The 57671-nt window shown below is 52.5% G+C and carries 50 protein-coding genes (2 of these 50 only partly in view); 31 read left to right on the top strand and 19 right to left on the bottom strand.

The window, feature by feature from the left end:
- The 6 genes from msbA to ABVM99_RS04005 all read left to right on the top strand — a co-directional run.
- Positions 1-916: the 3' portion of a lipid A ABC transporter ATP-binding protein/permease MsbA gene (gene msbA / locus ABVM99_RS04030; protein WP_000551246.1), read on the top strand. It extends 833 nt beyond the left edge of the window; the window shows 916 of its 1749 coding nt (coding positions 834-1749); its start codon lies off the left edge, out of view; its stop codon occupies positions 914-916.
- Positions 913-1890, top strand: coding sequence for a tetraacyldisaccharide 4'-kinase (lpxK, locus tag ABVM99_RS04025; RefSeq protein WP_000561681.1), 978 nt, complete (start codon positions 913-915; stop codon positions 1888-1890). The genes msbA and lpxK overlap by 4 nt, the downstream gene beginning before the upstream one ends.
- Before the next feature lie 43 nt (positions 1891-1933).
- Positions 1934-3166, top strand: a complete 1233-nt coding sequence (locus ABVM99_RS04020) for a winged helix-turn-helix domain-containing protein (protein ID WP_023195605.1) — start codon at positions 1934-1936, stop codon at positions 3164-3166.
- A gap of 51 nt (positions 3167-3217) precedes the next feature.
- The gene (gene ycaR, locus ABVM99_RS04015) at positions 3218-3400 is read left to right on the top strand and encodes a protein YcaR (protein ID WP_000350061.1); all 183 of its coding nucleotides are present in this window, start codon (positions 3218-3220) and stop codon (positions 3398-3400) included.
- Entirely contained in the window at positions 3397-4143 is a 747-nt protein-coding gene (kdsB, locus tag ABVM99_RS04010; RefSeq protein ID WP_023195604.1) for a 3-deoxy-manno-octulosonate cytidylyltransferase, read from the top strand. Before ycaR ends, kdsB begins: the two co-directional genes overlap by 4 nt.
- A 210-nt stretch (positions 4144-4353) precedes the next feature.
- Positions 4354-5247: a YcbJ family phosphotransferase gene (locus ABVM99_RS04005; protein WP_000436893.1), complete on the top strand. Its 894-nt coding sequence runs from the start codon at positions 4354-4356 to the stop codon at positions 5245-5247.
- Here the strand turns inward: ABVM99_RS04005 and elyC are convergent.
- Positions 5227-6003, bottom strand: coding sequence for an envelope biogenesis factor ElyC (gene elyC / locus ABVM99_RS04000; RefSeq protein WP_000899554.1), 777 nt, complete (start codon positions 6001-6003; stop codon positions 5227-5229). The genes ABVM99_RS04005 and elyC overlap by 21 nt on opposite strands.
- Before the next feature lie 135 nt (positions 6004-6138).
- Here elyC and cmoM point away from each other — a divergent pair, with 135 nt between their 5' ends.
- From cmoM to ABVM99_RS03965, 7 genes are all read left to right on the top strand, one after another.
- The gene (gene cmoM, locus ABVM99_RS03995; RefSeq protein ID WP_001154025.1) at positions 6139-6942 is read left to right on the top strand and encodes a tRNA uridine 5-oxyacetic acid(34) methyltransferase CmoM; all 804 of its coding nucleotides are present in this window, start codon (positions 6139-6141) and stop codon (positions 6940-6942) included.
- Positions 6935-8257, top strand: coding sequence for a chromosome partition protein MukF (mukF, locus tag ABVM99_RS03990; protein WP_001288828.1), 1323 nt, complete (start codon positions 6935-6937; stop codon positions 8255-8257). Before cmoM ends, mukF begins: the two co-directional genes overlap by 8 nt.
- Entirely contained in the window at positions 8238-8942 is a 705-nt protein-coding gene (gene mukE, locus ABVM99_RS03985; protein WP_000060025.1) for a chromosome partition protein MukE, read from the top strand. Before mukF ends, mukE begins: the two co-directional genes overlap by 20 nt.
- A complete protein-coding gene (gene mukB / locus ABVM99_RS03980; RefSeq protein ID WP_000572743.1) occupies positions 8942-13408 on the top strand; it encodes a chromosome partition protein MukB in 4467 nt (1488 codons plus the stop codon). The genes mukE and mukB overlap by 1 nt, the downstream gene beginning before the upstream one ends.
- A gap of 344 nt (positions 13409-13752) precedes the next feature.
- On the top strand, positions 13753-15600 hold the full coding sequence (gene ldtD / locus ABVM99_RS03975; RefSeq protein WP_023194617.1) for a L,D-transpeptidase: 1848 nt from the start codon (positions 13753-13755) through the stop codon (positions 15598-15600).
- A gap of 259 nt (positions 15601-15859) precedes the next feature.
- On the top strand, positions 15860-16408 hold the full coding sequence (locus ABVM99_RS03970; protein WP_000357052.1) for a YcbK family protein: 549 nt from the start codon (positions 15860-15862) through the stop codon (positions 16406-16408).
- 27 nt (positions 16409-16435) lie between these two features.
- Positions 16436-17083 carry an MBL fold metallo-hydrolase gene (locus tag ABVM99_RS03965; protein ID WP_001109471.1) on the top strand — a complete coding sequence of 216 codons (648 nt, stop codon included), beginning with the start codon at positions 16436-16438 and terminating at the stop codon, positions 17081-17083.
- A gap of 61 nt (positions 17084-17144) precedes the next feature.
- Here the strand turns inward: ABVM99_RS03965 and aspC are convergent, their stop codons facing one another.
- The 4 genes from aspC to ABVM99_RS03945 all read right to left on the bottom strand — a co-directional run bounded on the left by aspC (position 17145) and on the right by ABVM99_RS03945 (position 22280).
- Entirely contained in the window at positions 17145-18335 is a 1191-nt protein-coding gene (gene aspC / locus ABVM99_RS03960; RefSeq protein ID WP_000462706.1) for an aspartate transaminase, read from the bottom strand.
- Positions 18336-18519: 184 nt separating this feature from the next.
- Positions 18520-19611, bottom strand: a complete 1092-nt coding sequence (ompF, locus tag ABVM99_RS03955; RefSeq protein ID WP_000977709.1) for a porin OmpF — start codon at positions 19609-19611, stop codon at positions 18520-18522.
- Positions 19612-20217: 606 nt separating this feature from the next.
- Complete coding sequence (gene asnS, locus ABVM99_RS03950) at positions 20218-21618, bottom strand: asparagine--tRNA ligase (RefSeq protein WP_000117867.1); 1401 nt, start codon at positions 21616-21618, stop codon at positions 20218-20220.
- A 200-nt stretch (positions 21619-21818) separates the two neighbouring features.
- Entirely contained in the window at positions 21819-22280 is a 462-nt protein-coding gene (locus ABVM99_RS03945; RefSeq protein ID WP_000762342.1) for an Lrp/AsnC family transcriptional regulator, read from the bottom strand.
- 317 nt (positions 22281-22597) lie between these two features.
- Between ABVM99_RS03945 and dpaL the strand changes: the two genes are divergently transcribed.
- Together dpaL and ABVM99_RS03935 are read left to right on the top strand one after the other, a co-directional pair.
- Positions 22598-23812 (top strand): diaminopropionate ammonia-lyase, encoded by a 1215-nt coding sequence (gene dpaL / locus ABVM99_RS03940; RefSeq protein WP_001648665.1) that lies wholly within the window; start codon positions 22598-22600, stop codon positions 23810-23812.
- 244 nt (positions 23813-24056) lie between these two features.
- Positions 24057-25493, top strand: a complete 1437-nt coding sequence (locus ABVM99_RS03935) for a sodium:alanine symporter family protein (RefSeq protein WP_023195142.1) — start codon at positions 24057-24059, stop codon at positions 25491-25493.
- Positions 25494-25570: 77 nt separating this feature from the next.
- On the opposite strand, the gene pncB is transcribed toward ABVM99_RS03935, so the two are convergent.
- Entirely contained in the window at positions 25571-26773 is a 1203-nt protein-coding gene (gene pncB / locus ABVM99_RS03930) for a nicotinate phosphoribosyltransferase (RefSeq protein WP_000191404.1), read from the bottom strand.
- Positions 26774-27039: 266 nt separating this feature from the next.
- Here pncB and pepN point away from each other — a divergent pair, with 266 nt between their 5' ends.
- From pepN to zapC, 3 genes are all read left to right on the top strand, one after another.
- On the top strand, positions 27040-29652 hold the full coding sequence (gene pepN, locus ABVM99_RS03925; protein ID WP_000193774.1) for an aminopeptidase N: 2613 nt from the start codon (positions 27040-27042) through the stop codon (positions 29650-29652).
- 207 nt (positions 29653-29859) lie between these two features.
- Entirely contained in the window at positions 29860-30870 is a 1011-nt protein-coding gene (gene pyrD / locus ABVM99_RS03920) for a quinone-dependent dihydroorotate dehydrogenase (protein ID WP_000291723.1), read from the top strand.
- Between the two features lie 165 nt (positions 30871-31035).
- Entirely contained in the window at positions 31036-31578 is a 543-nt protein-coding gene (zapC, locus tag ABVM99_RS03915) for a cell division protein ZapC (protein WP_001220671.1), read from the top strand.
- Here zapC and ABVM99_RS03910 read toward each other — a convergent pair.
- The gene (locus ABVM99_RS03910) at positions 31575-32684 is read right to left on the bottom strand and encodes a YcbX family protein (protein ID WP_052938277.1); all 1110 of its coding nucleotides are present in this window, start codon (positions 32682-32684) and stop codon (positions 31575-31577) included. The two genes, zapC and ABVM99_RS03910, sit on opposite strands and share 4 nt — an antisense overlap.
- Before the next feature lie 98 nt (positions 32685-32782).
- Between ABVM99_RS03910 and rlmKL the strand changes: the two genes are divergently transcribed.
- From rlmKL to rmf, 6 genes are all read left to right on the top strand, one after another.
- A complete protein-coding gene (gene rlmKL / locus ABVM99_RS03905) occupies positions 32783-34891 on the top strand; it encodes a bifunctional 23S rRNA (guanine(2069)-N(7))-methyltransferase RlmK/23S rRNA (guanine(2445)-N(2))-methyltransferase RlmL (RefSeq protein WP_001086485.1) in 2109 nt (702 codons plus the stop codon).
- Positions 34892-34903: 12 nt separating this feature from the next.
- Positions 34904-36811, top strand: coding sequence for an ABC transporter ATP-binding protein (locus tag ABVM99_RS03900; protein WP_000053051.1), 1908 nt, complete (start codon positions 34904-34906; stop codon positions 36809-36811).
- Between the two features lie 14 nt (positions 36812-36825).
- Entirely contained in the window at positions 36826-38079 is a 1254-nt protein-coding gene (gene pqiA, locus ABVM99_RS03895; RefSeq protein ID WP_017440926.1) for a membrane integrity-associated transporter subunit PqiA, read from the top strand.
- A gap of 4 nt (positions 38080-38083) precedes the next feature.
- Positions 38084-39724 carry an intermembrane transport protein PqiB gene (gene pqiB, locus ABVM99_RS03890; protein WP_000433414.1) on the top strand — a complete coding sequence of 547 codons (1641 nt, stop codon included), beginning with the start codon at positions 38084-38086 and terminating at the stop codon, positions 39722-39724.
- A complete protein-coding gene (pqiC, locus tag ABVM99_RS03885) occupies positions 39721-40284 on the top strand; it encodes a membrane integrity-associated transporter subunit PqiC (protein WP_000759136.1) in 564 nt (187 codons plus the stop codon). The genes pqiB and pqiC overlap by 4 nt, the downstream gene beginning before the upstream one ends.
- A gap of 255 nt (positions 40285-40539) precedes the next feature.
- On the top strand, positions 40540-40707 hold the full coding sequence (rmf, locus tag ABVM99_RS03880) for a ribosome modulation factor (protein WP_001537784.1): 168 nt from the start codon (positions 40540-40542) through the stop codon (positions 40705-40707).
- Between the two features lie 99 nt (positions 40708-40806).
- On the opposite strand, the gene fabA is transcribed toward rmf, so the two are convergent.
- Positions 40807-41325 (bottom strand): bifunctional 3-hydroxydecanoyl-ACP dehydratase/trans-2-decenoyl-ACP isomerase, encoded by a 519-nt coding sequence (gene fabA, locus ABVM99_RS03875; RefSeq protein WP_000227928.1) that lies wholly within the window; start codon positions 41323-41325, stop codon positions 40807-40809.
- A gap of 68 nt (positions 41326-41393) precedes the next feature.
- Complete coding sequence (locus ABVM99_RS03870; protein ID WP_052938278.1) at positions 41394-43154, bottom strand: Lon protease family protein; 1761 nt, start codon at positions 43152-43154, stop codon at positions 41394-41396.
- A gap of 185 nt (positions 43155-43339) precedes the next feature.
- Between ABVM99_RS03870 and matP the strand changes: the two genes are divergently transcribed.
- On the top strand, positions 43340-43792 hold the full coding sequence (gene matP, locus ABVM99_RS03865; protein ID WP_000877172.1) for a macrodomain Ter protein MatP: 453 nt from the start codon (positions 43340-43342) through the stop codon (positions 43790-43792).
- Positions 43793-43863: 71 nt separating this feature from the next.
- Here matP and ompA read toward each other — a convergent pair whose 3' ends face one another.
- Positions 43864-44916, bottom strand: coding sequence for a porin OmpA (gene ompA, locus ABVM99_RS03860; protein WP_001670727.1), 1053 nt, complete (start codon positions 44914-44916; stop codon positions 43864-43866).
- Between the two features lie 356 nt (positions 44917-45272).
- Entirely contained in the window at positions 45273-45782 is a 510-nt protein-coding gene (sulA, locus tag ABVM99_RS03855; RefSeq protein ID WP_023195822.1) for an SOS-induced cell division inhibitor SulA, read from the bottom strand.
- Between the two features lie 216 nt (positions 45783-45998).
- On the opposite strand from sulA, the gene ABVM99_RS03850 reads away from it, so the two are divergent.
- Positions 45999-46604 (top strand): TfoX/Sxy family DNA transformation protein, encoded by a 606-nt coding sequence (locus ABVM99_RS03850; RefSeq protein ID WP_001202375.1) that lies wholly within the window; start codon positions 45999-46001, stop codon positions 46602-46604.
- Here ABVM99_RS03850 and yccS read toward each other — a convergent pair.
- The gene (gene yccS / locus ABVM99_RS03845; RefSeq protein WP_001726973.1) at positions 46591-48744 is read right to left on the bottom strand and encodes a YccS family putative transporter; all 2154 of its coding nucleotides are present in this window, start codon (positions 48742-48744) and stop codon (positions 46591-46593) included. The genes ABVM99_RS03850 and yccS overlap by 14 nt on opposite strands.
- An 18-nt stretch (positions 48745-48762) precedes the next feature.
- On the bottom strand, positions 48763-49209 hold the full coding sequence (locus tag ABVM99_RS03840) for a YccF domain-containing protein (RefSeq protein ID WP_001261222.1): 447 nt from the start codon (positions 49207-49209) through the stop codon (positions 48763-48765).
- Between the two features lie 123 nt (positions 49210-49332).
- Between ABVM99_RS03840 and helD the strand changes: the two genes are divergently transcribed.
- Positions 49333-51387 (top strand): DNA helicase IV, encoded by a 2055-nt coding sequence (gene helD / locus ABVM99_RS03835; protein WP_000420500.1) that lies wholly within the window; start codon positions 49333-49335, stop codon positions 51385-51387.
- Between the two features lie 35 nt (positions 51388-51422).
- On the opposite strand, the gene mgsA is transcribed toward helD, so the two are convergent.
- Positions 51423-51881: a methylglyoxal synthase gene (gene mgsA / locus ABVM99_RS03830; protein WP_000424187.1), complete on the bottom strand. Its 459-nt coding sequence runs from the start codon at positions 51879-51881 to the stop codon at positions 51423-51425.
- A 94-nt stretch (positions 51882-51975) separates the two neighbouring features.
- Complete coding sequence (locus ABVM99_RS03825; protein ID WP_000847733.1) at positions 51976-52638, bottom strand: DUF2057 family protein; 663 nt, start codon at positions 52636-52638, stop codon at positions 51976-51978.
- A 173-nt stretch (positions 52639-52811) separates the two neighbouring features.
- Here ABVM99_RS03825 and ABVM99_RS03820 point away from each other — a divergent pair, with 173 nt between their 5' ends.
- On the top strand, positions 52812-53225 hold the full coding sequence (locus ABVM99_RS03820; RefSeq protein WP_001537782.1) for a CoA-binding protein: 414 nt from the start codon (positions 52812-52814) through the stop codon (positions 53223-53225).
- A gap of 44 nt (positions 53226-53269) precedes the next feature.
- Here the strand turns inward: ABVM99_RS03820 and hspQ are convergent, their stop codons facing one another.
- Entirely contained in the window at positions 53270-53587 is a 318-nt protein-coding gene (gene hspQ, locus ABVM99_RS03815; RefSeq protein ID WP_000561983.1) for a heat shock protein HspQ, read from the bottom strand.
- A 57-nt stretch (positions 53588-53644) separates the two neighbouring features.
- Positions 53645-54856: a 23S rRNA (cytosine(1962)-C(5))-methyltransferase RlmI gene (gene rlmI / locus ABVM99_RS03810; RefSeq protein ID WP_000140480.1), complete on the bottom strand. Its 1212-nt coding sequence runs from the start codon at positions 54854-54856 to the stop codon at positions 53645-53647.
- 214 nt (positions 54857-55070) lie between these two features.
- Between rlmI and ABVM99_RS03805 the strand changes: the two genes are divergently transcribed.
- From ABVM99_RS03805 to yccX, 3 genes are read left to right on the top strand one after another with little or no spacing between them, the layout of a single operon-like run.
- Positions 55071-55619, top strand: a complete 549-nt coding sequence (locus ABVM99_RS03805; RefSeq protein ID WP_000859415.1) for a YbhB/YbcL family Raf kinase inhibitor-like protein — start codon at positions 55071-55073, stop codon at positions 55617-55619.
- Positions 55620-55644: 25 nt separating this feature from the next.
- Positions 55645-56424, top strand: coding sequence for a helix-turn-helix transcriptional regulator (locus tag ABVM99_RS03800; RefSeq protein WP_000548082.1), 780 nt, complete (start codon positions 55645-55647; stop codon positions 56422-56424).
- Between the two features lie 48 nt (positions 56425-56472).
- Positions 56473-56754 (top strand): acylphosphatase, encoded by a 282-nt coding sequence (yccX, locus tag ABVM99_RS03795; RefSeq protein WP_000072884.1) that lies wholly within the window; start codon positions 56473-56475, stop codon positions 56752-56754.
- Here the strand turns inward: yccX and tusE are convergent.
- Entirely contained in the window at positions 56751-57080 is a 330-nt protein-coding gene (tusE, locus tag ABVM99_RS03790) for a sulfurtransferase TusE (RefSeq protein WP_000904446.1), read from the bottom strand. The two genes, yccX and tusE, sit on opposite strands and share 4 nt — an antisense overlap.
- A gap of 86 nt (positions 57081-57166) precedes the next feature.
- Positions 57167-57671, bottom strand: partial view of an FtsH protease modulator YccA gene (gene yccA / locus ABVM99_RS03785; protein WP_000374046.1) — the 3' portion only. The gene runs 155 nt beyond the window's last position; the window shows 505 of its 660 coding nt (coding positions 156-660); the start codon falls outside the window, past its right edge; it ends in the stop codon at positions 57167-57169.

The raw sequence follows: 57671 nt of genomic DNA, 5'->3' as shown, positions 1-57671 counted from the left end.
CCTGACGGCAGGGACCATCACCGTGGTGTTCTCCTCCATGATCGCGCTGATGCGTCCATTAAAATCGCTGACAAACGTTAACGCGCAGTTCCAGCGTGGGATGGCGGCTTGTCAGACGTTGTTTGCGATTCTGGACAGCGAACAGGAGAAAGATGAAGGTAAACGTGTCATTGACCGCGCGACCGGCGATCTCGAATTCCGCAATGTGACGTTTACTTACCCGGGCCGTGAAGTGCCGGCATTGCGTAACATCAATTTGAAAATTCCTGCCGGGAAAACCGTGGCGCTGGTGGGGCGTTCCGGATCGGGTAAATCAACTATCGCCAGTCTGATCACCCGTTTCTACGATATTGATGAAGGACACATCCTGATGGATGGTCACGATCTACGCGAATACACTCTGGCCTCTCTACGTAATCAGGTGGCGCTGGTTTCGCAAAACGTGCATCTGTTTAACGACACGGTCGCTAATAACATTGCTTATGCCCGGACGGAAGAATACAGCCGCGAGCAGATTGAAGAGGCGGCGCGCATGGCCTATGCCATGGACTTTATCAACAAGATGGATAATGGCCTGGATACCATTATCGGCGAAAACGGCGTACTGCTTTCCGGCGGTCAACGCCAGCGTATCGCGATTGCCCGCGCCTTACTGCGCGACAGCCCGATTCTGATCCTTGATGAAGCTACGTCCGCGCTGGATACCGAATCTGAACGTGCGATTCAGGCAGCGTTGGATGAGCTGCAGAAAAACCGTACCTCTCTGGTGATTGCGCACCGTCTCTCCACCATCGAACAGGCGGATGAGATCGTTGTAGTCGAAGACGGTATTATCGTTGAGCGCGGCACTCATAGCGAGCTGCTGGCGCAACACGGCGTTTACGCCCAGCTACATAAGATGCAATTTGGCCAATGATTGCGCGTATCTGGTCGGGTGAATCCCCGCTATGGCGGTTACTGCTGCCGCTCTCCTGGCTGTATGGCCTGGTGAGCGGGGCGATTCGTCTGAGCTATAAGCTTGGTTTTAAACGCGCCTGGCGAGCGCCGGTACCGGTGGTTGTGGTAGGGAATCTTACGGCTGGCGGTAACGGTAAAACCCCCGTAGTCATTTGGCTGGTGGAAAAGCTGCAACAGCGTGGCGTGCGCGTGGGGGTCGTTTCCCGCGGCTACGGCGGCAAAGCTGCCGCTTATCCGCTGCTCCTGACGCCTGAGACGACAACCGCAGAAGCGGGAGATGAACCGGTATTGATTTATCAGCGGACCGGCGCGCCTGTCGCGGTGGCGCCTGAACGCGCCGCGGCGGTGAAAGCGATTCTGGCGGCGCATAATGTTCAGATTATTATCACCGACGATGGGTTGCAGCATTATCGGCTAGCGAGAGATATTGAAATTGTGGTGATTGACGGCGTGCGCCGTTTTGGCAACGGCTGGTGGCTTCCTGCCGGTCCTATGCGCGAACGCGCCAGTCGCCTGAAAACCGTGGACGCCGCTATCGTCAATGGCGGCGTCGCCCGGGCGGGCGAAATCCCCATGCAGCTAGCGCCTGGACTGGCGGTGAACTTACGTACGGGAGCGCGTTGCGATGTGGCGCAACTGAGCAATATTGTGGCGATGGCGGGCATCGGTCATCCGCCGCGCTTTTTCGCCACGCTGGAAGCCTGTGGCGCGCATCCGCAAAAGTGCGTCCCGCTGGCGGATCATCAAACGCTCGCCCCTGCTGACGTTCAGGCGTTGGTCGGTGAAGGGCAGACCCTGGTAATGACGGAAAAAGACGCGGTGAAATGCCGTGCTTTTGCCGAAGATAACTGGTGGTTCTTACCGGTTGATGCGCGTTTGTCCGGTGAGCAGCCTGATAAGTTGCTTCAACATATCACCTCGCTGGTTCGCTAGCGTACCCCAATGCAGCGGCAGTGATGAATTTATGGAGTCATGAATGTCATTGCCGTACCTTTCTCTTTCCCAGGCCCGTTGTCTTCACCTTGCTGCGCAGGGGCTATTGAAAAAGCCGCGCCGTAACGCGATGCCTGGCGATGTTCTTGCCGCCATCTCACGCATGGCGTTGCTGCAAATTGATACCATCAATGTTGTCGCACGTAGCCCCTATCTGGTGCTGTTTAGCCGTCTCGGTTCGTACCCGCAGGCCTGGCTGGATGAGGCGCTGCGACGCGGTGAGTTAATGGAATACTGGGCGCATGAGGCCTGTTTCTTACCACGCCGCGACTTTAAACTTATCCGCCATCGTATGCTGTCGCCGGAAAAAATGGGCTGGAAATATCGCGCGGCATGGATGCATGAGCACGCGGAAGAAATAGAACAGCTGGTGCGGCATATTCAGGAGCACGGTCCGGTGCGTTCTGCCGATTTTGAACATGCGCAGAAAGGCGTCAGCGGCTGGTGGGAATGGAAACCACATAAACGCCACCTTGAGGGTTTATTTACCGCCGGAAAAGTCATGGTTGTTGAGCGGCGTAATTTTCAACGCGTATATGATTTAACGCCCCGTGTGATGCCGCACTGGGATGATGAACGCGATGGACTGTCACAGCCGCAGGCGGAAAGCCTGATGCTGGATAATAGCGCGCGCAGTCTGGGGATTTTCCGTGAACAGTGGCTGGCGGATTACTACCGCCTGAAACGTCCTGACCTGAAGGGATGGCGGGAGAGCCGGGCGGAACAGCAGCAGATTATTCCGGTCGAGGTGGAAACGTTGGGGCGGATGTGGCTTCATGCCGATCTTCTTTCGCAGCTGGAACCGGCGCTGAATAACGCCTTAAAGGCGACCCATAGCGCAGTACTGTCGCCTTTCGATCCTGTGGTATGGGATCGCAAGCGGGCAGCGCAGCTCTTCGGATTTAGCTATCGGCTGGAATGTTATACGCCCGCGGCGAAGCGCCAGTACGGTTATTTTGTGCTGCCGCTATTATACCAGGGCCGTTTAGTCGGGCGAATGGATGCCAAAATGCATCGTAAAACAGGGGTGCTTGAGGTTATCTCGCTGTATCTGGAGGACGATATCCGCCCTGGCGTTAGTCTGCAAAAAGGAATCTGGCAGGCTATTAGCGCGTTTGCTGCCTGGCAACGGGCATCGCGCGTGACGCTGGGACAATGTCCGCCAGGCCTGTTTAGCGCCATGCGTCATGGCTGGGAAATAGACCCTGCACCATAACCGATTATGTTAATATTGAAGGATTCACAATCCGGTCCATCTGGAGGAACTATGGATCATCGTCTGCTTGAAATCATCGCCTGCCCGGTATGTAACGGCAAACTCTGGTATAACCAGGAACAGCAAGAATTAATTTGCAAACTGGATAATCTCGCTTTCCCGTTACGCGACGGCATTCCTGTATTGCTGGAAAATGAAGCTCGCGCCCTGACATCTGATGAGAGTAAATCATGAGTTTCGTCGTCATCATTCCGGCCCGTTTTTCATCTACCCGACTGCCAGGAAAACCATTAGTGGATATTAATGGTAAGCCCATGATTGTTCATGTCCTGGAGCGGGCGCGCGAATCTGGCGCGGAACGCATTATTGTCGCGACCGATCATGAAGACGTGGCTCGTGCGGTAGAAGTGGCTGGCGGCGAAGTGTGCATGACGCGCGCCGATCACCAGTCCGGCACCGAACGGTTGGCGGAAGTGGTAGAGAAGTGCGGATTCAGCGACGATACCGTTATTGTGAACGTTCAGGGCGATGAGCCGATGATCCCGGCGGTTATTATTCGCCAGGTCGCGGAAAATCTGGCGCAGCGCCAGGTTGGCATGGCGACGCTGGCGGTGCCGATTCACAGCGCCGAAGAAGCGTTTAACCCGAATGCGGTAAAAGTCGTGCTGGATGCTGAAGGCTATGCGCTTTACTTTTCCCGGGCGACGATTCCCTGGGATCGCGACCGCTTTGCAAAAAGTCTGGAAACGGTAGGGGATACTTGCCTTCGTCACCTGGGCATTTATGGCTATCGCGCAGGATTTATCCGCCGTTACGTGAGCTGGCAACCCAGCCCGCTGGAACATATTGAAATGCTGGAGCAACTCCGTGTGCTGTGGTACGGCGAAAAAATTCATGTCGCCGTCGCCAAAGCGGTGCCCGGCACGGGCGTAGACACCGCCGACGACCTGGAGCGCGTACGCGCTGAAATGCGTTAACATGATCCTGTTCATGATCGTCTTAGACGGTCATGAACAGCGCGGTATGATAGCGCAAAGATGAATACTCACGTCTGCTCATCAGTGGCGGCTTTCTCGTACCGTTACGATTTTCCTCATTTTTCTTTTCTTCCCTTGATCTGATACGGGTGACATCTGTCCATACGACGCTCATTATTAAAGCAGTAGCACTAATGGGGGTAATCTGGAATGGAACAGTTGCGGGCCGAACTCAGTCATTTGTTGGGTGAAAAACTTAGCCGTATAGAGTGCGTGAATGAGAAAGCGGATTCCGCATTGTGGTCATTATATGACAGCCAGGGAAATCCGATGCCGCTGATGGCGCGAAGCTTTACCACTCCCGGCGTTGCGCAGCAACTGGCATGGAAAACCTCAATGCTGGCGCGTAGCGGTACGGTGAGGATGCCGGTAATCTATGGCGTATTGACGCATGAAGAGCATCCTGGTCCGGATGTGCTACTGCTGGAACGACTGCGCGGTGTGCCGGTCGAGGCGCCAGCGCGCACTCCGGAACGCTGGGAACAGCTAAAAGATCAGATTGTCGAAGGGCTGTTAGCCTGGCATCGGCAGGATAGCCGCGGTTGCGTGGGCGCCGTAGATCATACTCAGGAGAATATCTGGCCTTCCTGGTATCGTCAGCGGGTGGAGGTGCTGTGGACGACGCTAAATCAGTTCAGCAATACCGGCCTGACGATGCAGGACAAACGCATTCTGTTTCGTACCAGAGAATGTCTTCCTTCGTTATTTGAAGGGTTTAACGACAACTGCGTACTGGTGCATGGCAACTTCTGCCTGCGCAGTATGCTTAAAGACGCCCGTAGCGATCAGCTTCTGGCGATGGTCGGCCCCGGGCTGATGCTGTGGGCGCCGAGAGAGTTCGAACTGTTTCGCCTGATGGATAATCCATTGGCGGAGGGATTGCTTTGGCATTATCTGCAACGCGCGCCAGTGGCGGAGTCCTTCATCTGGCGGCGTTGGCTCTATGTGCTGTGGGACGAGGTTGCGCAATTGGTCAATACCGGACGTTTTAACCGTACCAATTTTGATCTGGCGGCGAAATCATTACTCCCCTGGCTTGCCTGATATGCCTTTCAGCCATTGCCAAAGTCGCCCTAATGTTTCATACCCAGCGCGATCGCTGTGCATCAGCCAGACCGGGGACGGAATTGCCCGCTCCCAGGGATTGAGCGGCGAATCGATCGCCAACTGATTCGCCGGCGCGGGAAGCGGATTCAGCCCGGCATGCTGAAAGAAAATCATCGCACGCGGCAAATGCGAGGCGGAGGTTACCAACAGGAAAGGGGCGTCGCCGATGGCCTGCTTAACGGCGGCGGCTTCTTCTTCCGTATCTTTTGGCTTATCCAGCGTAATAATATCGCTACGCGGTACGCCCAGCGACTGCGCCACCCGCGCACCGACTTCCGCCGTGCTTACCGTATTGGTTTTTGCTACGCCGCCGGTAAAAATCAGCCTGGCTCCCGGATTCGCGCGCCACAGCCGAATGCCTTCCGCCAGCCGCGGTAAACTGTTGTTAATTAAATTAGAGCTCGGCGCCCACTGCGGGTTCCAGGTATAGCCGCCGCCGAGAACCACAATATATTCCACCTTTTGCGGACCCTGCCAGGTAGGGTAGCGGTTTTCTATCGGACGCAGCAGATGGTCAGAAACGGGTTGCAGGCTTAATAGCAATAGCGCCAGCCAACCTACGCTGATAAATACTTTTCCGGTCTTCTGAAAGCGGCTAAACCAGAGCAGCGCCAGGCCGACGCCAATGATCAGCAACATCAGCGGAAGCGGCAATAACATACCGCCAATCACTTTCTTTAGCGTAAAAAGCATCCTTTTTGGTTCCTTTTTTAACCATATAGCGGAGGATTAACGGTGATATTACACCAGACAGGTTCATTCTCGCCGCGGCTGTGACAAAATAGCGGTTTTATCAGATAACGCCTGAGCCAGCCTGTGGAGAGTCCGATGCAGGATCGCAATTTTGATGACATTGCTGAAAAGTTTTCCCGTAACATTTACGGCACGACCAAAGGACAACTGCGGCAAGCCATTCTGTGGCAAGACCTGGATCGCGTGCTGGAGGAGATTGGCGGGCGAAAACTGCGGGTACTGGATGCCGGCGGCGGCGAAGGGCAAACGGCGATTAAGATGGCGGAACGCGGCCATCAGGTGACGTTATGCGATCTGTCTGGCGAAATGATCGCCCGCGCGCGGCAGGCGGCCGAGGCAAAAGGTGTGAGCAAAGACATGCATTTTATACAATGCCCGGCTCAGGACGTCGCTTCGCATTTGGAAAGCCCGGTTGATCTGATATTGTTTCATGCTGTGCTGGAGTGGGTAGCCGATCCTGTCGGCGTATTAGAAACGCTCTGGTCAGTATTGCGCCCTGGCGGCGCGCTGTCGTTGATGTTCTATAACGCTAACGGTTTGCTGATGCACAATATGGTGGCGGGTAATTTTGACTACGTGCAGGCGGGGATGCCTAAACGCAAGAAGCGCACGCTGTCGCCTGACTACCCGCGCGACCCCGCGCAGGTGTACCAGTGGCTGGAGGCGATTGGCTGGCAGATTACCGGTAAAACCGGCGTGCGTGTGTTTCATGATTATCTGCGTGAAAAACACCAGCAGCGTGACTGTTATGAGACCCTGGTCGAACTGGAAACGCGTTATTGCCGCCAGGAGCCGTATATTAGCCTTGGGCGCTACATTCATGTCACCGCGATTAAAAGCCCGGCGCTAGCCGCAGATGCAAGGATAACCTATGAGTGAATTTTCCCAGACAGTCCCCGAACTGGTTGCCTGGGCCAGAAAAAACGACTTTTCCATCTCGCTGCCGGTAGACAGACTTTCCTTTCTGCTGGCGGTCGCCACGTTGAACGGCGAACGCCTTGACGGCGAGATGAGTGAAGGCGAGCTGGTGGATGCATTCCGCCATGTGAGTGATGCGTTTGAGCAAACCAGCGAAACCATCGGCGTGCGCGCGAACAACGCGATTAACGATATGGTGCGTCAACGTCTGCTGAACCGCTTTACCAGCGAGCAGGCGGAAGGCAATGCGATTTACCGATTAACCCCGCTCGGGATTGGCATCACCGATTACTACATTCGTCAACGCGAATTCTCTACGCTGCGTCTTTCTATGCAGTTGTCGATTGTGGCCGGCGAATTGAAGCGCGCGGCGGATGCGGCAGCGGAGGGTGGCGATGAGTTCCACTGGCATCGCAACGTTTACGCGCCATTGAAATATTCGGTGGCGGAGATTTTCGACAGTATCGATCTCACCCAGCGCATCATGGATGAACAGCAGCAGCAGGTGAAAGACGATATCGCACAACTGCTGAATAAAGACTGGCGGGCGGCGATTTCCAGCTGTGAACTGCTGCTTTCCGAAACGTCCGGTACGCTGCGCGAGTTGCAGGATACGCTGGAGGCGGCGGGCGATAAGCTGCAGGCTAACCTGCTGCGCATTCAGGATGCCACGATGACGCACGATGATCTGCATTTTGTCGACAGGCTGGTGTTTGACTTACAAAGTAAACTCGACCGCATTATCAGTTGGGGTCAGCAGTCTATCGATTTATGGATCGGTTACGATCGTCACGTGCATAAATTTATCCGTACCGCGATCGATATGGATAAAAACCGTGTCTTCGCCCAGCGGTTGCGCCAGTCCGTGCAGACTTATTTTGACGATCCGTGGGCGCTAACCTACGCGAATGCCGATCGTCTGCTGGATATGCGCGATGAAGAGATGGCGTTGCGTGACGATGAAGTCACCGGGGAGTTGCCGCCGGATCTGGAATATGAAGAGTTTAACGAGATCCGCGAGCAGTTAGCGGCCATCATTGAAGAACAGCTGGCTATCTACAAAACCAGACAAACGCCACTGGATCTTGGGCTGGTGGTGCGCGAGTATCTGGCGCAATACCCGCGCGCGCGTCATTTCGACGTGGCGCGTATTGTTATCGATCAAGCGGTACGTCTTGGCGTAGCGCAAGCAGATTTCACCGGACTGCCAGCCAAATGGCAGCCGATTAATGATTACGGAGCCAAGGTACAGGCGCATGTCATTGACAAATATTGAACAAGTGATGCCGGTTAAGCTGGCGCAGGCGCTGGCGAATCCGTTATTTCCGGCGCTGGATAGCGCATTACGTTCGGGCCGCCACATCGGGCTGGACGAACTGGATAATCATGCCTTTCTGATGGATTTTCAGGAATACCTGGAAGAGTTTTACGCGCGTTATAACGTGGAACTGATTCGCGCGCCGGAGGGGTTCTTCTACCTGCGTCCGCGTTCTACCACGCTTATCCCGCGCTCGGTGTTATCCGAACTGGATATGATGGTCGGTAAAATTCTCTGCTACCTCTATCTTAGCCCGGAGCGTCTGGCCAACGAAGGGATCTTTACTCAGCAGGAGTTGTACGACGAGCTGCTTACCCTTGCGGACGAAGCCAAACTGCTAAAGCTGGTGAATAACCGCTCGACGGGATCTGACGTTGATCGTCAGAAACTGCAGGAAAAGGTGCGTTCTTCTTTAAACCGCCTGCGTCGTTTGGGCATGGTATGGTTTATGGGCCACGACAGCAGCAAATTCCGCATTACCGAATCGGTCTTCCGCTTTGGCGCGGATGTCCGCGCCGGCGACGATCCTCGCGAGGCGCAGCGTCGTCTCATCCGCGACGGGGAAGCGATGCCCATTGAAAACCATCTGCAACTTAATGATGAGACCGAAGAGAGTCAGCCGGACAGTGGAGAGGAAGAATAATGATTGAACGCGGTAAATTTCGCTCGCTAACGCTGATTAACTGGAACGGTTTTTTTGCCCGCACTTTTGACCTGGATGAACTGGTCACGACGTTATCCGGGGGCAACGGCGCCGGGAAATCCACGACGATGGCGGCGTTCGTCACGGCGCTGATCCCGGATCTTACATTACTGCACTTCCGTAACACCACGGAAGCTGGCGCCACCAGCGGTTCGCGCGATAAAGGTTTGCACGGTAAGCTGAAGGCGGGCGTCTGTTACTCCATGCTCGACACCATTAATTCCCGCCATCAGCGGGTGGTGGTCGGCGTGCGTCTGCAGCAGGTCGCTGGGCGCGATCGCAAAGTGGACATCAAACCGTTTGCTATCCAGGGGCTGCCGATGTCGGTACAGCCGACACAACTGGTGACGGAGACATTAAACGAACGTCAGGCGCGCGTACTGTCGCTTGCTGAGCTGAAAGACAAGCTTGACGAGATGGAAGGCGTGCAGTTTAAGCAGTTTAACTCCATCACCGATTATCATTCGCTGATGTTTGACTTAGGGATTATCGCCCGTCGTCTGCGCTCCGCTTCCGATCGTAGTAAATTCTATCGTTTGATAGAGGCCTCGCTGTACGGCGGGATCTCCAGCGCCATTACCCGGTCGCTACGCGATTATTTATTGCCGGAAAACAGCGGCGTGCGCAAGGCATTCCAGGATATGGAAGCGGCGCTGCGCGAGAACCGACTCACGCTGGAAGCGATTCGTGTTACCCAATCCGATCGCGATCTGTTTAAGCATTTGATCAGCGAAGCCACCGATTATGTGGCGGCGGATTATATGCGCCACGCCAATGAGCGTCGGGTTCACCTTGATCAGGCGTTGGCGTTTCGACGCGAACTGTACACATCGCGCAAGCAGCTGGCGGCAGAGCAGTATAAGCACGTCGATATGGCCCGTGAGTTGGGCGAACATAACGGCGCCGAAGGTTCTCTTGAAGCGGATTATCAGGCGGCGAGCGATCACCTGAATCTGGTGCAAACCGCGCTGCGCCAGCAGGAAAAAATTGAACGCTACGAAGCGGATCTTGAAGAGCTGCAGATTCGACTCGAAGAGCAAAACGAAGTGGTGGCGGAAGCCGCCGAAATGCAGGACGAAAATGAAGCGCGTGCCGAAGCCGCCGAGCTGGAAGTCGATGAACTCAAAAGCCAGCTTGCGGATTACCAGCAGGCGCTGGATGTACAGCAAACGCGCGCGATTCAGTATAACCAGGCGATATCAGCGCTTGCCCGCGCTAAAGAACTTTGCCATCTACCGGATCTAACGCCGGAAAGCGCCGCCGAATGGCTGGATACTTTCCAGGCAAAAGAGCAGGAAGCTACGGAAAAACTGCTGTCGTTGGAACAAAAAATGAGCGTGGCGCAAACCGCGCACAGTCAGTTTGAGCAGGCTTACCAGCTGGTGGCGGCGATCAACGGCCCGCTGGCGCGTAGCGAAGCCTGGGACGTGGCGCGCGAGCTGTTACGGGACGGCGTGAACCAGCGTCATCTGGCGGAACAGGTACAGCCGCTGCGGATGCGTCTGAGCGAACTGGAACAGCGACTGCGCGAGCAGCAAGAGGCGGAACGTCTGCTGGCGGAGTTCTGTAAGCGACAGGGCAAAAATTTTGATATTGACGAACTGGAAGCGCTGCATCAGGAGCTGGAAGCCCGCATCGCGTCCTTGTCTGATAGCGTGTCGTCAGCCAGCGAACAGCGTATGGCCTTGCGTCAGGAGCAGGAGCAGCTTCAGTCGCGTATTCAACATCTGATGCGGCGTGCGCCCGTCTGGCTGGCGGCGCAAAACAGTCTGAACCAGCTTAGCGAACAGTGCGGCGAGGAGTTTACGTCCAGCCAGGAAGTGACCGAATACCTGCAACAGCTACTGGAGCGTGAGCGCGAAGCCATTGTCGAACGCGACGAAGTGGGCGCGCGTAAAAATGCGGTTGATGAAGAGATCGAACGTTTAAGCCAGCCGGGCGGCGCGGAAGATCAGCGTTTGAATGCGCTGGCGGAGCGTTTTGGCGGGGTACTGCTGTCGGAAATCTACGACGATGTCAGTCTTGAAGATGCGCCGTACTTCTCCGCACTGTATGGCCCGTCGCGCCATGCGATCGTCGTACCGGATTTATCGCAAATAGCCGAACAGCTTGAAGGTCTGACCGACTGCCCGGAAGATCTGTACCTGATCGAAGGCGATCCGCAGTCTTTTGATGACAGCGTATTCAGCGTTGACGAGCTGGAAAAGGCGGTGGTCGTGAAAATTGCCGACCGTCAGTGGCGTTATTCGCGTTTCCCGTCGCTGCCTATTTTTGGCCGTGCGGCGCGCGAGAACCGTATTGAAAGTCTCCATGCGGAACGGGAAGTGCTTTCCGAGCGTTTTGCCACGCTCTCGTTTGACGTGCAGAAAACCCAGCGTTTGCACCAGGCGTTCAGCCGTTTTATCGGCAGCCACCTTTCCGTTGCCTTTGAGGACGATCCGGAAGCGGAAATTCGCCGACTGAACGGGCGTCGCGTCGAGCTGGAGCGCGCGCTGGCGACGCATGAAAACGACAACCAGCAGCAGCGCCTTCAGTTTGAGCAGGCGAAAGAGGGCGTTTCCGCGCTTAACCGTTTGCTGCCGCGGCTGAATTTATTGGCCGATGAAACGCTGGCCGATCGGGTCGATGAAATTCAGGAACGGTTGGATGAGGCGCAGGAAGCGGCGCGATTTGTGCAGCAATATGGCAACCAGTTAGCCAAACTGGAGCCGGTGGTTTCCGTTCTGCAAAGCGATCCGGAACAGTTTGAGCAGTTAAAAGAAGACTATGCATGGTCGCAGCAAATGCAGCGCGACGCGCGCCAGCAGGCTTTTGCGCTGGCTGAAGTCGTCGAACGTCGGGCGCATTTCAGCTATTCCGACTCGGCGGAAATGCTGAGCGGCAACAGCGATCTCAATGAAAAGCTGCGCCAGCGGCTGGAGCAGGCGGAAGCCGAGCGTACCCGCGCCCGCGAAGCGCTGCGCAGCCATGCCGCGCAGTTAAGTCAGTACAGCCAGGTCCTGGCCTCGCTAAAAAGCTCTTACGACACGAAAAAAGAGCTGCTTAACGATTTGCAGCGCGAATTACAGGATATTGGCGTTCGCGCCGACAGCGGGGCGGAAGAGCGTGCCCGCCAGCGTCGCGATGAACTGCACGCCCAGTTGAGCAATAACCGTTCGCGTCGCAATCAGCTTGAGAAAGCGCTCACCTTCTGCGAAGCGGAGATGGAGAACCTGACCCGTAAACTGCGCAAGCTGGAGCGCGATTATCATGAAATGCGCGAGCAGGTTGTGACCGCGAAAGCCGGCTGGTGCGCAGTCATGCGGATGGTGAAAGACAATGGCGTGGAACGCCGTCTGCACCGTCGTGAGCTGGCTTATCTGTCGGCGGATGAACTGCGCTCCATGTCGGATAAGGCGTTGGGCGCGCTGCGCCTGGCCGTCGCGGATAACGAACATCTGCGCGACGTATTGCGCCTGTCGGAAGATCCGAAACGCCCGGAACGTAAAATCCAGTTCTTTGTGGCCGTTTACCAGCATCTGCGCGAACGTATTCGTCAGGATATTATTCGTACCGACGATCCGGTTGAAGCCATTGAACAAATGGAGATTGAACTGAGCCGTCTGACGGAAGAGCTGACATCGCGTGAGCAAAAGCTGGCGATCAGTTCCCGCAGCGTGGCAAACATCATCCGCAAGACTATCCAGCGTGAGCAGAACCGTATCCGTATGCTGAACCAGGGGTTGCAAAGCGTCTCGTTTGGCCAGGTGAATAGCGTGCGGTTAAACGTCAACGTGCGTGAAACGCATGCCACCTTGCTGGATGTGCTTTCAGAACAGCAGGAGCAGCACCAGGATCTGTTTAACAGCAATCGTCTGACCTTCTCTGAAGCGCTGGCGAAACTGTACCAGCGTCTGAATCCGCAGATCGATATGGGGCAACGTACGCCGCAGACCATCGGCGAGGAGCTGCTGGACTACCGTAACTATCTGGAAATGGAAGTTGAAGTTAACCGTGGGTCCGACGGCTGGCTGCGTGCGGAATCCGGCGCGCTATCAACGGGGGAAGCTATCGGGACCGGGATGTCAATTCTGGTGATGGTGGTGCAAAGCTGGGAAGACGAAGCGCGCAGACTGCGCGGGAAAGATATTTCGCCATGTCGCCTGCTGTTCCTCGATGAAGCGGCGCGTCTGGATGCGCGCTCTATCGCCACGCTGTTTGAACTATGTGAACGTTTGCAGATGCAGCTCATCATCGCTGCGCCGGAAAACATCAGTCCGGAGAAGGGCACGACCTATAAACTGGTGCGTAAAGTGTTTCAGAATACTGAGCATGTTCATGTTGTCGGGCTGCGTGGCTTTGCGCCGCAGCTTCCGGAAACGCTTCCCGGTACGCAGACGGAAGATACGCCTTCAGAAGCGAGTTAAACACGGCAGAAACGATGAAGTGCCCGATGGCGCCTCGCTTATCAGGCAAGGCCGGATAAGTCGGTTACGCCGCCATCCGGCACAACAAGTTTTGTTTTATCATTAGCCTGGGGCGGCGAAAGCCGCCTTTTTCTTTATCTGAAAAATCTCTCCGGGTAGTGCATTTTCTTTAAACTTCTTTACATTAGGTTAGGCAAAAACGTAACGAACTTTATATACTGGAGTTAAGCCTGACGAGTGAGCAGGCTGACTCGTCATACTAAACAAAAGCATTGGTTGCGGTTGACCCGCGCTGCGGGCAGCGCAGTCATGCGGAGTATGATAACGAAAACAGGGGGCAAGGGATGTTGCTTAATAAGATGTGTGGTCGTTGTCTGTCGGCAATCAGTTTATGCCTGGCCGTAACATTCGCTCCACTGTTCAATGCGCAGGCCGATGAGCCTGAAATGATACCTGGCGATAGCGCCGTTGCCGCGACGGATCAGGCTGGGCCGCAGAAGCAATCCGCCGCGACGGCGATTATGGCCGGGATTCAGCCGCTGCCGGAGGGCGTTTCAGCCGAGAAAGTCCGGGCTGATTTACAGTCGCAGCTTCCTTCCGGCTATACGCCGGTCTATATGAGCCAGCTGACATTGCTGTATGCCGCGCGCGACATGAAGCCCATGTGGGATAATCGCGATGCGGTGAAAGCCTTCCAGCAACAGTTGGCGGAGGTGGCGATTGCCGGATTCCAGCCGCAGTTTACCGCCTGGGTGGCATTGTTGACCGATCCCGCCGTAAACGGTATGGCGCGCGATGTTGTGTTGTCAGACGCCATGATGGGCTATCTCCATTTCATTGCGAATATCCCCGTCAAAGGCCAGCGCTGGTTATATAGCAACAAACCTTACGCATTGGCGACGCCGCCAGTCTCGGTGATTAACCAGTGGCAAATCGCGCTGGAAGAGGGCCAGTTGCCGATGTTTGTCGCCAGCCTGGCGCCGCAGCATCCACAGTATGCGCCCATGCATGACGCGTTGCTGAAGCTGGTGGCGGACTCTCGCCCGTGGCCGCAGTTGACCAATACCGCGACGCTGCGCCCGGGGCAATGGAGTAACGATGTGCCTGCGCTGCGCGAAATATTACAGCGTACGGGGATGCTGGATGGCGGTCCAAAGATAGCCTTACCCGGCGATAACACTGCTGATAGCGCCGTCGTCAGCCCCTCCGCCGTGGTCGACGAAACATCGGTGGCGCAGCCGGTCGACGAACCAACGGCCCGCCGTAGTAAGCCGGCTCCGGCGGCACGCGCCTACGATCGTGAACTGGTCGAGGCGGTAAAGCGTTTTCAGGCATGGCAAGGGCTGGGGGCGGATGGCGTCATTGGCCCGGCGACGCGTAACTGGCTTAATATGACCCCCGCGCAACGCGCAGGCGTACTGGCACTGAATATCCAGCGTTTACGCCTGCTGCCGGCGGAACTCTCTACCGGTATTATGGTAAACATTCCCGCTTATTCGCTGGTCTACTATCAGAATGGCAACCAGGTGCTGGCTTCAAGGGTGATCGTCGGGCGTCCCGATCGTAAAACGCCGATGATGAGCAGCGCGCTGAATAATGTGGTGGTGAACCCGCCGTGGAACGTTCCGCCCACGCTTGCGCGTAAAGACATTTTACCGAAGGTGTGGAATGACCCAGGCTATCTGGAGCGCCATGGCTACACCGTGATGCGCGGCTGGAACAGCAAAGAAGCGATCGATCCGTGGCAGGTTGACTGGGCCACCATTACGCCATCGAATCTTCCGTTCCGTTTCCAGCAGGCGCCAGGCGCGCACAATTCGCTGGGGCGTTATAAATTTAATATGCCGAGTTCAGATGCGATCTATCTGCACGATACGCCTAACCATAATCTCTTTCAGCGTGACGCCAGGGCGTTAAGTTCCGGCTGCGTGCGGGTCAATAAGGCCTCTGAACTGGCGAATATGCTCTTGCAGGATGCTGGCTGGAACGATGCGCGGATCTCAGGCGCCCTGAAGCAAGGCGACACGCGGTATGTCAATATCCGGCAGAACATTCCAGTAAATCTTTACTATCTGACCGCGTTTGTCGGCGCAGATGGACGTATGCAATATCGTACAGATATTTACAATTACGATCTCACAGCGCGATCCAGCGCACAAATTGTGCCAAAGGTTGAACAATTAATCAGGTAAATGAAGAAGTTCTGGTAAATATGTTGTCCTAATGTTTGGCTTCAACGGGGCGTTTCGCTGTAGACCCCCGTTGTGGCTGGGGGAGGGCCATCTTGACGCGGGCTTTATCGGCAGTTAAGGTGCCTTTCGTGCGCCAGAAGTGCATATACAATAACCTTTAAGTCGACCGGGCCGTTCAGAAGTCTGTGCCAGCCGGTATCATGTCTGCTTAAAGGTAGAAGTGTATTAACGATAACATTGACCTGTAGACCTGATTATCATGGACAAATTTGACGCTAATCGCCGCAAGCTGCTGGCGCTTGGTGGTGTCGCCCTCGGCGCCGCCATCCTGCCCGCGCCAGCGTTTGCCACACTCTCGACCCCACGCCCGCGCATTTTGACGTTAAACAATCTCCATACCGGAGAGTCAATCAAGGCGGAGTTTTTCGATGGAAGAGCCTACATTCAGGATGAATTAGCAAAGTTAAACCATTTTTTCCGTGACTATCGCGCGAATAAAGTCCGATCAATCGATCCCCGCCTGTTTGACCAACTTTACCGACTTCAGGGGCTGTTAGGGACGCGTAAACCTGTGCAGCTCATCTCAGGCTACCGTTCTCTTGATACCAATAATGAATTACGCGCCCGTAGCAGCGGCGTAGCGAAAAAAAGCTACCATACAAAAGGGCAGGCGATGGATTTTCATATTGAAGGCGTGGCGCTGAGCAATATTCGCAAAGCGGCGTTATCTATGCGCGCAGGTGGTGTAGGATATTACCCACGTAGTAACTTTGTGCATATTGATACCGGGCCGGCGCGGCACTGGTAATCAGCGAGGCTTAATCAAAGGAGCAGTATGAACTATCGTATTATTCCGGTCACCGCGTTCTCCCAGAACTGTTCATTAATCTGGTGCGAACAAACCCGGCTGGCGGCGCTGGTCGATCCGGGCGGCGACGCGGAAAAAATTAAACAGGAAGTGGACGCCAGCGGCGTGACGTTGATGCAAATTTTACTCACGCATGGGCATCTCGATCATGTCGGCGCGGCGAGTGAACTGGCGCAGCATTACGGCGTTCCTGTTATCGGTCCGGAAAAAGAAGATGAGTTCTGGCTGCAAGGACTGCCGGCGCAAAGCCGCATGTTTGGTCTGGATGAGTGTCAGCCGCTGACGCCTGATCGCTGGTTGAACGACGGCGATCGCGTCAGCGTGGGGAATGTGACGTTACAGGTGTTACATTGTCCGGGACACACGCCGGGACACGTGGTTTTCTTTGATGAACAGTCGCAACTGCTGATCTCCGGCGATGTGATTTTCAAAGGTGGCGTCGGGCGCAGCGATTTTCCTCGCGGCGATCACACCCAGTTGATTGACGCTATTAAGCGTAAATTATTGCCGCTTGGCGATGATGTGACCTTTATTCCTGGCCACGGCCCGCTCTCTACGCTCGGGTACGAGCGTCTGCATAATCCCTTCCTGCAAGATGAGATGCCGGTCTGGTAAGCAGAATGAAAAAGCCTGCAATGTGCAGGCTTTTTTATCGGTCACGCCAGTCGACAGTTTTTTACAGTACCGCAACAATGGCTTCGCATAGCGGCGCCATATTATCCGGGGTCATGCCCGCCACGTTCACGCGACCAGAAGCCACGGCATAAACGCCAAACTCTTCACGCAGACGCAGCACCTGATCTTTGGTCAGACCGCTGAATGAGAACATCCCGTTCTGCTTGATAATAAAGCTGAAGTCACGGTTCGCGCCTTTTTCCTGCAAGGTATTCACGAACAGTTGACGCATACGCTGAATACGCTGGCGCATGTCCGTCAGTTCCTGTTCCCAGATAGCGCGCAGGGCGTCATTACTCAGGATAGTCGCGACGATGGACGCGCCGTGCGCTGGTGGGTTGGAGTAGTTAGCGCGAATGGCGGATTTCATCTGGCTAAAAGCGCGATCCACGGTTTCCGCATCGGCAGCCACGAGGGTGCAGGCGCCGACGCGCTCATTATATAAGCCGAAGTTTTTGGAGTAGGAGCTGGCGACAATGAGCTCTTTATGCAGCGCGGCAAAGGCGCGCAGACCTTCCGCATCTTCTTCCAGGCCGCGGGCAAAGCCCTGGTAGGCGAAATCGAATAGCGGCAGCCACCCTTTTTCAACGGAAAGCTCAGCCAGAACCTGCCACTGTTCCAGAGTAGGGTCAATGCCGGTTGGGTTATGACAGCAACCGTGGAACAGAACCACATCGCCGGCCTGTGCTTCGCTCAGGCTGGCTTGTAGCGCTTCAAAATCCAGCGTGTGATTTTCCGCATCGTAGTAAGCGTACTCCCGAACTTCCAGGCCGGCAGCGTTAAACACGCTTTTATGGTTCGGCCAGCTGGGGTTGCTCACCCACACCCGTTTTACCGGAGTATTTTTTGCCAAAAAGTCGGCGGCAATGCGTAACGCGCCGGTACCGCCCGGCGTTTGCGCCGTGCGTGCGCGCTTATCGTTAATCAGCGCGCTGCCTTTGCCGAACAGCAGTTCCTGAGTGCAGCGAGCAAATTCTGGAATCCCGTCAATGCCGAGATAGTTTTTCGTCGTTTCATTTTCCAGTAAATACTGCTCGGCTTTTTTAACGCTGGTGAGCACCGGTGTTTTGCCGGTTTCATCTTTATATACGCCAATGCCAAGGTTAATTTTCCCTGGACGGTCATCGGCGCGAAACAGATCGGTCAGGCCCAAAATCGGGTCGGCAGGAGCGGCGGTTATGTTCTCAAACATGACGAGGTTCCATTATAGTTACAGAAGGGAAATCCGCTATCAGGTTAACGGCAGATTTACAAAATGCCAACCGTTAGCGCTAAAAAGCCTGCCTGTTTTTGAAAGACGCACATTTTCTCTAAGAGAGATAAAAAAACAGGACCGAAGTCCTGTTTTTGAGGCATAAAACAAAGGGGTCTGCTGATCAGAACTGGTAAGTAATACCGACAGCCGCCTGATCGTCGGTGCCAACGTAGCTGGAGCTGTAGTCGTTTTCGTCCAGCAGGTTGAAACGGTAGTCAACCCATACGTTCATGTTTTTGTTGAAGTAGTAAGTCGCGCCTGCCTGAATATATTTCGCCAGATCGGCCGAGCCGTCGGCGCCGTTCAACTGCTTACCTTTACTCTGCACATACGAGATTGCCGGACGCAGGCCGAAGTCAAACTGGTACTGAGCGACCACTTCCAGGTTCTGCGTTTTGTTTGCCATTTCCACGGTATCGGTAACCGTATTTTCAACAATGCTCATATTGCGGGTTTCAGCATATACGGCAGCCAGGTAGACGTTGTTTGCATCATATTTCGCGCCAACGGCCCACGATTCTGCGCGATCGCCATTACCATCGCGATCCTGCTGGTCGTTAGTACGCTTGCTGTTGCTGTACGCTGCGGTGACGCCAAAGCCGTCGAACTCATATGCCATGGTGTAACCTACGCCATCGCCATTCTGAGAGTTAATGCTGTGGTTGTCCTGATTTTTACCCTGATACTGGATACCGAAAGAGAGACCGTCCACCAGACCAAAGAAGTCAGAGTTACGGTAGGTCAACAAACCGCCAGCACGGCTGGTCATGTAGTTATCGGTATAGGCGCCGCCCCAGGTTTCGCCGGAGAAGTAGGGGGCCATATCGGTATAGGATTCAACATCGTAAACGATACCGTAGTTACGACCATAATCGATTGAACCCACTTCCGCGTATTTCAAACCCGCGAAAGCCAGACGGACCAGATTCGAGTTCTGCTGTTCGCCTTCAGCGCGGTCTGCTTTAGTACGGTATTCCCACTGACCGAAACCGGTCAGATCGGTGTTAATCTGCGTTTCCCCTTTAAAACCAATCTGGGCATAAGTCTGGTCGGCATTTTTGCTATCGCCGGTCGTTGTCCATACGTGACGACCCACGGCTTTACCGTACAGATCCAGCTTATTACCATCTTTATTATAAATTTCTGCTGCGTTTGCAGTTGCAGCAGCCAGCAGGGCAGGGATCACCGCTGCCAGGATTTTGCGCTTCATCATTATTTATTACCCTCATTGGTTTTTTTATATGACACCTGCCACTGCCGTCAATAAATTCCGTCAATAAAACTTTACAGAAATATTGATGAGAGTTTGGTGTCTTTATGTGTCTGACAGGCATCTTTCCATTCAAACTAACGTTTCGCTACCGTGAAAGTGCTACAAATATAAAGATTTTGTTTCAAAAGGAAAAAATATGTAAACAAATGTTATTTTTGAGGAACTTTGTGAACAACGTCAAACTTCCCCTGAGTTCTCGCTTTGATTTGATCGTTTTTCTTTTATCACTATGATTTTATTGTAATTATTGGCTTGTAGAACCGTTGTGCCTGAAAAAGCAGCAGACGAGCTATTTCATAAAAATAGCCATTTAGAAGTCTTGATGTCCGAAATTGTGGTGAAAAATTGTGCTATTAGAGCAGAAAAATCTAATCCGCAATAAAATTAAGGATTAATTTTTATGTGTAAATATTTTTGTGAAATATACAGTAACAAGATGTGGTAATTCAGAGGGTTGTAATTAAATTTATTTACTTATTGATAATAAAACTGACATTCAGGCGAAAAAAAAGGCCAGCATAGCTGGCCTTGAGTGTGACGTAAAAATCAGAAGCTGGCGTTGCGTGGGGTCCGTGGGAATGGAATAACATCACGCACGTTTTGCACACCCGTGACGTAAGCGATAAGGCGTTCAAAGCCCAGGCCAAAGCCGGAATGCGGTACAGTACCGTAGCGACGCAAGTCGCGATACCACCAGTAATCCTCTTTATTCAGCCCCATTTCGGCCATACGGGCATCCAGCACATCCAGACGCTCTTCACGCTGGGAACCACCGATGATTTCGCCGATTCCCGGCGCCAGCACATCCATGGCCGCCACGGTTTTGCCATCTTCGTTAAGGCGCATGTAAAACGCTTTAATTTCCTTCGGATAGTTTTTCACCACTACCGGCGCTTTGAAATGCTCTTCCGCCAGATAGCGTTCGTGTTCGGAAGAGAGGTCGACGCCCCAGAACACCGGGTTTTCAAATGTCTTACCACAGCGTTCCAGAATGGCGACCGCATCGGTGTAATCCACCTGAGCGAAGTCGGTAGAGACAAAACGCTCCAGACGAGCAATAGCGTCTTTATCTACGCGTTCGGCAAAGAACTTCATATCATCCGCACGCTCTTCCAGAACCGCCTTGAAGACATATTTCAGCATGGCTTCCGCCAGACGGGCGTTGTCTTCCAGATCGGCGAACGCCACTTCCGGCTCCAGCATCCAGAACTCCGCCAGGTGGCGGCTGGTGTTGGAATTTTCCGCGCGGAAGGTCGGCCCAAAAGTATAGATTTTGGACAGCGCGCAGGCATACGTTTCACCGTTGAGCTGGCCGGAGACGGTCAGGAATGATTCTTTGCCAAAAAAGTCTTTGTCAAAATCTACTCTGCCCTGGTCGTTACGCGGCAGGTTTTCCAGATCCAACGTTGAGACGCGGAACATTTCGCCAGCGCCTTCGGTATCGGAAGCGGTAATCAGCGGGGTAGAGACCCAAAAGAAACCCTGCTCATCGAAGAAGCGATGCAGCGCCTGCGCCAGAGTATGGCGGACGCGCGCTACCGCGCCAATCAGGTTGGTGCGCGGGCGCAGATGCGCGACCTCACGCAGATACTCAATGCTATGGCGTTTTGCCGCCATCGGGTAGGTATCCGGATCTTCCACCCAGCCTGCGACTTCTACTTTCGTGGCCTGGATTTCGAAACTTTGCCCCTGTCCCGGCGACGCGACAACCTTACCTGTTACTACTACGGAGCAGCCTGTCGTCAGGTGTAATACTTCTTCATTATAATTGGGCAGAGAATTATTAATGACAGCCTGTACAGGATCAAAGCAGGAGCCGTCATAAACGGCGAGGAAGGAGATGCCAGCTTTTGAATCTCGGCGGGTACGCACCCATCCGCGCACGGTGACTTCTTGGTCAACGGCTACGCGGCCCTGGAGTACGTCGGCTACAGGCACAACGCTCATAATATTCTCTCTAGTTAATAGTCGGAAAAAATAAACACTTGTCCACCCGAAATGGGGGTATTCCTATGTTACCTGGCATCTGCAATCAGACAAGCAGAAATCGCATCTGGAAGCAGGTTTTCAGAAAGAAACCTGTAAAAAGTTCGCACCTGCTCGCGAACCATTGAGAATTTAGGCTGGTTTTGCAAGCTTTGCGCACGTTACTCGATCAGGACGCGCATCTCTTGCTTGGCGTTTTGCATCACGACAATCGTTTTAAAAGACTTAATATTGCCTGAGGAAAAGAAAAGCTCACGGGTAAGCGCTTCATATTCCGCCATGTCACGAACATTGAGCACCAGTAAAAAGTCGAAATCGCCCGTTACGTAGTAGACCTGCTGCACCTGCGGGCAACTGACAAACCGTTGACGAGCCTCTTCCAGTAAATTGAATCGCTCGTTTTCGATCACCACCTGCACCACAATCGTGACCGGGCGTCCCACTTTGCCAGCATCAATAAGGCTGACATTGCCTTTAATTATGCCCGCCTCCTCCAGTGCCGCGATACGACGATTCACTGCCGAAGGTGAAAGATTGACCTGTTCGGCGATTTCCCGCTGAGAAAGACGATTATCGCGCTGCAATAATGTCAGAATGTTTTTATCCCAGGCGTCAAGCTTCATATCGCAAATAACCTCTTTAATGTGATGACTATCACTGCGCGCAATTTTGCCGCGTCCAGACCGTTAAAAAAAGGTGAAAATTGCACGACGATGGGCATTTTCGCGCCATTTAACAGCAATAAGCATAGTACTATCATAATCAGCGGAATAAAGAAAAGGACGTAATAGATATTGTGCGACTCTTTTATCAGTACGGTTTATTAAAGTGAGGATAACCACTACTACAGCCACAAAACGCGAGTTCTTTACTTGTTTCTACTCAATAATTGCCAAAAACATATTATTTCAATAAATAAACTTTAACAAAAGGTATCATTATGCATGAGCTTATTAAATACCAGTTTAATACACGTCGGAAAAAATATGGTACAGGAGCGGCCTTAAGTTTGCTTAACGGAAATGTTGGGCGTGAGGTGTTAGCATTTCATAAAAAATTACCCAATTATGCCGTTACGCCGTTACATAATCTGGCGCATCTAAGCCGGCGGCTTGGACTAGGGTCCATCCATATTAAAGATGAGTCCTGGCGTTTTGGCCTGAATGCTTTTAAAGGTCTGGGCGGCTCTTATGCTGTAGGAAAATATCTCGCTGATAAATTGCAATGTGATATTAACTCGTTAAGTTTTGCTGCCCTTAACACTCCTGAGATTAAAGAAAAAATTAAAGATTGTGTTTTTGTTACCGCGACGGATGGCAATCATGGCCGTGGTGTGGCGTGGGCAGCGGAGCAATTAGGTCTAAAAGCCGTCGTTTATATGCCTAAAGGATCATCGTTAATCCGGGCAGAGAATATTCGCCATCATGGAGCTGAATGCACCATCACCGATCTGAACTACGATGATGCAGTGCGACTGGCCCATAGAATGGCGCAAACAAAAGGCTGGGTGCTTTTGCAGGATACAGCCTGGACAGGGTATGAAGAGATCCCAACGTGGATTATGCAAGGCTATATGACACTAGCGGTTGAAGCTTATGAGCAGCTCGCAGAAACAAACAGTCCGTTGCCAACCCACCTTATTTTACAAGCGGGGGTGGGATCATTTGCTGGCAGTGTTATGGGTTATTTTGTTGAAAAAATGCAGGAAAATATCCCTAATATTATTGTGGTTGAGCCGCATCAGGCCAACTGTCTTTATCAATCCGCAGTTATGAATGATGGTCAACCTCACTGCGTCACTGGCGATATGGCGACGATAATGGCCGGGCTTGCGTGTGGGGAGCCGAATATTATCAGTTGGCCTATTATTCGGGACAACACCAGTTGTTTTATTTCCGCTGATGATTGTCTGGCGGCTAAGGGTATGCGCATTTCTGCCGCGCCGCGTCCAGGTACGGATACGCCTTTTATTTCCGGCGAGTCCGGAGCTATTGGCGTAGGGTTACTTTATGAGTTAATGAACAATATGCATTATCAGGATCTTGCTAATCGCTTACAGCTTGATGCCAGTGCTCATGTTCTGCTTATTAGCACCGAAGGCGATACGTCCCCAGATATTTATGAAGATATAGTCTGGAACGGACGCAGCGTTTAAACATTACGGCTAAAAAATTAGATAATAAAGGTAGCATGTAAAAAATGCGTTTTTATACGCATAATAAACCTAATGCAGGAAGCAAAACTTCATAACAATATACCATTAAAACGGCATTTAGTGAGTAAGGGATGCTCCTACCCGCTGACTTTCCAGTTTAGTGTTGTTGGCAAAATTCAGGATTACGCTGAACTGGAAAGATTATTTCTGAGACTGAACGAATTAATTTAAATCCGAGGTCATTATGTTAGAGCAACTTTCACAACTCTTTGAATTTCTATGGGGTGGCCCATTATTTTTGTGTGTCATCGGCATTGGTTTTTATTTTACAGTACGCCTCAAATTTTTCCAGATTATTAATTTAAAAGAAATTTACCGTAATACAATTGGTACACTTGCCGGAAAAAATAAACAAAACACTACTGGCGAGGCAGCGTCTAAAAAATCCTTAAAATCAATAGAGGTGGCTGCCACGGTGCTATCCGGCTCATTAGGCGCGGGAACGATCGCAGGTGTTACTGCGGCTATTGCGGTTGGCGGACCTGGGGCAATTTTCTGGATGTGGATCATTGCGGTCGTGGGTATGATGACCAAAATGGTTGAAGTGACGCTGGCGGTGAAATACCGAAGTAAAGGTGAGAATGGCGAATATTATGGCGGCCCAATGCATTATATTAAGAAAGGGCTCAATAAAAAATGGCATCCCCTGGCAGGATTATATGCGTTTGCATTAATGATTCTGGTTATTACGGATGCCTGTTTTGTGCAAACTAATACGATGGCGGCGGTCATTCACTATACGTTTGACATCCCAACAAGCGTCATTGGGGGATTTATTGTCATCGTAGGCGCGTTGGTTATTTTAAAAGGACTCGCCAGTCTTGGTAAATTCTGTACGATTGCACTTCCACCGATCACCATTGCCTATTTCATTGGTGCCGCTGGTGTAGTGGTATTGAATATCGAGGCTATCCCACAGGTTATAAAAAGTATTTTCTATTATGCCTTTGCCCCTGCGCCAGCAGCCGGTGGCTTTGTCGGGTCAACCATCATGATGGCCATCAGTAAAGGAGCCAGTCGCGGAATATTCACTAACGAAGCCGGCATGGGTACCTCGGCCACAGTACATGCTACTGCCAACGTGGATTACGCTTTCCGTCAGGGAATGTGGGGGGCAGTGGAAGTATTTTTTGTCTCAATGATTACCTGTAACTTTACCGCATTTGCTGTACTTGCTTCTGGTATGTGGACAGACGCCAGTTATCAAGGTATTCAGATTATCTTTGCCGCCTTAAAAGAAACATGGCATCCGATTATTGTTCAGGTTCTCTGTCTCGGTGTGGCGTTGATTCTGTTTACTTCTTATCTTGGTTCATATATTAAATTTCGCACTTCGATAAACTATATCTTTGGCGATAAGCTAGAACGAATCATTAAATGGCTATATTTTTTGCCGCCACTGATTGCCGTTAATATGGAAATCCCGGTAATCTGGTTAATGGCTGATATTGCTGTCGGTTTTCTGGTTATCCCCAACGTAATTGCTCTGTTCTTGCTGCGTAAAGAATTTATTAGCGAATTCAATATATTCAAAACGCGTACACAGCGGGACACTAATTCTGTAAAAACAACGCAAATCACGCACGTAAATATGTCGAAGAGTGAAGGGAAAGAGGAGTAACCATCGCGGCCAGAACAGGTAAGATGGTCAGAAGAGTAACAAAGCGCCCACTTTCCGGGCGCTTCGCACAGGCATGGTTAACTTGCTTTACGCACCTGCGGGAGATCGAACGCTTTACGCAGCGCGCGCACAAACGCTTTATCATGACAGATCGTTTTACCGGGGCTGTCGGAAAGTTTAGCCACCGGCTTTCCGTTACATTCCACGAGCTTAATCACGATATTGAGCGGTTTTACCTGAGGGATATCGCAGGTCAGGCGGGTACCGATGCCGAAGCTTAACTGCACGCGAGAGGCGAAATGGCGATAGAGCTCGACCGCCTTTGGCAGATCAAGGTTATCTGAAAAGACCAGCGTTTTTGTCAGCGGATCAATCCCCAGCTTTTCATAATGGGCAATCGCCTTTTCGCCCCATGCGACAGGGTCTCCTGAGTCGTGGCGTAACCCCTGATAACGGCTGGCGAATTCAATGCCGAAATCGCGTAAAAACGCATCCATTGTAATGCAATCTGTCAATGCGATACCAAGCTGATCCGGATATTCGTTAAGCCAGGCGGCCAACGCGGCACGCTGACTGGTCGCCAGGTCCGGACTGATTTGTTGATGCGCCTGGAACCATTCGTGCGCCTGAGTACCCATCGGCGTCAGCGCCAGGCGACGTGCGAGATCATAGTTGCTGGTGCCGACGAACCATGACTCCTGCTGGAGACGTTTAACTATCGCCTGCTGCACTTCACGAGAGAAACGGCGGCGGGTGCCGAAGTCCATCAGGTGGAAGCGGGACATATCGAGATTGGCGGTTAACGCAGTGAAATCAACCAGCTTACTTTCCAGCGCGTCGAGCGCCTGATCAACGCCCGCGTTTGGCGAGCGGTAGTGATGAACCAGCTCACTGATCACGGCCAGCAGCGGCACTTCCCACATAATGACTTCACGCCACGGGCCGGTTAAGCGAATATTCAGCTTGCCGTTATCGTTGGTGACACAGACTTGAGCTGGGTTATAGCGAAACTCGCGTAACCAGTTCAGATAATCCGGTTTAAAAAAGGGCAGGCCGGAGAGCCACTGGAACTCGTCCTCCTGGAGGCGCAGGTGCTGCATCGCGTCCACCTGCTCGCGAATAGCATCGGCATAAATACCCAGCAGGTCGTCGCCACGGCAACGAAACTCAGCCGCTACCTGCACATCATAGTAGTGGTGAAAAACGGCTTGCTGCATATGCAACTTATAAGCATCTGTATCCAGCAACGAGTGCAGAACAGGAGAAGCGAATTGTGTCATAGGTGCGCTGTTGCGTCCTCTCACGGGAGCGTTTAGTACAATAAACAACTAAGAAAACCGCTGGAGTATACCTTGTTTAGCGATTTATTGAACCCCGATCACACCATAAGCTGTCTTTAGGGTCGAGCGCATTTCGTGCCCCATGTTATAAAAATGTAGCAAATAGGCCGTTTGTGCCTGAAAAGATGAACATTCTGCGTAGCGCGATTTGCGCAACAGGAATAGACTGGAGTCGACACTCTACACAAAGATGCGAAAGGTTTTTTATGACACAACAGCCACAAGCCAAATACCGCCATGACTATCGCGCGCCGGATTACCAGATTACTGATATTGACTTGACCTTTGACCTCGATGCCGAAAAAACCGTGGTCACCGCAATAAGCCAGGCTGTTCGTCATGGCGCGCCTGATGCGCCTCTTCGCCTTGATGGGGAAGATTTAACGCTGGTATCTATCCACGTCAACGATGCGCCGTGGACAGCATATAAGGAAGAAGAGGGCGCGCTTATCATCAGCGACCTGCCAGAGCGTTTTACGTTACGCATTGTCAACGAGATAAGTCCGGCGGCGAATACGGCGCTGGAAGGATTGTACCAGTCCGGCGATGCGCTCTGTACCCAGTGTGAAGCGGAGGGCTTCCGCCATATTACCTGGTATCTTGACCGCCCGGACGTACTGGCGCGATTTACCACCAAAATTATTGCCGATAAAAGCAAATATCCGTTCCTGCTTTCCAATGGCAACCGTGTTGCGCAGGGTGAACTGGAGAATGGCCGTCACTGGGTTCAGTGGCAAGATCCGTTCCCGAAACCGTGTTATCTGTTTGCGCTGGTGGCCGGTGATTTTGACGTGCTGCGCGATACCTTTACCACCCGCTCCGGGCGTGAAGTCGCATTAGAACTGTACGTTGACCGTGGCAATCTGGATCGCGCGCCGTGGGCAATGACTTCGCTGAAAAATTCCATGAAATGGGATGAAACGCGTTTTGGGCTCGAATATGACCTCGACATCTATATGATTGTCGCGGTGGATTTCTTTAATATGGGCGCGATGGAAAATAAAGGTCTCAATATCTTTAACTCCAAATACGTGCTGGCGCGAACCGATACCGCGACGGATAAAGATTATCTCGATATTGAGCGCGTGATAGGCCATGAGTATTTCCACAACTGGACCGGCAACCGCGTCACCTGCCGCGACTGGTTCCAGTTGAGCCTGAAAGAGGGGCTAACCGTGTTCCGCGATCAGGAGTTTAGCTCTGATTTGGGGTCACGCGCGGTGAACCGCATCAGTAACGTGCGTACCATGCGCGGTTTACAATTCGCGGAAGACGCCAGCCCGATGGCGCATCCTATCCGCCCGGATAAAGTCATCGAAATGAATAACTTCTACACCCTCACCGTTTATGAAAAGGGTGCGGAAGTCATTCGCATGATCCACACGTTGCTGGGTGAGGAAAATTTCCAGAAGGGGATGCAGCTTTATTTTGAGCGCCATGACGGCAGCGCCGCGACGTGTGATGACTTCGTACAGGCGATGGAAGATGCTTCTAATGTCGATTTGTCCCATTTCCGCCGCTGGTACAGTCAGTCCGGCACGCCGATTGTAACGGTAAAAGATGATTATAATCCGGAAACCGAGCAGTACACGTTGACCATCAGCCAGCGTACTCCGGCGACGGCGGATCAGGCGGAGAAGCAGCCGCTGCATATTCCATTCGCCATCGAACTGTACGATAACGAAGGCAACGTCATTCCGTTGCAAAAAGGCGGTCACCCGGTCAACGCCGTGCTGAACGTCACGCAGGCGGAGCAGACATTTACCTTCGATAATGTTTACTTCCAGCCTGTTCCGGCCTTGCTGTGCGAGTTTTCAGCGCCGGTGAAGCTGGAATATAAATGGAGCGATCAGCAGTTGACGTTCCTGATGCGCCATGCGCGCAATGATTTCTCCCGTTGGGATGCGGCACAAAGCCTGCTGGCCACATACATTAAACTGAATGTGGCGCGTCATCAGCAGGGGCAACCGCTATCGCTTCCGGTGCATGTCGCTGATGCGTTCCGTGCAGTACTGTTGGATGAGAAAATCGATCCGGCGTTGGCCGCAGAAATTTTAACGCTGCCTTCGGCCAATGAAATTGCGGAGCTGTTTGAGGTCATTGACCCGATCGCCATTGCGCAAGTTCGTGAAGCGCTAACGCGTACGCTGGCGGCAGAACTGGCGGATGAGTTCCTGGCTATCTATAACGCCAATCATCTGGATGAGTATCGTGTTGATCACGGCGATATCGGTAAGCGCACGCTGCGCAATGCTTGCCTGCGCTTCCTGGCGTTTGGCGAGACGGAGCTGGCTAATACGCTGGTCAGCAAACAGTATCGCGATGCCAATAATATGACCGATGCGCTGGCGGCCCTGTCTGCTGCGGTGGCGGCGCAGTTGCCGTGCCGCGATATGCTGATGCAGGAGTATGATGATAAGTGGCATCAGGACGGCCTGGTGATGGATAAATGGTTTATCCTGCAATCCACAAGCCCGGCGGAAAATGTACTGGAAACCGTACGCGGCCTGCTCAAACACCGTTCTTTCAGTATGAGCAACCCGAACCGCATCCGTTCATTAATTGGCGCGTTTGCTGGCAGCAACCCGGCGGCGTTCCATGCGCAAGACGGTAGCGGATACCAGTTCCTGGTCGAAATGCTGACCGATCTGAATAGCCGTAACCCGCAGGTAGCATCTCGCCTCATTGAACCGCTGATTCGTCTGAAACGTTATGATGATAAGCGTCAGGAGAAAATGCGCGCGGCGCTGGAGCAGTTAAAAGGGCTGGAGAATCTTTCCGGCGATCTGTACGAGAAGATAACTAAAGCGTTAGCCTGACAGTATCCGTTATAAAGAGGTAAGACATGCCCGGTAAGCGTTAGCGCTGCCGGGCATTTTTTTGCCGGACGATGACGCTCGCTGGCGAAACGTGAAGTGAGAATGAAGGAAAACGATTGCTATTTATTGCCGTAGGTCAATTCCCTTTTGCCTTGTTATCGCCCATAATACGCCCCCGGTTTGCACACCGGGAATCCAGGAGAGTTCATGTACTATCCCTTCGTTCGTAAAGCCCTTTTCCAGCTCGATCCAGAGCGCGCTCATGAATTTACATTTCAACAATTACGCCGCATTACAGGTACGCCGCTGGAAGCGCTGGTGCGCCAGAAAGTACCGACAAAGCCGGTTACCTGCATGGGACTTACCTTTAAAAATCCACTGGGGCTGGCTGCCGGTCTGGATAAAGACGGGGAGTGCATCGACGCGTTAGGCGCGATGGGGTTTGGCTCCCTGGAAATCGGCACCGTGACGCCGCGCCCACAGCCGGGTAACGATAAGCCGCGTCTTTTTCGTCTGGTGGATGCTGAAGGTCTGATCAATCGGATGGGCTTTAATAATCTGGGCGTCGATAACCTGGTCGAGAATGTTAAAAAAGCCCATTTTGATGGTATTCTGGGAATTAACATCGGTAAAAATAAAGATACGCCTGTCGAAAATGGCAAAGATGACTACCTGATTTGTATGGAAAAAGTCTATGCTTATGCGGGTTATATCGCCATTAATATTTCTTCGCCGAATACGCCAGGGCTACGTACGCTCCAGTATGGCGATGCGCTGGACGATCTGTTAACTGCCATTAAAAATAAGCAAAACGATCTTCAGGCGATCCACCATAAATATGTGCCGGTGGCAGTAAAGATCGCGCCGGATCTTTGTGAAGAGGAATTGATCCAGGTTGCCGATAGCCTGCTTCGTCATAATATTGATGGGGTGATTGCGACAAATACCACCCTCGATCGTTCTCTGGTACAAGGAATGAAAAATTGCCAGCAAACGGGGGGATTAAGTGGCCGGCCATTACAATTAAAAAGCACAGAAATTATTCGCCGTTTATCCCAGGAGTTAAAAGGGCAATTGCCTATTATCGGCGTCGGCGGCATTGACTCAGTTATCGCCGCGCGCGAGAAGATAGCGGCAGGCGCTACGCTGGTACAAATTTATTCCGGCTTTATTTTTAAAGGCCCGCCATTGATTAAAGAAATCGTAACGCACATCTAAACTTTAGCCTTTATCAGACAACCAGGGCTTTATTTCCGGCGCTGGTTGTTTTATATTTCTCCACTGTTGCTTATTTAGACATTTTAGGCTTTTATTATTGGGGTAATAAACGAAGCGGCAAAAGGACAATGCTGTTACGAGTTGCTTAAAAGCGGGAGAGAGGTAATGCGAATTAAACCTGACGATAACTGGCGCTGGTATTATGATGAAGAGCACGATCGTATGATGCTCGATCTCGCCAATGGTATGCTTTTTCGCTCGCGCTTCTCTCGTAAAATGCTTACGCCGGACGCGTTTTGCCCGACCGGTTTTTGTGTGGATGATGCCGCGCTCTATTTTTCCTTTGAAGAAAAATGCCGGGATTTCGAATTAACCAAAGAGCAACGCGCGGAGTTGGTGTTGAATGCGCTGGTGGCGATTCGCTATCTCAAACCGCAGATGCCAAAAAGCTGGCATTTTGTAGCGCATGGCGAAATGTGGACCCCGGGAACGGGCGATGCCGCAAGCGTCTGGTTAAGCGATACGGCGGAACAGGTTAATTTGCTGGTCGTTGAGCCGGGAGAAAATGCCGCGTTGTGTCTGCTGGCACAGCCGGGCGTGGTGATAGCAGGCCGAACCATGCAGCTTGGCGATGCGATTAAAATTATGAACGACAGGCTGAAACCGCAGGTTCACTGTCACAGTTTCAGCCTTGAACAAGCGGTTTAATTTTCCAGTCGTAACGCGGTCTTAGGCACGCAGCTACAGCTCAGAATCGTACCATCGTCACCCATAGCCGATTTTTTCAGCGGACTTACTTCGCCTTCCAGCAAACGTATCCGGCAGCAACCACAGATACCAGCCCGGCAAGAATACGGAATACGAATCCCCTGATTCTCCAACTGTTCCAGTAGTACCTGTTGATTATTCCCGCAGAAGGTTTGCCCCTGCCAGTCGATGGTTACACTCGCGTCCGGGTGTTTATCTGGCGTAACGCTGTTGTCGACCGTTGTGGCGCCATAAGCTTTTGCCGGGGCTGTCGCCAGAATCTCCACCTCATCACCGACGCGAATGACGCCGCTATTGCGGGCAATCAGATTCTGACCGAAATCCACATCGCCATTGTCCTGGGCGGTACGAAAAGCTTGCAGTGTCGCCAGCGGTTCTCCGGAAGGATGTTTTTGCCCCTTTTCAGGGCTGACGGTCGTAAAAATACAGCGGCTACAGGGCTTCACGACGTCAAAAATCACATCGCCAATGCGAAGCACTTTCCAGCTATCTTCCTCCCAGGCCGCTACGCCGGAAACCACTAAGTTTGGGCGAAATTGTTCCATTTGTACGCCTGCCGGACAACGCTGTTGCAGATCGCGCAGCGAGGCTTCGTTGGTCAATAAATACGGGTAGCCATCGGCAAATCCCAGCGGCACCGCGTTATGTCGTTTAACCCGGCGCGTCAACTGCGGCCCAACCCAGCGCAACTGGACATCGCGGGAGAAAAAGCCGCTCAACCATTGATTAATCGCCGTCGGGGCGATGCGAGCGGTAAAATGGTTTCCCCAGACCTCGGTCGGCGCATCCTGCGGGGTGAAATCCGTAAAGCGAACCAGCGCGCTACTGCCGTCTGGCGCGGTCAAATGGAGGCCGTCGTGTAAGGGAGAGGGGGTAAAACGTACCATTTGTGGAAACTGGCGGGCGGTAATAAATGTGCCGTCAGGCTCGGTCACCATGAAGATGCGATCAAAAGCCAGGCCGCTGATATCTGCCAGCGCATGAGTCAGGCCAATGCCGCGCATGGATTTGACCGGATGAATAAAGAGCCGTGATAACGTCGCCACCGTACAGTCCCTCAAATGAAAATAAGCCTTCAACTTTATGACATGGGCGTGAGATTAGCTATAATGCGCAACAATTTTCTTAGCGTAAAAGTGACAATATGAATTCTCTGTTTGCCAGTACGGCCCGCGGGCTGGAAGAGCTGTTAAAAACTGAACTGGAAAAACTGGGCGCCGTAGGGTGTCAGGTTGTTCAGGGTGGGGTCCATTTTCAGGGCGACACGCGGCTTATTTACCAGAGCCTGATGTGGAGCCGCCTGGCCTCGCGTATTATCCTGCCGATGGGTGAGTGCAAGGTCTACAGCGATCTCGATCTTTACCTCGGCGTTCAGGCGATAAACTGGACAGAGATTTTTAATCCTGGCGCGACGTTTGCGGTGCATTTCAGCGGCCTGAACGACACCATCCGTAATAGTCAGTATGGCGCGATGAAAGTTAAAGACGCGATTGTCGATGCGTTTACGCGGAAAAATCTTCCGCGTCCAAATGTGGACCGCGAATCGCCGGACCTCCGTATTAATGTCTGGCTGAATAAAGAAACTGCCAGCATTGCGCTGGATCTCAGTGGTGATGGCCTGCACCTGCGCGGTTATCGCGATCGCACCGGGCTGGCGCCAATTAAAGAGACGCTGGCGGCAGCGATTGTTATGCGTTCCGGCTGGCAACCAGGTACGCCGCTGCTCGACCCTATGTGTGGTTCGGGGACACTGTTGATTGAGGCCGCGATGTGGGCGACCGATCGCGCGCCGGGACTGCACCGTGGTCACTGGGGATTTAGCGGCTGGGCGCAGCATGACGAAACTATCTGGCAGGAAGTGAAAGCCGAAGCGCAGACCCGGGCGCGTAAGGGACTGGCGGAGTATTCCTCTCATTTCTACGGTTCCGACAGCGATGCGCGCGTCATTGAGCGGGCGCGCAGCAACGCCCGTCGCGCCGGTATCGGCGAGCTTATCACCTTTGAAGTGAAAGATGTGGCGCAACTGAGTAATCCATTGCCGAAAGGCCCGTATGGTACGGTGATCAGTAACCCGCCTTACGGCGAACGTCTGGACAGCGAACCGGCGCTGATTGCGTTGCACAGCCTGCTAGGTCGTACCATGAAAAATCAGTTTGGCGGCTGGAACCTGTCGCTGTTCAGCGCTTCGCCCGATCTGCTGGGCAGCCTGCAATTACGTGCCGACAAACAGTTTAAAGCCAAGAATGGCCCGCTGGACTGTGTGCAGAAAAACTATCATATTGCGGAAACCACGGCGGACAGTAAACCGGCGACGGTGGCGGAAGATTACGCTAATCGCCTGCGTAAAAATCTTAAAAAGCTGGAGAAATGGGCGCGCCAGGAAGGGATTGAATGCTATCGCTTGTATGATGCCGACCTGCCGGAATATAACGTGGCGGTAGACCGTTACGGCGACTGGGCGGTGATTCAGGAATATGCGCCGCCGAAAACGGTGGATGCGCAAAAAGCGCGGCAACGTCTGTTCGATATTATTGCGGCAACCTTGTCAGTGCTCGGTATTCCGCCGAATAAACTGGTGTTAAAAACCCGTGAACGGCAAAAAGGAAAAAACCAGTATCAGAAAATGAGCGAGAAGGGCGAGTTCCTTGAGGTCAGCGAATATAATGCGCGCTTATGGGTAAATCTGACGGATTATCTCGACACCGGTCTGTTCCTCGATCACCGTATTGCCCGCAGAATGCTGGGAGAAATGAGCAAAGGCAAAGATTTCCTGAATCTCTTTTCTTATACCGGCAGCGCCAGCGTACATGCGGGTCTGGGCGGCGCGCGCAGCACCACAACGGTGGATATGTCCCGCACCTATCTGGAGTGGGCCGAACGTAATTTGCGTCTGAACGGACTGAGCGGCCGCGCGCATCGCCTGATTCAGGCCGACTGCCTGGGCTGGCTGCGCGAGGCGAATGAACAGTTCGATTTGATCTTTATCGATCCGCCGACGTTCTCTAACTCAAAACGTATGGAAGAGTCGTTTGATGTTCAGCGCGATCATGTCGCGTTAATGAAAGATTTAAAACGCCTGCTGCGTAAAGGCGGCACCATCATGTTCTCAAATAATAAGCGCGGATTCCGTATGGATCTGGAAGGGCTGGCGGAACTGGGGCTTACCGCACAAGAAATTACGCAAAAAACGCTCTCCCCGGATTTTGCCCGTAACCGTCAGATTCATAACTGCTGGCTGATCCGCGCCGCCTGAAAGGAAAAGTAAATGTCATTAATCAGTATGCATGGCGCATGGCTGTCGTTCAGCGACGCGCCGCTTCTCGATAACGCAGAGTTGCATATCGAAGATAACGAACGCGTCTGTCTGGTGGGGCGTAACGGCGCCGGGAAATCCACCTTGATGAAGATCCTCAACCGCGAACAGGGTCTGGACGATGGGCGTATTATTTATGAGCAGGATCTGATCGTCGCGCGTCTGCAACAGGATCCGCCCCGTAATATTGCGGGCAGCGTCTATGACTTTGTCGCCGAAGGTATCGAAGAACAAGCGGAATACCTCAAGCGCTATCATGAGATTTCCCGTCTGGTGATGACCGATCCCAGCGAGAAAAACCTCAATGAAATGGCGCGCGTACAGGAACAGCTCGATCATCATAATCTGTGGCAGCTGGAAAACCGTATTAATGAAGTGCTGGAGCAGCTTGGACTCGATCCTAACGCCGCGCTGTCGTCGCTCTCCGGCGGCTGGCTGCGTAAAGCCGCGCTGGGTCGGGCGCTGGTCAGCAATCCGCGCGTATTGTTACTGGATGAACCGACTAACCATCTGGATATCGAAACTATCGACTGGCTGGAAGGGTTTCTGAAAACCTTTAACGGAACGATTATTTTTATCTCTCACGATCGTTCGTTTATTCGCAATATGGCAACCCGCATTGTCGATCTCGATCGTGGCAAACTGGTCACCTATCCGGGAAATTACGATCAATACCTGCTGGAGAAAGAAGAAGCGCTGCGCGTAGAAGAATTACAAAACGCGGAATTTGATCGCAAACTGGCGCAGGAAGAAGTCTGGATTCGCCAGGGTATCAAGGCGCGCCGCACCCGTAATGAAGGGCGCGTGCGGGCGTTAAAAGCGATGCGTCGTGAACGCAGCGAGCGTCGGGAAGTGATGGGCACGGCGAAGATGCAGGTCGAGGAGGCGACGCGCTCCGGTAAAATCGTTTTTGAGATGGAAAACGTCGATTACCAGGTAGAAGGAAAACAACTGGTAAAAGATTTCTCCGCTCAGGTACAGCGCGGCGACAAGATTGCGTTAATTGGCCCGAACGGCTGCGGTAAAACCACGCTACTGAAACTGATGCTGGGACAGCTTCAGGCTGACAGCGGGCGCATCCACGTAGGAACGAAGCTGGAAGTCGCCTACTTCGATCAGCATCGCGCCGAACTGGATCCGGAAAAAACCGTGATGGATAACCTTGCGGAAGGCAAGCAAGAGGTGATGGTAAACGGTAAGCCGCGCCATGTACTGGGTTATTTGCAGGACTTCCTGTTTCACCCCAAACGGGCGATGACGCCCGTCCGCGCGCTTTCCGGCGGCGAACGTAACCGTCTGCTGCTGGCACGACTGTTCCTCAAGCCGAGCAATCTTTTAATTCTCGATGAACCAACGAACGATCTTGACGTCGAAACGCTGGAACTATTAGAAGAATTAATTGATGGCTATCAGGGCACGGTACTACTGGTCAGCCACGATCGGCAATTTGTCGATAATACCGTGACGGAATGCTGGATTTTCGAGGGCGGCGGCAAAATCGGACGTTATATCGGCGGCTACCATGATGCGCGTGCGCAGCAAGAGCAGCATCTGGCGACGAAACAGCCGATGGCGAAAAAAAATGAGGAAGTTATTGCCCCTAAAGCAGAAATTGTAAAACGTGGCAGTAGCAAACTAAGCTATAAACTGCAGCGCGAGCTGGAGCAGTTACCCGGTCAGCTTGAAGACCTGGAAGCGAAGCTGGAAGCGCTACAGGCGCAGGTTGCGGATGCGGCCTTTTTTAGCCAACCCCATGAGCAAACGCAAAAAGTTCTGGCCGATTTAAGTCAGGCGGAGCAAGAACTTGAGCAAGCCTTCGAACGTTGGGAGTATCTTGAAGGCCTGAAAAACGGGGCATAACGAAAGGAGCGCCTATGTGTGAACATCACCATGCTGCGAAGCACATATTGTGCCCGCAATGCGACATGCTGGTGGCTTTACCCCGCCTCTCGCATGGGCAAAAAGCAGCATGTCCACGATGCGGCGCAACGTTAACGACCGAGTGGGACGCGCCCCGGCAGCGTCCTACCGCCTATGCGTTAGCGGCACTATTTATGTTGCTGCTTTCTAACCTTTTTCCCTTCGTGAATATGAATGTCGCGGGCGTCACCAGCGAAGTCACGCTTCTGGAAATCCCCGGCGTCATGTTTTCTGAAGATTACGCCAGCCTCGGCACGTTCTTTTTGTTATTTGTCCAACTGGTGCCGGCATTTTGCCTGGTGACCATTCTATTACTTGTCAACCGCGCCAGTCTGCCGTTGTCGGTAAAAAAAACGCTGGCAAGGATCTTTTTCCTCCTCAAATCGTGGGGAATGGCGGAAATATTTCTCGCCGGGGTGTTGGTCAGTTTTGTTAAGCTGATGGCCTACGGCGATATCGGCATCGGCAGCAGTTTTATTCCCTGGTGCTTATTTTGTCTCGTTCAACTGCGGGCGTTCCAGTGTGTCGATCGCCACTGGTTGTGGGATGATATCGCCCCGCAGCCTGCACTGGCGCAGCCGTTAACGCCGGGGATTACCGGTATCCGGCAGTCTTTGCGTTCTTGCGCCTGCTGCACGGCGATCCTGCCTGCGGAGAGTCTCGTCTGTCCGCGTTGCCATACGAAAGGCTATGTCCGGCGTAAAAACAGTTTGCAGTGGACGCTGGCGTTATTATTTACCTCGATCATGCTTTATCTGCCCGCCAATATTTTGCCGATTATGATTACCGACTTACTGGGCTCGAAAATGCCGTCGACCATTCTGGCTGGCGTGATTTTGCTGTGGAGCGAGGGGTCTTATCCGGTGGCGGCGGTTATCTTTCTCGCCAGTATTATGGTGCCGACTCTAAAAATGATCGCCATTGCCTGGCTTTGTTGGGATGCGAAAGGCCACGGTAAGCGCGACAGTGAACGGATGCATTTTATTTATGAAGTAGTGGAGTTTGTGGGGCGCTGGTCAATGATTGATGTCTTTGTCATTGCCGTACTCTCTGCGCTGGTGCGTATGGGAGGGTTAATGAATATTTATCCTGCGATGGGTGCGTTGATGTTTGCTTTAGTCGTCATAATGACAATGTTTTCTGCGATGACCTTTGATCCGCGTCTGTCGTGGGATCGTGAATACGAACCAGGCCATGAGGAGTCCTGATAGCATGGAACCTAAAAAAGGGGAAGCCAAAGTACAAAAGGTGAAAAATTGGTCGCCTGTCTGGATATTCCCGATTGTTACTGCGCTTATCGGAGCCTGGATTCTGTTTTATCACTACAGCCACCAGGGACCGGAAGTTACCTTAATTACCACCAATGCGGAAGGCATTGAAGGCGGAAAAACGACGATCAAAAGTCGCAGCGTGGATGTCGGCGTGGTTGAAAGCGCGACGCTGACTGACGATCTGACCCATGTACAAATCAAAGCGCGGCTTCATTCCGGTATGGAAAAGTTGCTGCATAAAGACTCGGTATTTTGGGTCGTAAAACCGCAGGTGGGGCGTGAAGGCATCAGCGGGCTTGGGACGCTGCTATCAGGCGCGTATATTGAACTACAACCAGGAAGTAAGGGCAGCCAGCCGGAAAGCTATCAGCTTCTTGACTCACCGCCGTTGGCGCCGCCCGATGCCAAAGGTATTCGTGTGATTCTGGACAGCAAAAAGGCCGGTCAGCTCAGTCCTGGCGATCCCGTTCTGTTCCGGGGCTATCGGGTAGGATCCGTTGAAACCAGCTCTTTCGATCCGCAAAAACGGACAATGAGTTATCAGTTGTTCATTAAGGCGCCAAACGATCGATTGGTCACCAGTAATGTCCGATTCTGGAAAGATAGCGGTATCGCTGTGGATCTGACATCGGCGGGAATGCGCGTGGAAATGGGATCGTTGACGACGTTGTTTGGCGGCGGCGTGAGTTTTGATGTGCCGGAAGGACTTGAGCAGGGGCAACCCGTCGCCGAAAAAACGGCGTTTAATCTCTACGACGATCAAAAAAGTATTCAGGATTCGCTGTATACCGATCATATCGATTACCTGATGTTCTTTAAAGATTCGGTGCGCGGATTACAACCCGGCGCGCCGCTGGAGTTCCGCGGTATTCGTCTGGGGACGGTAAGCAAAGTGCCTTTCTTTGCGTCTAAAATGCGCCAGGTATTTAACGACGATTACCGTATTCCTGTGCTGGTGCGCATTGAACCGGAGCGTCTGAAAGCGCAATTGGGAGAAAATGCGGATGTTGGCGCGCATTTGACGGAACTGCTTAAGCGCGGTTTACGCGCTTCGCTTAAAACCGGTAACCTGGTGACCGGGGCGCTGTATGTCGATCTGGACTTTTATCCTAAGGAGCCGCCGATTACCGGGCTACGCGAATTTGATGGTTATGAAATTATTCCCACCGTCAGCAGCGGCCTGGCGCAAATTCAACAGCGACTGGTGGAAACGTTGGATAAGATCAACAACCTGCCGCTGAATCCGATGATTGAACAAGCGACCAATACGCTGTCTGAAAGCCAGCGTACTATGCGTCGGCTGCAAACCACGCTGGATAATATGAACAAGATTACCTCCAGTCAGTCGATGCAGCAGCTTCCGGCGGATATGCAAACGACGTTACGCGAACTTAACCGCAGTATGCAGGGCTTCCAGCCTGGATCGGCGGCGTATAACAAAATGGTGGCGGATATGCAGCGTCTCGATCAGGTGCTTCGTGAGTTACAACCGGTGTTGAAAACTCTGAACGAGAAGAGCAACGCGCTGGTATTTGAAGCGAAGGATAAAAAAGATCCTGAGCCTAAGAGGGCGAAACAATGAAAAAATGGCTAGTCGTGATAATGGCGTTCTGGCTAGCGTCATGTAGCTCCGGCGGAGAGAATAAAAGCTATTATCAGCTCCCGATAGCGCAAAGCGGTGTGCAAAGCACCGCAAGCCAGGGCAACCGTCTCTTATGGGTAGAGCAGGTTTCCGTACCTGACTATCTGGCAGGTAACGGCGTGGTGTATCAAACCAGTGATGTTCAGTATGTGATTGCCAATAACAATCTGTGGGCCAGCCCGCTGGACCAGCAATTACGTAACACGCTGGTGGCGAATCTTAGCGCCCGGCTTCCTGGCTGGGTCGTCGCTTCCCAGCCGTTGGGAACCACCCAGGATACGTTAAACGTTACCGTAACCGGATTCCATGGACGCTACGATGGTAAGGTTATCGTCAGCGGGGAGTGGTTATTAAACCACAATGGACAGCTGATTAAGCGGCCTTTCCATATCGAAGCCAGTCAGCAGAAAGATGGCTATGATGAGATGGTCAAAGTACTGGCAAGCGCATGGAGTCAGGAAGCAGCCGCTATCGCAGATGAGATAAAGCGCCTTCCCTGAGATAAAAGTAATGTAAATTTAACCGCTTCAGGTCGTGCGCCTGAGGCGGTTTTTTTATTTTTGACGCCGGAAAAATAGTTGTTATGGCTCACATTTTTTGTACAAATGATTTACCGTATAGCTCACAAATATGACATTGGTGTGAATTTTGCGCATTGACGGGCGATCCATTTAGAGGTATTCGTGTAGTGTGATTGCACATTTTGTAATCATTGTTTTCTTTTCCACCAGATACAAATATGAGGGAAACGAGGCATGAAGAGACAAAAACGAGATCGCCTGGAACGGGCACATCAACGTGGATATCAGGCCGGCATCGCCGGACGATCAAAAGAAATGTGTCCCTATCAGACGCTGAATCAACGGTCATACTGGTTGGGAGGTTGGCGACAAGCCATGGAGGACAGGGCGGTAATGGCCTGATTCTGTCTCTTTAGAAAAAGAAACCTCCGCAGGGCGGAGGTTTCGCCTTTATGGGCTTTGCAAGCATGATACCGATAGCGCGGAATATCAATTCAACACTTAGAACGCGGAAGTATCCTGGAACAAACCGACTTTCAAATCGTGTGCGGTATAGATCAGACGACCATCCACCAGAACCTCACCGTCCGCCAGGCCCATGATCAGGCGACGGTTTACGATACGTTTGAAATGAATACGATAGGTGACTTTCCTGGCTGTCGGCAGAACCTGGCCGGTAAATTTCACTTCGCCCACGCCCAGAGCGCGGCCTTTGCCTTCGCCGCCCAACCAGCCCAGGTAGAATCCCACCAATTGCCACATAGCATCCAGACCCAGACAACCGGGCATCACCGGATCGCCGATAAAGTGGCATCCGAAGAACCATAGATCCGGATTGATATCCAGCTCGGCTTCGACATAGCCTTTGTCGAAATTGCCGCCCGTTTCGGTCATCTTAACGACGCGGTCCATCATCAGCATGTTCGGCGCAGGGAGTTGCGGCCCTTTAGCGCCAAACAGTTCACCACGACCAGAGGCAAGAAGGTCTTCTTTTGTATAGGATTCGCGTTTATCTACCATGTTTTATGTAAACCTTATTTTATTGAAGCACGCAGGATAGCTAACACGTGTACGCTGAACAAGTCCGATCAGTTCGGAATAAAAGCGTTCAGCCAACGTAATGGCCACGGGAAACGATGACGGCCTTCCTGTTGCGTCGCCTGCGCGATACGCTCCTGGATAGTCTGCATCAACGTCGTTTGACCTTCGCCATCCCACACCAGATTTAACAGTAACGGTAAGGCGTCGGTCACGTCGTCTACCGCCCAGATAGTGAACTTTTCTTCTTTAACCGCTTGCAGCAGTTCAGATTTAAGACTGAGATGGCGGACGTTGGCGGCAGGGATAATTACGCCCTGTTTACCGTTTAATTCCCGCTGCTCGCAGATGGCGAAGAAACCTTCAATTTTTTCGTTTAGCCCGCCCACCGGTTGCGCGCGACCAAACTGATCGACCGAGCCGGTAATCGCAATGTTTTGATTCACTGGCACATTGGCCAGCGCGCTGATGAGCGCACATAATTCCGCCATTGAGGCGCTATCGCCATCCACTTCGCTGTAGGACTGCTCAAAGGTTAACGAGGCAGAGAAGGGAATTTGTTGCTCTAGCTGCAACTCAGACATCAGGAAGGCCTGCATAATCATCATTCCCTTAGCGTGGATATTCCCGCCAAGTTCGGCCTTGCGCTCAATATCGTTAAATTCGCCATCGCCGATATGCACAACACAGCTAATTCGCGACGGTTCGCCAAAGGCGCGCGGATGTCCGGGAAACTCAATGACGGAAAGCGCATTGATTTGTCCAACGCGTTCGCCTTCGGTTTCAATCAGGATCTGCTCTTGCAGAATCTCATCCTGCATCCGCTCCGCCAGAAAGCCTTCTCGCCATTCGCGTCGGGCAAGCATCAGACTGAGCGCTTCTTCGCCGCAGGTATCGCCTTCGCATAAAGGCGCCGCTTCCTTAAACTGGCGGGCTATCCACAGTGGGCAAAGAGGCAGCGTATCCTGTTCGCCGGTATAGCGCACAGCCTCGCGTATCAGGACGGGCCAGGCGTCCGGTGCCGGAGGGGGCAAATTATCGCGTAAAGCGATACGCGTCACCCATTGACACCACAGGGTCATAGCTTCTGCGTCCGCTATCTGTAAATTGTCTTCAAATTCACTGTAGATAGCCTGTTCCGCGAGCTCCGGTTCCATCTCCTGAAAATCAGCCAGTGATTCACGTTCGCCAACCAGAATCACCTTCAGTTTGAGCGGCATTGATGGCACGGAGACCGGTAATGGACGCGACTCGTCAAAGGCCACCCAGTCAAAACGCTCGCGGCTAACGATGGCTTTCAGACGCATCCACAGTAACGGCTGCGCCAGAAGGGTTCGTAAGGAAATAATCAGCACGCCGCCGTTCGCCTGATGAACCAGTCCCGGCTGCAGGATAATGTCGCCGTTATACTGCCGCAGGCAACCAAAGAGCTGTTCGGCTTCGACCCAGTCCGCGCTGACGACTTGTGTGATGGTGGCAAAGTTGTCTTGCGCATTCTGCGCGGCGCGGTAATGAACAGTATGCCCGGAAACGTCATAATGTCCGCCGGTTAATTGTCCGGCATCGGTTTGCAGAGCGCGGACGGCATCTGAAAGTAAAGTGAGATACTCTTGCTCTTCAGGCGCTTTAGTCAGCATAAAAGAGGATGATGCCCACGGCTGTATAAGTTGCTCAAGCGCAAATTGCAGTCGTGGCTGAGTATCACTGAGTAAGGTGTCGTTTTCGTCAGTCGCGTGTGGCTGTGCAAATATCTCCTGATAGCTTTCGCTATCCGGAACCAGATCACGCCATGCAAGTTTCGTAATGGTCAAAGTTGAGGTTTTTTAGTCTGTTGTAAAAGGGGGGATTATAGCCTAACCCGTCACGCTGCACACGCGGAAAGCGAATGCAAAGTAATATGAAGACGTGTAACCATTCACAGGTTCGAGATTCTTTTCTTCAGATGGCTAAAAAACTGATATTCTGATAACAGTTACACGGTAACATTGGGATCACAATGAAATATCAACAACTTGAAAATCTTGAAAGCGGTTGGAAATGGAAATATCTGGTGAAAAAGCACCGCGAAGGGGAGTTGATCACCCGCTACGTGGAAGCCAGTGCTGCCCAGGAAGCCGTCAATTTGTTGTTGGCCCTCGAAAATGAACCGGTGCGGGTAAACGTCTGGATAGACAGGCATATGAATCCTGCCTTGCTTAATCGGATGAAACAAACCATTCGGGCAAGACGCAAACGACACTTCAATGCGGAACATCAGCATACGCGCAAAAAATCTATCGATTTAGAGTTTATGGTCTGGCAGCGTCTGGCGGGCCTTGCGCAGCGACGCGGTAAAACATTATCTGAAACGATAGTGCAACTGATAGAAGACGCGGAGCATAAAGAGAAATATGCCACGCAAATGACCACGTTAAAGCAGGATTTACAGGCGTTATTAGGCAAGAAGTAACGCTGAAAGGCGTTGTCGCCCAGACCAGAGCAAAAAACCCCGCGACGCGGGGTTTTTTATCAGACGGAAACTTAAGCCTGCGGCTGAGTTACCACGTCTTTAACGCCTTTAACTTCGATCTCTACGCGACGATCCGGAGCCAGGCAATCGATCAGGGCAGCGCGAGGTTTCACGTTGTCACAGGTGTTGCCGGTAACCGGGTTAGATTCGCCCATACCACGTGCGGAGATTTTGTCAGACGGAATACCTTTGGAGATCAGGTAATCAACAACAGACTGAGCACGTTTCTCGGACAGACCCTGGTTGTAAGCGTCAGAACCGATACGGTCAGTGAAGCCCAGAACGACAACGGAACCGTCTTTCGGATCCAGGTTGCTCAGCTGGCTGTACAGCTGATCCAGAGCCTGCTGGCCTTCCGGCTTCAGGGTAGATTTGTTGAAGTTGAACAGTACGTCAGACTTCAGAGTGAAGTGCTTGGTCTGTACTTCCGGAGCCGGAGCCGGTGCCGGAGCTACTACCGGAGCAGCTTCTTGCTGGCCGAAACGGTAGGAAACACCTACGCTCAGCAGGCCGTTGTCCGGACGGGTGCCGATGGTGTTGGCATCACCGATGTTGTTAGTCCACTGGTATTCCAGACGGGTTGCGATTTCAGGGGTGATAGCATACTCGATACCGCCCGCGAATACCGGGGAAACGCCGGTGTCGTGGTCTTTAGTAGACGGGCCGCCAGGGACGTTAGACTTGGTGTCTGCACGCCATACCATACCACCCAGACGGGTATAAACGTCCAGATCGTCAGTGATTGGATAACCCAGTTTAGCGGTCAACTGAACGCCCTGAGCTTTATAAGCGCCATTGATGTTGTCGCCTTTGTACGGCATACGGCCTAACCAGTCGTAGCCCATTTCAAAGCCAACGTACGGGTTAACCTGGTAACCACCAAAAGCACCTGCGCCCAGTTGGTTTTCATGAGTCGGGCCATCATTGTTAATGAAGCCGGTGTCATGGTACTGAGACCAGCCCAGTTTAGCACCAGCGTACCAGGTGTTATCTTTCGGAGCGGCCTGCGCTACGGTAGCGAAACCAGCCAGTGCCACTGCAATCGCGATAGCTGTCTTTTTCATTTTTTGCGCCTCGTTATCATCCAAAATACGCCATGAATATCTCCAACGAGATAACACGGTTAAATCCTTCACCGGGGGATCTGCTCAATAGTTACTCTACCGATATCTACGGCTTATGCTGAGCACCCCTGGCGATGTAAAGTCTACAACGTAGTTGGAAACTTACAAGTGTGAACTCCGTCAGACATGTGAAAAAAACATGACGGATATACACATCATTTAACAGTTTCAGATGATAAATCGTACAGCAAAAATTGCGGAAACCGCTTCTGACAAGCGTTCTCGCAAAAAAAACGTTAGCACTCAAAGGAGATACGTTCGCGTAAAAAAAAGTCCAGGATAAATCCTAATTTTACTTAATGATACAAATTAGAGTGAATTTTTAGCCCGGAATGCTGTCTCCTGGGTAAAGCGTGCGCACGTATAGGGCGCATGATAAACCCTACCGCATTACCTACCTTCGCTGCTTCAACCAGGCTGGCATGTTCTTCTTCTGTCAGTTCTTCAGTCATCCAACCAATTACCACGCTGTAATTTCCTGTACGCAAAGCGCGGATCATCGACTCCAGCGTATGACGAGGCGCAAGCTGGCTAATTTGCATCACTTTCGTTAATGGCAAACCTGAAGACTGTACCCATTCACGGCTGAGCTTTTGCTGCGGCGTGAGCCAGAGCTGCCAGCGTGATTGTTGGCCTAACTGACGGAGTAAAGGCAAAAGCAGGAGTTGCGCCATCATGGGCTGGTCTTCGTGGTAGACAACTTCACTGACCAGTCCTGCCGCGGCATTTTCCGTAGCGGTGCGCGCAGCGTTGTGGGTAGTGGTAGGAAATGACGAAGAACGATTTGCATAACCTGAAGTGTACATAATCAATCCAGCCCTGTGAGTTACTGTATATTCATACAGTACCCCTGTGGCGATGAAAGATCAACTCTATTTTCGGAAACTGTCTCGCAATTTTTATTCTTAGTGGCGTCAAAAATAAAAATCATCTTGCTCGCGGAGTATAAGTTGCCTATTTTCGTCATTAACGGATCCGTTACTGCAAATCATTCTTTTACTTTATGATTTAAAAGGAATTTTATGAGAGCACTCTCTTATGACAGGATCTATAAATCGCAAGAATATTTGGCCTCTTTGGGGACGATCCAGTATCGATCTTTATTCGGTAGCTATAGTCTGACCGTGGAGGATACCGTCTTTGCGATGGTGGCTAATGGCGAGCTTTATCTCCGCGCCTGTGAAGAAAGCGTCCCCTACTGTGTGAAGCATCCTCCCGCCTGGCTCATGTTTATGAAATGTGGACGTCCCGTTATGCTCAACTATTACCGGGTGGATGAAAGCCTGTGGCGCGATCAGCAGCAGCTGGTGCGTTTATCGAAGTATTCTCTTGACGCGGCAATGAAGGAAAAACACAGCCGTATTTTACAGCACAGACTCAAAGATCTCCCCAATATGACCTTCCATCTGGAAACATTGCTCAATGAGTCAGGGATAAAGGACGAAAATATGTTACGCATACTGGGCGCGAAAATGTGCTGGCTAAGGTTGCGACAAAGCAATCCCTTGCTGACGGTGAAAGTTTTGTATGCCCTGGAAGGCGCAATTGTCGGCGTACATGAAGCGGCGCTCCCGGCGAGTCGTCGCCAGGAGCTTGCCGACTGGGCTCACTCGCTTACGGCTGGGTAATTAATGTAGAAGTCGGCGGTGAAATTTGCCGTTGCAAGCGTCCAATCTCGGGCAGTAAGGCAATGAGCAAACCAATTTGTTGAACAACCAGAGGTTCTTTGCTGTCCGGACGTGTTTCCAGTGACTGAACTCGCTGCTTTAAACCCTCCAGCGCCTGGTGTACGCGCTGTTCGTCTTCAGGTTGATGATGAAGCGCATCATCAACGTAGCAGACCGCGTCATCCAGAAGCCCCAACACGTCCGGATTACTGAGCTTTTCGCGGTGCGCGCCGAGGGCGGAGATATAGCTGGTAAAAGTGTGATTGAGGCAAAGCAGCCTGAACGCCGCCTCCCGGGTTTCAGCCGTGACGTCGGGTTCGCTCGACATATTAGAAACCACGGATGCCAGTTCTGCATCGCGGTTGTGCGCGTCGCGTCTGGCAATGCGATAGGCCAGGCGGTTATCCCGTCCCTGGTGATATTGCTCAAGGATCGCATCAAGGTAGCGGCAATTAGCATCGGTGGCGCGCTGGAGTACCCGGGGAAGGTTGCGAAAGCGCCAGTCCGGCCAAATAAAGCTGACCGCAGCCCAGGCGATAGCGCAGCCAATTAACGTGTCGACGACGCGCGGTAACGCTACCTCAAAGCCTTCGCCCAGGAGGTTAAAGCAGAGTAATACCAGCAGGGTGATGAACATCGTCGCATGGGCATACTGCACATTACGGAATGCGAAGAAAAGCACGCCGGTAATCACCAGCAGAACTAACTGTCCTTCAAGCGAAGGGACAAACCATAAAATCGGCAGGCCGATCGCAACGCCTACCAATGTACCGATAATCCTGAGCGCAAGGCGATGGCGGGTCGCGTTATAGTTAGGCTGACAAACGAACAGGCTGGTGAGCAATATCCAGTACCCGTGGCGCATCCCGGTAATTTGGATGAGAGCATAACCGATGCACAATACCAGTGACATGCGTACCGCATGGCGAAAGAGAGCGGACTCCGGGGTAAAATTACGGCTCAGACGCAGCCAGATGTCGCTAAACCCGTGCAGGCTATCATCAGCCAACTGGTTTTCTGACTCATTGCGCGGCATTGCCTGGGCCTGCTCCGACTCGATCGTCGCCAGTTGCGCATCAATGGCGCGTAGGTTGGTTAATAAGAATCCAAGCGTATTTAACAGCTCTAAAGAAGCGCCGCTGGCGCGCATACGTTCAAGCGCGGCGTCAATGTGGGTAAAGACGCGTTCAAAACGCGGATCATGCTGGTACGGCGTACGCAGTAAGATACAGCGCGCCAGCTGCGTACAGGCCTGCGCCTGCATCGACATCAGACGCTGAAAGCGGAACATGACGTCGCTATGGCGAAAATAATCGCGCAGCGTCTGGTATTGAATATGCGAAGAACTGGCGCGTTCATGAATATCCTGCGCCACAAAATAGTAATGGAGGGTGCGGCGCGTACCGCGTTGACCGCGATCGCCGCGCAGTCGAGTCAACAACGACACTTTCGTTTGGTTCAGCGTCGCCATTAACTGCCCGTTCGCTAACGCTAAATCATAGAGCGGCGCCTGGCTTTCATCTTCAATATCAGGATCAAACAGACGTGATTTCAGTTCCAGATAGTGCGCCAACTGTTCGTAACTGCGTGCCAGATTATCCTGCAACGGGCGGATCGGAAATAGCAGATGCCCGGTTAGCGTCAGTAGGTTATACCATACTGCGCCTGCTAGCAGGAGCAGTGGTTGCTGATACCAGTGCGCATATAAAGAGGTACCCAGCATCGTATAGATGGCAATGAGTAACGCGCCGAACGCGATGGTGGCATAGCGTTGCCCTAGTCCTCCCAACAGAATAAATCCGCTGGTGGATAACGTTAAGCCCAACGCAAATAGCCACGGCCAGGGAAAGAGCAGCTCCACAGAAGCCGACGCGATAAAAAAGCAAATTAAGGTAATGATTAAATTACGCAAGCGTCCGGCAAGGCGGTCGTCGAGATCGGTTAGCGCCGCGGCAACCATACCGAGCGTGAGCGGGATGGTCAGTTTGACGTCGCCCAGCCACCAGGGCAGGGCGGTGGTGCCGCACAGAGCGATAAAAATGCGGATGTAATACAGCCAGGTACTGTTCCAGGTATAACGGCGAATCAACGGACTTAACATAAAGGCTATTTGTCCCGATCATTCAAAACGGCGGCGCGCGTTAGCTTCTCGCGCGGCGCGAGCGGTTTCTACAGAGACGACGCGGCGACCGACAGGCCAAAGCGCAATCGCGGCAATTTTAAAGTTCGCAATACCGACAGGTATCCCGATGATAGTGACACACTGCGCGATACCGGAGGCAATGTGCATCAGGCATAGCCACCAGCCGAAAAAAAGTAACCAGAAAATATTCAGCAAGGTACCGCCAGTATTCATTAATACGCTTTTCGCCGCCGGATTAAGTTCGTCAACGTGAATGGCTTCATTACCGTAAGGGAACAGGGACAGTTTGGTTATCTCCCAGCAGGAGCGGGTCAACGGCAGGGTAAAAATAAGCACAATACTGACAAGCGTCGCCAGCAGCCAGGCCAGCGTAGTGGCAAAGCCGCCCAGTACAAAGTTTAAAATATTCAGAACGGTACGCATAAACCCTCAGTTCATTCCGGTTTTCTATCACTGCGGGCAATTGTAACGTTTTTTTAGACTGGAGCACGTTTTCTCTGGCGGTTACACTGATAAGCACATCTTTACGTCTGGATTCGCTGAGTCATGGAACTGAAAGCAACTTCTCTTGGAAAACGTCTGGCGCAACACCCGTATGATCGTGCCGAGATCCTCAACGCTGGGGTGAAAGTGTCTGGCGACAGGCATGAATATCTTATTCCATTCAATCAGTTATTGGCGATTCACTGTAAGCGTGGGCTGGTATGGGGCGAGCTGGAGTTTGTCCTGCCGGAGGATAAAGTCGTGCGTTTGCACGGTACCGAGTGGTCGGAAACCCAGCAATTCCATCGCTATCTGGACGCGCACTGGCGTCGCTGGAGCCAGGAGATGAGTGATGTCGCCGCGCAGGCATTACAGGAGCAATGGGCGCGTATTAGTGAGCGAACGGGCGAAAACCAATGGCTTACCCGTGAACGCGTTCGGGGGCTGGAACACGAAATTCGCCAGACGTTTGCCGCCTTACCGCTGCCGGTCTCACGTCTGGAGGAGTTTGCTCACTGTCGCGAGATATGGCGTAAGTGTCTGGCATGGTTACAGGATAGCGAGGGAAGTCGGCAGCAGCATAATCAGGCGTATGCTGATGCCATGCTGGAAGCGCATGCCGACTTTTTTACGCAGATAGAATCCTCTCCGCTTAATCCTTCCCAGGCCAGGGCGGTGGTTAACGGCGAATCATCGTTACTGGTACTGGCGGGTGCGGGAAGCGGCAAGACCTCGGTGCTGGTGGCGCGCGCGGGTTGGCTGTTGGCGCGCGGACAAGCCGATGCGGGGCAAATTCTTTTACTGGCGTTTGGTCGCAAGGCGGCAGAAGAGATGGATGAGCGTATCCGCGAGCGCTTACATACGGAAGAGATTACTGCCCGTACGTTCCATTCGCTGGCGCTGTATATTATTCAGCAAGGCAGTAAAAAAGCGCCGGTTATCAGTAAGCTGGAAAGTGACGCCACCGCGCGGCATCAGCTATTTCTGCGCACCTGGCGTCAGCAGTGTAGCGAGAAAAAAGCGCAGGCCAAAGGCTGGCGTCAGTGGCTGGAAGAGGAGATGCAGTGGGTAGTGCCGGAAGGTAATTTCTGGGACGATGAGACATTGCAGCGGCGTCTGGCCCCTCGCCTGGATCGTTGGGTCAGTTTGATGCGTATGCACGGCGGCGCGCAGGCAGAAATGATCGCTGGCGCGCCAGAGGAGTGCCGCGAGCTGTTTGGCAAACGCATTAAGTTGATGGCGCCGCTGCTGAAGGCCTGGAAAAGCGCATTGAAAGCGGAAAATGCCGTTGATTTCTCCGGGCTGATCCATCAGGCAATGGTGATCCTCGAAAAAGGGCGTTTTATCAGCCCGTGGAAGCATATTCTGGTCGATGAATTTCAGGATATTTCCCCGCAACGGGCGGCGCTGTTAGAGGCGCTACGCAAGCAGAATAGCCAGACTACGCTGTTTGCCGTTGGCGATGACTGGCAGGCGATTTACCGTTTTAGCGGGGCGCAGCTCTCCTTAACGACGGCGTTTCATCAGACGTTCGGCGAGGGCGAGCATTGCCACCTGGACACCACGTACCGTTTTAACAGTCGGATTGGCGATATTGCCAATCGCTTTGTACAGCAGAATCCGCACCAGCTTAAAAAACCGTTAAATAGTCTGACCCCAGGCGATAAAAAAGCGGTGACGTTATTGGATGAAAGCCAGTTGGACGCGTTACTGGATAAATTATCCGGCTATGCGAAGGAAGATGAACGTATCCTGGTGCTGGCGCGCTATCACCATCTGAAACCCGCGAGTCTACAAAAAGCGGCGACTCGCTGGCCGAAGTTACAGATAGACTTCATGACTATCCATGCCAGCAAAGGCCAACAGGCCGATTACGTGATTCTTGTCGGATTGCAGGAGGGTAACGACGGTTTCCCCGCCCCGGCGCGAGAATCCATTATGGAAAGTGCGCTTCTTCCTCAGGTTGAGGATTTTCCGGACGCTGAAGAGCGGCGTTTGTTATATGTGGCGTTGACGCGCGCGCGTGCGCGGGTCTGGCTGCTTTTCAATAAAGATAATCCCTCGCGCTTTGTGGAGGCGCTTAAACAGCTGGATGTGCCGGTGGCGAGGAAGCCCTAAAGCGCGGGCGGTACAGCATCCCGCCCGCGTAGCGGTTATTTCAGGCGCTCGGCCAGATAACGCGCATAATCCGGAATAAGAATATCTACAGCGTCATTAAAATGCGGGGACTGGATGATAAAGTCCGCCGTTGAGACGTTAGTGGCGACAGGGATATTCCATACGGTGGCCAGACGCAGTAGCGCTTTGACATCGGGGTCGTGCGGTACCGCGTTAAGCGGGTCCCAGAAGAAAATCAACACGTCGATTTTCCCTTCTGAAATGAGCGCGCCAACCTGCTGGTCGCCGCCCATCGGGCCGCTCAGCATCGCATTAACGTCCATACCGGTTGCGCGCTGGATCAGATTCCCCGTAGTGCCGGTTGCATAAAGAACGTGTTTTTCCAGCAACGGCTGATGGCGTTCCACCCAGTTCATTAACATCTGTTTGCAGTGGTCGTGAGCAACCAACGCGATATGTTTGCGCGTCGGCAAGGTGCGAGTCGTCAGTTCCATAATTCGATTCCGTAGTTAACCTGTCTACAGATTACTGGAAGCGCTTGATGCTGCAAGAGAAAGACAAAAAAATTGCGCGCTGGGACAACTCATATCAAGAGGGCGGCTGTTTTTCCGCCCATTGCAGAAAATGATTGCGTGTCTGCGGGTCGGCCAGTCGGAACCAATATTTCAGCCGCTGTTCTGTCAGAGTTTGTGATTGTGGCGGTACGGTATCAAGCTCTGAGACGTCGGAAAGTAATGTGCTGTCGTCTGCCATCATCGTGGCGAACTGAGGAAGCGAGGCGCGTTTTGCCGATTTATTATAACGCTCGGTCTCTATTTCATAATCAACCACTTTAGCCGTAGAAGTAATGGCCAGAATATCGAGTTTTACCGGAATGGGCATGGCGTCGCCATCCAAAAGCGCCAGACGCGGCGCCGCGTTAAAATGCGAGGCTTCGCGCTCGTTTTCCAGCCGCGGGAGCTGGAAATTGACCTGACTTATCAGTTGGGTATCGAAACTTATCACCAGCGGCGGAGAAATATAAAGCCGCTCTTCATTACCGGGCAGGCGGATGGTTTTTTCCACCCGGAAAACGAGTTGATGCGGCCCGTTTTCCAGTTCAATGCTCTCTGCGCCGCGTAATAAAGAGCTGGACACCTTTTTGCCGTCCAGCACCAGCAGATCAACCTCATTAGACAGACGGAGCGTTGTGGCAAAAACAGTCACCGGCAAACAGAGAGCAAGGAAGGTGGTTAGCGCGCCGGTTTTCATAAGGTTCTCCTGTCCAAAGGCCGTCTGGCTAATAATGTATCGAAATTTTTCTTAGATCATGTTTACTAACATATAGACATATTTTGGCGTTTTGCTCTCATACATCGGTATGGGATGAATGGTTGCTATGTCAGGTTTGTCATACACTTTGCAAAACAGCCAGGAGAAAGATGATGAAAGAGACCGATATTGCTGATGTTTTGACGTCCACTCGCACTATCGCGCTGGTAGGTGCGAGCGATAAACCCGATCGTCCAAGTTATCGGGTAATGAAATACCTGCTTGAACAGGGCTACCATGTTATTCCGGTTGCGCCAAAAGTCGCGGGTAAGACATTGCTGGGGCAACAGGGGTATGCCACGCTGGCGGATATTCCCGAAAAAGTCGATATGGTGGATGTTTTTCGCAACTCTGAAGCTGCATGGGGCGTCGCGCAGGAAGCTATCGCCATCGGCGCAAAAACGCTGTGGCTACAGCTTGGCGTGATCAACGAACAGGCGGCGGTACTGGCGCGGGATGCAGGCATGACCGTGGTGATGGATCGCTGCCCGGCGATTGAGATCCCTCGCCTGGGGCTGGCGAAATAAAAGTTTAAATGGCCGGATATCGCTCTCCGGCCTTTTAAATACAATCAGTTACGTAGTCGCGGCGCCTGAAGCTGCTTGCGAATGGTACGCGCCAGTTCATCCATCGATGGCTGTTCTGGATGCTCGTCCCGCATTTCGCTTCGCAACTGGGCCTCGGCCAGATAAGTATGCACTGGCTGACCATCATCATCTTCCATTACCACATGGTACCACGGAGCGGCGCGAAGTTCGTCGTTAACCGCCAGTTCATCAGGCGACGGCTCATCAAGCGAATATTCCGGGTCGATATCGACGACCACTCCGAGATAACCTAACAGGGAATGGCGGACCTGTTGGCCGATACCGAATTTGCTGGCTATCATAGTCACCTCCCGGGAAATAGATACCCTTTATATGAGGATACTATTCCACTTTTCAAGTTACATGACGCGACAGGCAAACCCTTTCAGATACAGCCCTTCCGGGTAGGTGGCGATCACCGGGTGATCGGCGGCCTGACGGAACTGCTCTATAAATTGTACATCACGACCGGCATCTATTGCGGCATCGGCAATGATTTTCTGAAATAAATCGCTGGTCATCAGTCCGGAGCAAGAGAATGTCAGCAGTATGCCGCCCGGATTGAGCAGTTGAATCGCTAACATGTTAATGTCTTTATAGCCCCGGCAGGCACCCATTAACTGGCTTTTATTTTCGACGAATTTGGGCGGGTCCATGATGATGACGTCGAATTTTTCGCCGTGTTCACGGTAAGCGCGCAGCAACTTAAACACGTCATCGCGCACGAATTCGGCTTTGCTCAAGTCCAGTTGGTTCAGTTCAACGTTTTGCCTGGCGATATCCAGCGCATCCTGTGAGGTATCCACGCTGACAACCTGGCGACAACCGCCCATTAATGCCGACACGGCAAAACCGCCGGTATAAGAGAAGCAGTTCAGTACCCGCTGATTTTCCACGTAGCGGCGCGTCGCCAGACGACTGTCGCGCTGATCAAGATAATAACCGGTTTTGTGGCCGCCCTGGATATCGACCAGCAATTTCATACCGTGTTCTTCAATTGGCAGAAGCGCAGGCGGCAGTTCGCCAGTGACCGGGCCTTGCGTCAGCGCCATCCCTTCTTTTTTCCGCACGGCGACGTCGCTGCGATCGTAAATAGCGCAATCCGGATAGCATGTTTGCAGCGCGCTAATTAATGCGGCGCGTTGATATTCGGCCCCGGCGCTGAGCAGTTGCAGCACCAAAAAATGGCCAAAACGATCGATAGTGACGCCAGGCAGGCCATCGGACTCACCGGCGATCAGACGATAGCTATCCAGGCCGTCTTTTTTCGCCAGCCAGTCGCGCCACTGCTGCGCCTGGCGCAGGCGGCGGGTGAAAAACGCAATATCAATGGATTCTGCTTTATCAAATGTCCAGACGCGCGCGCGGATCTGGGATGCTGGCGACCAGGCGCCGCGTGCTAACCACTTTCCCTGATGGTCGACGATATCGATAGTTTCACCGAGGTTGGCTTTGCCTTCCAGGCGGGAGACGGCGCCGGAAAAGACCCATGGGTGGCGGCGGAGTAAAGATTTTTCTCGCCCTTTGCTGAGGACTAAACGGGGATATTGCGGAAATGTAGATTCAGTCATGCGGAGTAACCTCTCACAAACAGTGACGCGAGCCGGATGATAGCTCCAGCCAGGGACCGTGAAAACGAAATGGCGCGTAGGGTAGCACAGATGAGAGAGGCAATCACCAGCGTATGGCGGTGAGCGTTTCTGCACAAAATAGAATCGTAAAGGCACAGTTTCTTCAGTGGGCGCTTTTTATAGTGTTATTTCTTTACATGAAGAAGGAAATACAATGAAAACAGTCTTCTCTTTGACCGCAGCCGCAATGATGGCATTGAGTGGCGGCGTATCTGCCGCGTCGGCGTTTAGCCTCAGTAGCGCGGATATTCCGGCGGATTTTCGTTTAACGCAACAGCATGTCTTTAAAGGATTTGGTTGTAGCGGAGAAAATATTTCGCCGCAGCTGAGCTGGCGCAATCCGCCTGCCGGAACCAAAAGCTACGCTATTACCGTCTTCGATCCTGATGCGCCCACCGGAAGCGGCTGGTGGCACTGGACGATGGTGAATATTCCTGCGCAGATTCACGACCTGCCGACGGGGGCTGATAAAAAAACGTTACCCGCTGGAGTGGTGCAGGGACGGAATGATTTCGGTTATGCTGGCTTTGGCGGCGCCTGTCCGCCGCCGGGCGATAAGCCTCATCGCTATCAGTTTACTGTGTGGGCGCTGAATACGGCAACACTGCCGCTCGACAGTGAGTCGAGTGGCGCGTTGGTAGGGTTTATGCTTAACGCGCATATGATTGCGAAAGCACAATTCACGGCCACATACGGAAGATAAAATAGAGGACGGCACGGTGCAGGAGATGCATATTCGACATCAGGATCTTACGACGGCAGAGGTGCGTTCCAGTCATCTGCACCGTTTGCATCGTGTTACGCTTTTTTCCGCCGCTATCTGCCATATTACGCAGGGCAGTAAAGTCATCATTCAGGATGATAGCCGCCTTGTCGCCGGGCCGGGCGAGTTGATTATTATTCCGGCGAACACGCCGCTGGAGATTATTAATCAGCCTGCGCAGAACGGTTTTCGCTCCGACCTGTTGTTACTTTCACCGGAGATTATTGCTCGCTTTAAAACGATGTACGTTCAGGATTATCCACCGGCAAACCTGACATCGCTGTGTACGCCGATGAGCCGTAGCCTGACATTTATGTGGGAGAACGTGTTGGATGCTGTGCGCCAGGGTTTACCCGTTGGGCTACAGGAACATCAGGCGATGGGGTTACTGTTAGCGCTTTTGCATGATGGCGCGGCAGGACCGCTGCTTATTGAACGGCGTTACACCCTCACGGAGCAGGTGCGGCAACTGATTATGCTCTCGCCTGCTAAGCTATGGACAGCCCAGGAGATAGCCCGCCGTCTTGCTATGGGAACATCGACGCTGCGTCGGCGTTTGCAGCGCGAATCGCAGAGTTATCGACAAATTGTTGAAGAGGTGCGCATGTCCTGCGCGCTTTCTCAACTGCAATCGACGACGCTGCCGATCGGCGAAATAGCGCTACGGTGCGGCTACCTGTCGGGGTCGCGGTTTACGGCCAGATTCCGCCAACATTATGGGTGTCTGCCCAGTCAGGTACGTTAAGTATGTCCTGTATGAGCCTCCACCACTGATTATGAAAGGAGAACCATCATGTCGAACGTCTGCATTATCGCCTGGGTTTATGGTCGCGTTCAGGGAGTCGGGTTTCGCTATACCACGCAGCATGAGGCGCAGCGGCTGGGGTTAACCGGCTATGCGAAGAATATGGATGACGGAAGCGTAGAAGTGGTGGCCTGTGGCGACGCGGCGCAGGTGGAAAAACTCATCAAGTGGCTGAAAGAGGGCGGGCCGCGCTCTGCTCGTGTGGACAAAATCCTCACTGAACCGCACAGCCCTCGCGAGACGCTAACAGGCTTTAGTATTCGGTATTAAATACATTTTACCGGCTTGGGCAGACCGGCGATTTTGGTCGCTTGCTTTGCCGGGCCTTTCGGGAACAGACGATATAGATAGCGGCTGTTGCCTTTTTCTTCGCCGAACTTATTCGCCATCGCTTTTACCAGCATTCGGATGGCGGGAGAGGTATTAAACTCCAGGTAAAATTCGCGCACGAAGCGCACGACTTCCCAGTGTTCCGCAGAGAGCTCAATGCCTTCATTGGCGGCGATAGCGACTGCCAGCGCTTCACTCCACTGCGTCGTCTCTTTCAGATAGCCTTCGCTATCAGTACTGATTTCTTTACCTTCAAAGATCAACATAACGTTTCACTGCGTAATCAACACGGACGGCAGTGTAGCAAAAAATAAAGCCCTGCATAAGCAGGGCTGGAAGAGGGGAATGTCGATTAGTCGCGGCTGGCGAAGCCCAGAATGCTGAGCAGGCTGACAAAGATGTTGTACAGCGAAACGTACAGACTGACGGTCGCACGAATATAGTTGGTTTCACCGCCGTGAATGATGTTACTGGTTTCATACAGGATAGCGCCCGAGGAAATCAGGATAAACACCGCGCTAATCGCCAGGTGCAATGCAGGCAGTTGCAGGAAAATATTCGCCACCATACCAATCAGCACGACGACGATCCCGGCCATTAACATACCGCCCAGGAAAGACATATCCTTACGGGTGGTCAGAACGTAAGCGGAGCAGCAGAAAAATACTAACGCGGTACCACCCAGCGCCAGGCCAATGACATCGCCCATGCCTGCTGACAGATAGGCGTTAAGAATCGGGCCCAGGATATAGCCGAGGAAGCCGGTAAACGCAAAAGCAGACAGGATACCGACCGGCTTATTGGCGGTTTTATAGGTCAGGAACATCAGCCCATACATACCAACCAGCGTCAGAATC

It is taken from the genome of Salmonella sp. SJTUF15591, assembly GCF_043356435.1.
GTDB lineage: Bacteria > Pseudomonadota > Gammaproteobacteria > Enterobacterales > Enterobacteriaceae > Salmonella > Salmonella enterica.
The sequence above is the reverse complement of the archived record's forward strand: the minus strand, read 5'-3'. Positions and strand labels throughout refer to the sequence as shown.

Excerpts from the sequence above, each read along its gene's own strand:
- lpxK (WP_000561681.1), top strand. The coding sequence starts at position 913 with ATGATTGCGCGTATCTGGTCGGGTGAATCCCCGCTATGGCGGTTACTG.
- ABVM99_RS04020 (WP_023195605.1), top strand. The coding sequence starts at position 1,934 with ATGTCATTGCCGTACCTTTCTCTTTCCCAGGCCCGTTGTCTTCACCTT.
- ycaR (WP_000350061.1), top strand. The coding sequence starts at position 3,218 with ATGGATCATCGTCTGCTTGAAATCATCGCCTGCCCGGTATGTAACGGC.
- kdsB (WP_023195604.1), top strand. The coding sequence starts at position 3,397 with ATGAGTTTCGTCGTCATCATTCCGGCCCGTTTTTCATCTACCCGACTG.
- ABVM99_RS04005 (WP_000436893.1), top strand. The coding sequence starts at position 4,354 with ATGGAACAGTTGCGGGCCGAACTCAGTCATTTGTTGGGTGAAAAACTT.
- elyC (WP_000899554.1), bottom strand. The coding sequence starts at position 6,003 with ATGCTTTTTACGCTAAAGAAAGTGATTGGCGGTATGTTATTGCCGCTT.
- cmoM (WP_001154025.1), top strand. The coding sequence starts at position 6,139 with ATGCAGGATCGCAATTTTGATGACATTGCTGAAAAGTTTTCCCGTAAC.
- mukF (WP_001288828.1), top strand. The coding sequence starts at position 6,935 with ATGAGTGAATTTTCCCAGACAGTCCCCGAACTGGTTGCCTGGGCCAGA.
- mukE (WP_000060025.1), top strand. The coding sequence starts at position 8,238 with ATGTCATTGACAAATATTGAACAAGTGATGCCGGTTAAGCTGGCGCAG.
- mukB (WP_000572743.1), top strand. The coding sequence starts at position 8,942 with ATGATTGAACGCGGTAAATTTCGCTCGCTAACGCTGATTAACTGGAAC.
- ldtD (WP_023194617.1), top strand. The coding sequence starts at position 13,753 with ATGTTGCTTAATAAGATGTGTGGTCGTTGTCTGTCGGCAATCAGTTTA.
- ABVM99_RS03970 (WP_000357052.1), top strand. The coding sequence starts at position 15,860 with ATGGACAAATTTGACGCTAATCGCCGCAAGCTGCTGGCGCTTGGTGGT.
- ABVM99_RS03965 (WP_001109471.1), top strand. The coding sequence starts at position 16,436 with ATGAACTATCGTATTATTCCGGTCACCGCGTTCTCCCAGAACTGTTCA.
- aspC (WP_000462706.1), bottom strand. The coding sequence starts at position 18,335 with ATGTTTGAGAACATAACCGCCGCTCCTGCCGACCCGATTTTGGGCCTG.
- ompF (WP_000977709.1), bottom strand. The coding sequence starts at position 19,611 with ATGATGAAGCGCAAAATCCTGGCAGCGGTGATCCCTGCCCTGCTGGCT.
- asnS (WP_000117867.1), bottom strand. The coding sequence starts at position 21,618 with ATGAGCGTTGTGCCTGTAGCCGACGTACTCCAGGGCCGCGTAGCCGTT.
- ABVM99_RS03945 (WP_000762342.1), bottom strand. The coding sequence starts at position 22,280 with ATGAAGCTTGACGCCTGGGATAAAAACATTCTGACATTATTGCAGCGC.
- dpaL (WP_001648665.1), top strand. The coding sequence starts at position 22,598 with ATGCATGAGCTTATTAAATACCAGTTTAATACACGTCGGAAAAAATAT.
- ABVM99_RS03935 (WP_023195142.1), top strand. The coding sequence starts at position 24,057 with ATGTTAGAGCAACTTTCACAACTCTTTGAATTTCTATGGGGTGGCCCA.
- pncB (WP_000191404.1), bottom strand. The coding sequence starts at position 26,773 with ATGACACAATTCGCTTCTCCTGTTCTGCACTCGTTGCTGGATACAGAT.
- pepN (WP_000193774.1), top strand. The coding sequence starts at position 27,040 with ATGACACAACAGCCACAAGCCAAATACCGCCATGACTATCGCGCGCCG.
- pyrD (WP_000291723.1), top strand. The coding sequence starts at position 29,860 with ATGTACTATCCCTTCGTTCGTAAAGCCCTTTTCCAGCTCGATCCAGAG.
- zapC (WP_001220671.1), top strand. The coding sequence starts at position 31,036 with ATGCGAATTAAACCTGACGATAACTGGCGCTGGTATTATGATGAAGAG.
- rlmKL (WP_001086485.1), top strand. The coding sequence starts at position 32,783 with ATGAATTCTCTGTTTGCCAGTACGGCCCGCGGGCTGGAAGAGCTGTTA.
- ABVM99_RS03900 (WP_000053051.1), top strand. The coding sequence starts at position 34,904 with ATGTCATTAATCAGTATGCATGGCGCATGGCTGTCGTTCAGCGACGCG.
- pqiA (WP_017440926.1), top strand. The coding sequence starts at position 36,826 with ATGTGTGAACATCACCATGCTGCGAAGCACATATTGTGCCCGCAATGC.
- pqiB (WP_000433414.1), top strand. The coding sequence starts at position 38,084 with ATGGAACCTAAAAAAGGGGAAGCCAAAGTACAAAAGGTGAAAAATTGG.
- pqiC (WP_000759136.1), top strand. The coding sequence starts at position 39,721 with ATGAAAAAATGGCTAGTCGTGATAATGGCGTTCTGGCTAGCGTCATGT.
- rmf (WP_001537784.1), top strand. The coding sequence starts at position 40,540 with ATGAAGAGACAAAAACGAGATCGCCTGGAACGGGCACATCAACGTGGA.
- fabA (WP_000227928.1), bottom strand. The coding sequence starts at position 41,325 with ATGGTAGATAAACGCGAATCCTATACAAAAGAAGACCTTCTTGCCTCT.
- matP (WP_000877172.1), top strand. The coding sequence starts at position 43,340 with ATGAAATATCAACAACTTGAAAATCTTGAAAGCGGTTGGAAATGGAAA.
- ompA (WP_001670727.1), bottom strand. The coding sequence starts at position 44,916 with ATGAAAAAGACAGCTATCGCGATTGCAGTGGCACTGGCTGGTTTCGCT.
- sulA (WP_023195822.1), bottom strand. The coding sequence starts at position 45,782 with ATGTACACTTCAGGTTATGCAAATCGTTCTTCGTCATTTCCTACCACT.
- ABVM99_RS03850 (WP_001202375.1), top strand. The coding sequence starts at position 45,999 with ATGAGAGCACTCTCTTATGACAGGATCTATAAATCGCAAGAATATTTG.
- yccS (WP_001726973.1), bottom strand. The coding sequence starts at position 48,744 with ATGTTAAGTCCGTTGATTCGCCGTTATACCTGGAACAGTACCTGGCTG.
- ABVM99_RS03840 (WP_001261222.1), bottom strand. The coding sequence starts at position 49,209 with ATGCGTACCGTTCTGAATATTTTAAACTTTGTACTGGGCGGCTTTGCC.
- helD (WP_000420500.1), top strand. The coding sequence starts at position 49,333 with ATGGAACTGAAAGCAACTTCTCTTGGAAAACGTCTGGCGCAACACCCG.
- mgsA (WP_000424187.1), bottom strand. The coding sequence starts at position 51,881 with ATGGAACTGACGACTCGCACCTTGCCGACGCGCAAACATATCGCGTTG.
- ABVM99_RS03825 (WP_000847733.1), bottom strand. The coding sequence starts at position 52,638 with ATGAAAACCGGCGCGCTAACCACCTTCCTTGCTCTCTGTTTGCCGGTG.
- ABVM99_RS03820 (WP_001537782.1), top strand. The coding sequence starts at position 52,812 with ATGAAAGAGACCGATATTGCTGATGTTTTGACGTCCACTCGCACTATC.
- hspQ (WP_000561983.1), bottom strand. The coding sequence starts at position 53,587 with ATGATAGCCAGCAAATTCGGTATCGGCCAACAGGTCCGCCATTCCCTG.
- rlmI (WP_000140480.1), bottom strand. The coding sequence starts at position 54,856 with ATGACTGAATCTACATTTCCGCAATATCCCCGTTTAGTCCTCAGCAAA.
- ABVM99_RS03805 (WP_000859415.1), top strand. The coding sequence starts at position 55,071 with ATGAAAACAGTCTTCTCTTTGACCGCAGCCGCAATGATGGCATTGAGT.
- ABVM99_RS03800 (WP_000548082.1), top strand. The coding sequence starts at position 55,645 with ATGCATATTCGACATCAGGATCTTACGACGGCAGAGGTGCGTTCCAGT.
- yccX (WP_000072884.1), top strand. The coding sequence starts at position 56,473 with ATGTCGAACGTCTGCATTATCGCCTGGGTTTATGGTCGCGTTCAGGGA.
- tusE (WP_000904446.1), bottom strand. The coding sequence starts at position 57,080 with ATGTTGATCTTTGAAGGTAAAGAAATCAGTACTGATAGCGAAGGCTAT.